Consider the following 57,671-nt stretch of genomic DNA (forward strand, 5'->3'; position numbering starts at 1 on the left):
TTGTTGGTGCAACTGGGCAATCTTAACTCGCATCGACACACGCAGTTTCGCGTCTAGGTTCGATAGTGGTTCATCGAACAAGAACACTTCAGGCTTACGAACAATCGCACGACCAACCGCCACACGCTGACGTTGACCACCCGACATCTCTTTCGGCTTACGATCCAACAGGTCAGTGATCTCAAGCTTTTCTGCCGCTTCGCGTACGCGCTTTTCAATCACGTCCTTTGGCTCTTTCGCCATCTTAAGGCTGAACGCCATGTTATCAAACACGGTTTTGTGCGGGTAGAGCGCGTAGTTTTGGAACACCATCGCAATGCCACGCTCTTTCGGTGGAAGATCGTTAACGATCTTATCGCCAATCTGGATCTCCCCACCGGTAATATCTTCAAGACCAGCAACCATACGCAGGGTAGTGGATTTTGCACAACCTGATGGTCCAACAAAAACCATAAATTCGCCGTCTTTGATATCCAAATCGATACCATGAACCGCTTTAAAGCCATTTTCGTATTCTTTTTCTACTTTACGTAGGCTAACTGTTGCCATGTTTAACTCCACATTAAAAAAATAAGTTGCTCTGCCCTTTGCAAATTTGTTTATAGAAACCGTTAGTTTGATAAAACCGTCAGGTTAAGAAAACAGAGCAACATTTAGGTCGGGAAATCCCCAAAATTACAAAATTAGTTGGCGCACTTCGCGACAACGGCATTCTTTGGTGAGCCGTCTTCGTTAACGGTCAGGCTCCATACGTAACGACCCTCTTCATTGATACGAATGGTTGAGTCTTTAGCATAGCCGCCCTGGCCCATATCGCTCATCTGACCGACGTGCATGCGGTTACCTGCTGCTGAGAACTGAGGTTTCCAGTTCATTGAAGCAAACTGGAAGCTGATTGCATCGGCTTGTTCGTTGCGAACTAACTGGTAGAGACCATCGCCTTTGTACTCCATCGCGCGCTCTGGCGAGTGAACCCAGTAGCCATCGTTAAAAGTGCCGACAACGAACATAGTCGGACGGATTGGGCCGCGGTCACCCTCAACGGTTGGCAGATTACAATCGACCATTGGACCTGTGGTCACCGTCAAGCTTTCATCGCCAGAAGTAGACGCACAACCAGTAAACAGCGCAACACTACACAGTGCTGTAATAAATTTCATTTTCATAATATTAACCACTTATTATATTGTAAGGTTCATCTCGATTTCTCGGTCATACACGTGACCAAAGAAAGTATCAAAATTTAATCTCACTCGCTCACCGATATTTTTCTCAGTAAGCAGAGATTTAAACTGACAAATAATTCGACTCTCGCCGATGCCAAATTCATGGTAATTACCACCACTGACCGGGCGGCAAGCTAGCAACTCAGCATCAACGGTATTAAACGCCTCATCCTGCTCCGCTTCGCGGATAAACTCCGACCTAAGCCCGTAAACCACGTCTTGGTCTGGGTACTCCGCGAGCCTTTGCTGATGCTCAAGCGGGATATGTAGCTTAGTTGTCTCATTGAGCGCAATGAGTATGCTGTTATCTTGATTAACCAACCGAGCGTTAAACATATTTGGGTGTTGATGTTCTCTCATAACAGCATTACTTAAAATAATTCTTAAGATGTTGAATAAACGACGGCTTTTCTTCACTCGGCTGGATGAAGTTTTTGGTCAAACTATTTAACACTGCGAGGTTTTTAAAATAGGCACGTGAATCTTTGGCTGGGTAGCCAAATAAATTACTGTTCGCAGGAAAAGAGCGACTGACGCCAGATTTCGCCTTAATTATCGAGTTATCGCCAATCGATACATTGCCTGCAGTGCCCACCTGGCCTTGAACAATCACCCCATTGCCAAGGCGAGTGTGGCCAGATAGGCCCACTTGGGAGACTATCAAACACTGCTCACCAATTTGGCAATCGTGGCCAATCTGGACCTGATTATCGATTTTAGTGCCACGACCAATAACCGTGTCGCCGAGCGTGCCGCGGTCGATGGTGTTATTAGCACCTAGCTCAACATCATCCTCAATGATCACGCGACCGACACTATCAACCCGCTCGTAACGACTGGTTTTGCCCGCCATATACTCAAAGCTGAAGTTACCAATCGAGTTGTTCGAGTCGATGGTGACATTGTCGCCAATAATGGTGCCCTCTTTGATCACCGTGTTGGCGTTGATAGCGACACTGTCGCCAATCGTCACACCATTCATGATCTTCACGCCCGGTGCAAAGTGGCAGTTTTCACCAATTGTGCAGTGCTTGCCAATGTAGACATCATCAAAGGTCGATGTATTACCTTGATCAAACAGCTGATAACGGTTAACGCGGTAGTAGCGCAGCAACTCATTGAGTCTATCAACATCAAGTCGTTTAACGACAATCTTGGCGGCAGAAGGGGCTGACCATATCGATTTAGGACCAATCACGACACTGGCTTTGGTCATGGGCAGGCGCTTGATATCGCGTCGAGACATCACCACCGCAGCGCAGTCTTCGCCCGCATGGGCGACAGAGCTAATACGCGAGACACTCAGGTTTGCATCACCCTCGATGGTGCCACCTAAGATTTGGGCCATTTCAGATACAGTCAACATCTTCTATTCACTCCGATGGTTAGAAACGATATAGGGCGTGGGCGTAGACTTTGTTGCCAACAGCCTTCTTGTCTCGTTGGCCATCTCTATCTTCAACATCTTTGGTCCATTCGTATTCAGCTTTGACTGTCCAGTCATTACCGATATTTTGTTCATAGCCTAAAGAGCCTTTAAGAATATCGGTCTCGTATTGATGGAACATATCTTTAGTTTCGTTTTTGCCTATACGAAAGTCAGCAACAAGTGTTCCCGCTCGGTCGAAGCTATACAAAACAGAAGGGTTTACGTAAACCTCTTCGAATTTCCCTTTGTTTGAGAAACCCGGTACAGAAAATTCGGTGTCTTTATTCTGGTAGAAAAACTCTAACCCCAACTCCCAATTACCCGTTTTGTAATAAGGCTTGACGATAAAACCATAGCCTTGTTCTTCTATCTTGCCCCAGCTTTTTACTGAGTTATCAATAGTAAAGTGAATTAGGTCCGCCTGAGCATAAACTCCTACACCATGGAATGGATCAAAATAAGACAGTGTTGGGCTTAGACTTTGATCTATCGATGTTTGCCCAACCTTAGCATTTTCAGTTCGTTTTTCTACATCTACCTTACCGGCCTCAAGAATATACAGAAGTCCGCCAGTAATGTTATTTCCAAAATAATGAGACTTATTTAAAGTTAATACATGGTAAAAACCATCCATTGTCTCGTAATCTTTTATTTTACTTCCGTCTGCGAATTCTCTGTCTTTAACTATCGATTGATGCTTTAGATCGTAGCTTATAGAAGCGTCCCATCTTTCATGACGAAGCATAAACTTGCCAAGGTATGTCGTATGAATTCTTTCATTTTCAGTCATACCTGCGGCTAGGCCTTGATAATAGGTCGTCTGCTTCTCTTCATACTCATAACCTAAACCAAGATTACCGCTGAACGGAGAGATCTGAGCGAAATCATAGTCATCTGCCGCTATAGCGCTTGTGGAGACAAGTAATACATTCGCTATTGCTATGCTTAGAGCCTTTTGTTTCATTTTTCATCCTGTTGAAATAATCGTTATTGTTTAGCTTCGTACGAAGAGTAGTACCAGGTGAACTACCTTTTGATTGGCATTATTCAACAACTTTTTTCGCCTGTCTGTTAGTCAAACAATTTGTGTGATCAGGATCATCGTGCCGCAAGGTTAAACATGACTAGAGTCACGCTATGTAGTGCTTGGCACTGATAATTTGATGTTCATCAGGCACAATTAAATAGGCGTTTATATGTGGTTAAAGTGCAGTGAATATTATTAATCCTGCACTGAACGTGATAGCAATCACAAACATATCTGAATTGCCACTTGCTGTATTGACTAAAATCTTTCGCACCATAATATTTAGTCGTACACACTGAACCACTCTATTTCGCCATGGTGAATATATGAAGAACAAACTAGCGGTTACCGCTCTACTATCAGCGCTTGCTACCACGCCTTTCAGTCACGCGTTAGAGATCGCGCCAGAACCAGGGGCCGATTTGTTGATTTGGTCAGACTCGCAGACGCTGGATTACATGGAATACGCAGCGGCTGAATTCAACAGCCAATACAACTACGACGTTAAATTTCAGATCCGCACCATTTCACCGTTTGATGCGCCTCAGCGCTTGATCCAAGATGGCGGCACAGCGCGTGTTGGCGATATCGTTGAGGTTGCCCATGACACGCTAGGTAGCTTGGTGATGGCGGGTGCTCTGATGGAAAACCTAGTCAATGCCGACCGTGTCAATGAAGAGTTTCTTGATAGTGCCCGCGCTGGCGCGACTGCTGAGGGTACCGTATATGGTTTCCCAATCAGCATTGCGACCTCAGTTTTGTTCTATAACAAAGAGTTGTTAACGGAAACACCAGAGACGTTTGAGTCAATTATGGCGTTTGCTGAAACCTTTAACGACACCCGCAGCCACAAGTACGCCATGCTGTGGGATCTGCAAAACTACTTTGAATCACGTATGTTCTTATCCATGTACGGCGGCTACGAGTTTGGTCAAGGCGGTACCGATGCTACAGATATCGGCATCGCAAAACCAGAGGCGCAAAAAGGCCTAGCAGCGATGAAAGAGATCCACGCTGCGATGGGCTTTAACCCGTTTGATGTCAACAACCCACAAGTTCGCCGCGGTCTATTCGCCGAGGGTAAAGTGGCGGCGATCGTTGACGGTCCATGGGCAACGGAAACGCATCTAAGTGCCGATTTTGAGGTTGGTGTGGTTCCAATGCCAACGTATGAGGGTCACCACCCACGTCCGTTCTCAACCATCGGCCTGCAAGTCGTGCCAGCATTCACGCCCTACCCTAAAGCGGCGCAGCTCTTTGCTCAGTTCCTAACCACCGACGAAATGCTTAAGAAACGCTTTGAGATGTCAAACAGCATTCCACCGGTTGCGTCAGTAATGGAAGAGATCAAAGCCGATGCGGACCTTGCCACTCTTGCGATTATCCAACAGGCAGACTTTGCTGATGCGATGCCATCTATTCCTGAGATGGGCTTTATCTGGTCACCAATGATCAATGCAATGACTGCGCTGATCGTTAACGATCGCTCGCCTGAAGATGTTACCAAGCAAGCGCTTAGCATCATCAATGAGCAAATCGAGCTGCAATACTAAGGTGAGATGGATGACAACCACAACACAAGTACAACAAGGGACTGGGGGGCGACTACCCGCCTCCGCCCTTATCATGGGCGCAACCCAGATAGCCAAAGGCCACTATGTGAAAGGCTTTGCCTTTCTAGTGATTCAGGTGTTGTTCCTGCTCAGCACAGTGAACCTTGCGGACGCCATTTATGGCCTGATTACCCTAGGTGAAACCGCGCAGGTCAACCAAGGCTTCACCATTATTCCAGGTGATCACTCGATCTCACTATTGATTGAGGGTGTGATTGCCGTAATGTTGCTGCTCGGGGTGGTGTTTGCTTACACTGCAAACCTAAAAGATGCCAAACAGACAACCAAAACCACGCAATCTGTTGTGCAGCAGCTCAAAAGTATTTACGACAATAACTTTGCAGCTTTTGCCCTGTCACCAGCCGCGCTGCTTGCGATTGGCTTTATCATGCTGCCGATCATTATTACAGTGCTGATCTCGCTGACCAACTACTCTGCGCCAAACCATATTCCACCACGAAACTTGGTCGACTGGGTTGGCTTTGGCAACTTCCTAGCGCTGTTCGAGCTTAAGATCTGGTCAGACACCTTCACTGGTGTTGCGACATGGACAGTGACTTGGGCGGTAGTCGGCACAGCCTTAACCTGCGGTTTTGGTTTCTTGCTTGCTATCGCGCTATCCAATAAGAACATCAAAGGTGTTAAAGGCTTCCGCCTGATCTTCTTGCTGCCTTACGCTGTGCCTGCATTCGTGACGCTATTGATCTTCCGTTTGCTATTCAACGGTATCGGCCCTGTCAACAACCTACTTAATACTTGGGGCTTTGAGTCCATCGCGTTCTTGTCTGACCCAGTGATCGCCAAGATCACCGTGATCCTAGTCAGCGTATGGGCGGGAGCGCCATACTTCATGCTGCTAATTACCGGAGCGTTAACCAATATCCCAAGCGAGCTGTATGAGGCGAGCGAAGTGGATGGGGCAAGTAAATTCCAGCAGTTCAGAGAGATCACTTTCCCGCTGGTGATGCACCAGGTCGCACCGTCATTTGTAATGACGTTTGCCTACAACTTTAACAACTTTGGCGTGGTGTACCTGCTCACCGAGGGCGGTCCAATCAACCCAGAGTACCGCTTCGCAGGCCATACAGACCTTCTGATCACTTGGATCTACAAGCTAACACTCGACTTCCAGCAATACCACATTGCCTCGGTGGTCTCTATCGTGATCTTCTTGTTCTTGTCGACGATTGCTATCTGGCAGTTCCGCCGCATGAAGTCATTCCAAACCGATGTGGGGATGAAATAGATGGACAAATTCATTAGAAAATCTGGAACAGTGGTGACTTACCTGTTCCTTATCTTAAACGCCATTGTGGTACTGGCACCGATTATCTGGACCGTGATGGTGTCATTTAAGCCGGGCAGCAACTTGTTTAGCTCGTCGTTCTCAGGCTTTGAGTTTACGCTTGACCACTATCGCACCCTATTTGCCGAGACGCCGTACCTGCTTTGGTACAAAAACACCCTGTTCTTGGCGACAGCAAGTATGGTGATCTCACTGGTGGTGATCACGCTAACAGCGTACATTTTCTCACGCTACCGCTTTAAGGGTAAACGTAATATCTTGATGAGCATCTTGGTGATCCAGATGTTCCCAGCCTTCCTTTCGATGACGGCGATTTACGTATTGCTCTCTAAGCTTAACCTGATTGACACCTTTAGCGGTCTGCTGCTGGTGTACATCGCAGGCTCACTGCCGTTCCAGACTTGGTTGGTGAAAGGCTTCTTTGATGCGATTCCAACCTCGCTGGATGAGGCGGCTAAGATCGATGGCGCCGGACACTTCACTATCTTCGTCGATATCGTGCTGCCGCTGGCCAAGCCTATCTTGTTGTTTGTCGCGTTGACCTCATTCACCGCACCTTGGATGGACTTTATCTTGCCAACCTTGATCCTGCGTAGTGAAGAGAAGATGACGCTGGCGATTGGTATCTTCAGCTGGATCAGTACCAACTCTGCCGATAACTATACCCTTTTCGCTGCCGGGGCTCTCTTGGTTGCGATTCCAATTACGCTACTGTTTGTAGCGACCCAGAAACACATTACAACCGGTCTCATGAGCGGCGCTGTAAAAGAGTAATATAGGAAGTATTAATGATTACTAAAAGCTCCATTGTTCATATTCCAAAGAGCGCAGACGCGTATGCGTTTGACGACCAAACCCTGCATATTCGCTTGCGCACTGCGATTGGCGAGATTGAGCGTGTCGCGCTTTGGATTGGTGACCCATACCACTGGGCAGTTGGCGGCCTTGACGGCGGCAACCTTGGTGGTAGTGAGGCTCACGGATGGATCGGTGGCAATGAAGTTGAGATGAAACTGGAAGGCTGCACCGAGCACCATGAGCAGTGGATTGGCGCTTTCGTTCCACCAAAACGTCGCAGTCGTTACGGTTTCATCGTTTACGGTCGTGATGGCAGCAAACACCTAGTCGGTGAAAAACGTATTGTTGAGCTGACTGAAGAGAATCAGGAAATCGAACTGAGCAACCTAAGTAACTTTTTCTGTTTCCCTTACATCAACCCGCGCGATGTACTGCGTACGCCAAAGTGGGTTGAGAACACCATCTGGTACCAAATTTTCCCTGAGCGTTTTGCCAATGGCCGTCCAGAGATTTCTCCAGATAATGTTCAGCCATGGGGCACAGAGCCAACCAATGACACCTTTATGGGCGGTGACTTATGGGGCATCATCGACAAGCTCGATTACCTGCAAGATTTGGGCGTGAATGGCCTGTACCTGTGCCCTATCTTTACCGCCAATGCCAGCCACAAATACGATACGGTCGATTACATGAACGTTGACCCATTCTTTGGTGGCAATGAGGCGTTTAAAGAGCTAGTGAAGCAGGCGCACAGCCGCGGCATGAAGGTGATGCTGGATGCCGTATTTAACCACGTTGGTGACCAACATCCATTCTGGCTGGATGTGGTTAAAAATGGCAAAGATTCGAAGTATGCGGACTGGTTCTGGATCAATGAGTTCCCAGTTTACCCAGAAAAGCCGCGTGAAGAGTGGGACTTCTGCAACTTCAACTACGAAACCTTTGGTAACGTAATTGAGATGCCGAAACTCAACACTGAGAACGAGGACTGCCGTGCGTACCTACTTAATGTGGCACGTCACTGGGTAGAGGAGTTCGATATCGATGGCTGGCGTTTGGACGTTGCCAACGAGGTTGACCATGAATTCTGGCGCGACTTTAGACGTGTGGTGAAGGGCATCAAGCCTGATTGCTACATTCTTGGCGAGATCTGGCATGAGGGCATGGCATGGCTGCGTGGTGAGCAATACGACTCACTAATGAACTACCCAATGACCCAAGCGATCACCGACTTCTTTGCCCAGAACCTGTCCGATAAACAAGGCTTTATCAATGACGTCAGCCGCTCGTACATGTCTTACCCACACAATGTGAATAAGGCGATGTTCAACCTGCTCGACAGTCACGATACCAGCCGTATTATCTCCCTATGTGGCGATAACAAAGACAAAGTCAAACTGGCGTACTTGTTTATGTTCACTCAGGTCGGCTCACCATGTATCTATTACGGTGGTGAAGTGGGTCTTGATGGCTCACGCGGTATGTCTTACGACCTAAACCGTCGCTGCATGATCTGGGATGAAGACAAGCAAGATCACGAGCTGAAAGCCTTTATTCAGCAAATGATCCAGCTGCGCCTCGCTCATCCATCACTCAATGAGCCAACGATTGAATGGATTACGGTCGATGACGAGCACTGTGTCGCTTATCGCCGTGGTGAGCTGGAGTTCGTGATTAATAACTCTGACCAAGCCAAACAAGTTTCGATTGGTGAACAATTAATCGAACTTGCGCCTCACGGTTATCAAATCATCAAACGCTAATTGCGTACCACTAAGAGAGGTTGAGATTACTCGACCTCTCTGTCACTTTTTGCACGATCGAAGCGGTGCATTTTGTAGATTTACAACAACTAATGATAAGATGAGAGGTTGATTTGAATAGCTTCCAAGGAAACCCCATGACAGATTTGATCACCAAGTTGATGGACTTTGGTTTTACTAAAACCGATGCAATGGTGTACATCAACTTGCTTAAAAATGGCAAGGGCAGCGGATATAAAATAGCCAAGGAAATTTCTTTATCACGGTCCTCCGTGTATTCGTCGATCGACAATTTATATAAAAATGGTTTTATATTCCTGTCAGATGGCGATACCAAAGAATATGAAGCTAAGTCGCCGGATCTGATTTTTAGTCAAATCGAGAAAAAGACGGTAGAGAATATTTCTATCGTCAAGAAAGAGCTATCACGCATGATGCTGCAAGATGAAAAAGAGTTTATCTATAGCATCAGTGGCTTTGATAATCTGATGGATAAAGCGCGTGAGCTGTTTGAGCAGGCGCAGCTGGAAATCTACTTAAATACCGACTTTGACCTGAGTGTATTTAGTGACGAGATCAATAATGCCATCGATCGTGGCATACGTATTATTGCTTTCTCATTTAATAAGATCTCGCTACCTAACGATAAAATCGAGTTCTATAACCGTATCGATATCGAAGAGAAAGACTACCCTTCTCACCGCTTTATGATGGTGGTTGATGCCAAATACATGCTGAGTTTCTCGCACCGCGAAGAGAGTTTAGGCGTGTATTCCAACAACAAAATGTTGATCACCATTACCGCGGAGCATATCCACAGCGATATCTATATGTCGGAGTACATTAAGCGTATGCCTGATGTGAGCATCAAAGTGAACTCTATCCATGAGCAGACCAACGAGATCATCATGGATGGACAACTAAGGGAACCCGAGAAATAATGCCAGTTTCTGCGCAACGCTATCAAATCATTGAACACTTTGACATGCCTCAACTAGGCCGTCAGAGAACCATTCGCGTGCTTCTACCACAAGATTATCACGAGAACATCGATCGCCATTATCCAGTGATCTACATGCATGACGGTCAAAACCTGTTTGACGCCGCTCTGGGTTACGGCGGTTCATCATGGGAAATCCCAGACAACATCGACACCTTCTTCAAAGATAAAGAAGGCGTGATTGTGGTCGGTATCGACAACGGCGCCGAGTTCGAAGGCCTGTGCCGCATGTACGAGTACTCACCGTGGCAAATGGACAAAGACTTCTTCTTACCCGATTGGCCTTCGTCTGTGTATCAAGCCGGCGGTGAGGGTAAGCAATACCTAGAGTTTATTACCGACACCCTTAAGCCGCATATCGACAATACCTACCGAACCAAATCAGGTCGTACTGATACCACAATCGCAGGCAGCTCAATGGGCGGCTATATCAGCTTGTTCGCCATCATGGAACGCCCTGACGTTTTTGCCAAAGCCGGAGTATTTTCACCCGCATTCTGGTTCAACAAACCCGAGATGTTTAACTACCTAAACAACACAGTGGTTGAGCAACCAATCCAAATCTACATGGACATGGGCACCCAAGAAACCAGCGGCAACCGAGATGACTTCGCCGACATCTACTTAAACGACGCCAAAGAGGCTTACACTTTCCTAAGCGAAAAGCCAAACACAACAATCACCTTCGCCATCGATGAAGGCGCAGAGCACACCGAATCGGCCTGGGCGAAACGCTACCCTGACATGCTAACCTACTTATTTTAGGTTCGAGGAGCGGGTATCACTTCGTTCCGAGGCGCGAGGTGTTACCCACACTTTAAACGACTTGCTGCCCCCCCTCCAAATTCAAGCCGACCTTTACTTAGTCTTTTCTGAACTCTCAACAATCGACATCTCACTCCAACTATCGATAAACTCGCCGCGCGCTACCCCTCGCCTCTCGAATCTCGCTTCTCGCCTCTGGGCCAAAGCCTGCTCGCCTGCCCTCAATCAATGAAATTAACGGCCCAAAGAATTATAATAAGGAAAATATCAAGGAGAAACGTCATGAAATACACCATGATTTCGCTGTTGGGTCTGACGTTATTGGCTGGGTGTAGCAGTTCTTATACTGCAAGCACGTCTGTCGATGACTGGTATCAATATGGTTATACCAAAGCAATGTCTGGCGCTGAGCCTGCTGAGAAAAATACTATTTCACAACAAGATGCAGATCAATTTGCCAACGGTTATCAAGCTGGATTGGGTGAATTCTGCCAGCAAGATGGCTACCAGCATGGTCTACAAGGTCGCAACTATCACGGCCAATGTGATGAGATTAATGAGGTGTTCGCGCAGAGATATTCGGTGGGGGTTCACGACCGTATGAGCCAAGCGCGCCAACAAGAGCGTCTGCGCTCAAACCAGAACACCAATTCGGTAAGACCACGCTCGTAAGCAATTTACTCAGATAAGCTTATACAAAAAAGCCAAGGCATGATGCCTTGGCTTTGCTTTATGACTTGGAGTGTTAGCGCTTAACCGCTTCTAGTTTCCAAATGTTGTTCACGTAGTCACGGATTGAACGGTCTGAGCTGAACTTGCCGACTAGCGCAGTGTTCAAGATCGCTTTCTTCGCCCAACCTGCTTGATCGCGGTACTGTGCGTCCATCGCTTCGTGTGCTTTCACGTAAGAAGCAAAGTCAGCAAGACATAGATATGGGTCACCACCATCTAGCAGGCTGTCGTACGTGGCACGCAGTAGACCTGGTTGACCTGGAGTGAACTCATCGCCTAGTAGTAGGTCTAGCGACGCTTTCAGTAGTGGGTCAGCGTTATAGTAATCAAATGGGTTGTAACCGGCTGCTTTCACGCGGTTCACACCGTCTACGTCTAGACCGAAGATGTAGATGTTCTCATCACCCACTTCTTCACGGATCTCAACGTTCGCGCCGTCCATCGTACCGATAGTCAGTGCACCGTTAAGTGCCATCTTCATGTTACCGGTACCTGAAGCCTCTTTACCCGCCATTGAGATTTGCTGAGAAACGTCTGCCGCTGGGATGATGATCTCCGCCATGCTCACGCGGTAGTCAGGAATGAAGACTACTTTCAGCTTGCCGCCTAGACGTGGGTCGTTGTTCACCTTCTCAGCTACCTTGTTGATGGCGAAGATGATCTCTTTCGCTAGGTGGTAACCTGGTGCTGCTTTCGCTGCGAAGAACACAACGCGTGGGACCATGTCGAACGTTGGGTCGTTCAGTAGACGGTGGTATAGCGATAGTACGTGGATAAGGTCTAGGTGCTGACGCTTGTACTCGTGTAGACGCTTGATTTGCACGTCAAAGATAGCGTTAGTGTCTAGCTCGATGCCCATGTTGTCAGCAACCCAATCAGCCAGACGCTGTTTGTTTTGCTTCTTAACGGCCATGTACTCTTTCTGGAACTTAGCGTCCTGCGCAAACTCAGCAATCGCTTCTAGCTGCTCAAGTTTTGCTGGCCACTCAGAACCAATCTTGTCTGTGATAAGCGCAGATAGACCCGGGTTACAGAACTTCAACCAACGACGTGGTGTGACGCCGTTTGTCACGTTGTGTAGACGGGTTGGGTACATTGCGTGGAACTCTGGGAATAGGTCTTTCTTAACCAATTCTGAGTGCAGTGCTGCTACACCGTTTACAGCGTAAGAGCCGATCACACATAGGTTCGCCATGCGCACCATGCGGTGGAAACCTTCTTGGATGATCGATAGCTTCTGCTGCTTCTCAACATCGCCAGGCCACATTGCACGAACTTCTTTTAGGAAGCGGTGGTTGATTTCAAAAATGATCTCCATGTGACGAGGAAGTAGACGCTGGATCAATGACTCAGACCAAGTCTCTAGTGCTTCTGGCAGTAGAGTGTGGTTGGTGTAAGCGAACGTGTTCGAGCTGATTTCCCACGCCTCTTCCCAGCACAAGCCTTTCTCATCGATAAGGATGCGCATTAGCTCTGGGATAGCAATCGTTGGGTGCGTATCGTTAAGCTGGATAGTCTCTTGCTTAGGCAGATCTTGCAGCGTGAAGCCTGCTGCCTCGTGACGATGTAGGATATCGCGTACCGATGCTGCAGAGTGGAAGTACTGCTGCATTAGACGTAGAGTTTTACCTTTTTCGTGGTTGTCGTTCGGGTAAAGGACTTTAGTGATGTTACCCGCATCGATCAGCGCGTGCTGTGCTTCGAAGTAGTCACCATTGTTAAAGCTCTCTAGTGAGAATGGGGCAATCGCCTGACATTCCCAAAGACGCAGTGGGTAAACCGTGTCTGACTCGTAGCCCACGATTGGTAGATCCCATGGCATCGCTTTTACCGTCATGCCTGGTACCCATTTACGTACTTCTTGACCGTTTTGGTTCACAACCTCAACGCGGCCAAAGAAACCGATCTCTTGCGCAAGCTCCGGACGAGCGACTTCCCAAGGGTAGCCTTCAACGCAGCGCCATGCATCAGGTGCTTCTTGTTGACGACCGTCTTCGAATGACTGTTTGAATAGACCGTACTCGTAGTGCAGACCGTAACCCACCGTTGGGTACTCTTGCGCTGCACAAGAATCCATGAAACAAGCCGCTAGACGACCTAGACCGCCGTTACCTAGTGATGGGTCACGCTCTTCTTCTAGAAGGTCAGTTAGGTTTTGACCTAGCTCTCCCATTGCTTCCGTGATTTCTTCGTAAAGACCCATACTGATCAGGTTGTTACCCGTCAAACGACCAATCAGGAACTCTAGAGATAGGTAGTTGACGCTTTTCGCGTTCTTAATTTTTGGATCTTGCTCAGTTTGTAGCAAGTCGAATGTGGTTAGCTCAGCTAGCGCACGACCCATCGCAAGGTACCATGCACGTGGCGAAGCCGTTTCTGTTGTCGTTGCGTACGTTGCCGACAGGTGCTTTTTCACGTCAGCTTGAAAAGCCGCTTTATCAAATTTTTTCTGTTGAGAGGGTTTCATTATCTAGTGACCTTATTTGTTCATCGAGCGTCATTGCTTCACCAAACGAAACTGCTTTATCAAGCGTTTTGGTGACTCAGCCAAGAACATCCATATCGAATTCTATTCCATGTGCTAGATATCATCAGAAAAAACAGACTTGTTGCCCTCATCCCTAAATCAGCCCTCAGGGGATGAGACAAAGGTAGTAGTACACAATATACTACGTAAATAGACTTTATTGATAAGCCAATAACCATAGTTAGTGTGACACTACTCAAAAATCAGCTAATTTTGCCGTCATACAAGCAGAAAAAGGGTACACAAACCGGAACGCATTTGACTCACAAATTGTGATCAATATCACCTGTATTTATCTTATTATCTTATTAACCAGCTCTAAAAGGTTCCCACAAGTGATCGCCTCCCCGCTCCTCGGAGCAAAGCGAACCCCGCTACTCGCACCTAAAAAAAAGGAGGCTAAAAAGCCTCCTGCTGTCTACCAAACACGGTAAATACTGCACAAAAATAATTAGATATTGGGGGTAATAGAGCATGGACAAAAAGGACATCCACACCTAAATCACTATCCAACTACAACAAAACGGTGATGGACTCCATAAAATGCCCTTAAACGGAGTAGCCCATCACGTACGACTAAATTATCAGAAATTTTTGGTTAGTCTAGGAGTTGATGACCAAACTGCTAAATTAGCATGCAAAACCCTATATTGATCACAATATTCTATGAGAATATGCATTAACTTGCCGAGTGACAGTGATAGCTAACCTTGAGGCAGATCACATTTGTATTAGTACTTTTGAGCACCTTTGGTATCGATAGAACAAAAGGGCGTGTTGCCTTATATCGAGCTCTATATGATTTGGGGTGTTAAGCAACAATAGTATGAAAAGTTCGCTCAAACGAGCCTGTATATCGGGGCCTTTGGATAAGCTTAATGATAGATACGAGAAAGGGGTGCCATGCACCCCCTATGAGATCAAGTGAAATATGGTGACTTACTTAAGCGACTACTCTTAAAGATCAGAACCTTGTAAAAATGGCATAATTACTCTTCGACTGGTGTCAGTTAAGTTGTCGATAGAAACGCGCGACGCACTATCCATCTCCATCAGCATGATAGCTGCCTGCAACTCTACACCCATTTCCGGCAAAATGTCTGGAATCGTTACCGAGTTGACTACACTTTTCGCATATACCGAATGGGAGATGTCAGTTTCACTGTCATGGAGATATTTTTCTATAAAGACAGCATCAGCAGAAAAGTCATTCAGTTCAAAATCAAATGTTGTTCCATCAAAGCCACCGAGTATAAAGCTATTAGCTGGAATACCCTCAAGAGTGATGTCATGATTTACACTGTACTGGCCTGTTATAAAGTAGGTAAAACCATTAGTGGGAAGATGCTCAAGGCTTGTCATACTCAAGTCTAAACCTTCTACCTCCTCTGGTAGTGCAATTTCTTTTGCTTCACTAGTTACGCCATTTCTAACGTAAAAATCGGTAAACAAAGTCTCTCCATTCACTATCATATTGATGCCAGTGGCACTCATTAGTGGCTTAACAGTAAGCTCAAGTGAGTTATTCAGAGGCTTCAACATATTCTCATTAATGTCGATCTTATCTAGCCCCTCATATTCACTACGTTCGATATAAGTATAACCAATCACCTGCTCTTCACAGCCTTCGTCACCACAGCTGAACGCAAAGATACCCGGCTGATCATTATTTACATCGATAGTACCGTCCCATGAGTCATATTCGGGAAACGTCACTAAGTTCTCAATGTCAGTCTCGACATCGTAAGTTTGATAGACTTCAACAGTTGCACAGTCGATAACCGGACCATTGTAACCACTAAAGTAAATTTGGTTACCATCACCAACCAGCTCCTTTTGGATTGAATCAATCGATAGATTCGTCGGCTCAAAGCCTTCTTGGTCTGGGTTTACGGTAAAGTAATGGTTATTGGGAATATCCGCCAGCGATAACTCGCCCTTGTCATCGGTAGTTACCATGTCAATGAAGGTTCCCTGCAAATCATGAATAAGCACCTCAAGGTTGGGCGCAAAACATAATTCATAACTACGGTAATCTTCAGAATGCGCCCCCGATGCGAAGGAGATTGTCCCTAAGTTAGCCTCTTTGTCAGAGTCGGAACTATTACAGCCTGCAATAAGCGCTGTACCAACGAGCGTTGCAATAAGTTTTCGGTTCATTTTTTGACCTTTACATTTAAAACAGATGTACATGTGTACCGCTGAATTTTATCGCAACAAGTTTAAAATCAATTGCTTAAATAATGATTTTGTGACTGAAGGTCAAAATAAATCTGATAAATAAAAGAACAAAACCAACCTGTTATAATAAATTCATAAAAATGACAAGATAAAATAATCAGTCGTTCACAATCAAACATAATAAACAATCACAAGCTTAAATTATTGACTATTGATTGAATATAATGAGCGGCTGCTATGGAATATCTAAGACTAAAAAAGTGAGAATGACGCTCACTTTTTGTTTAGAATAATAACCAGCCTATTTTGGTGACTAATTAGCGTGAAATTCTAATGATGAATGGTGAAGCGCAATTCTCAGTTTCCCTTGGTCATCTTTGACAAACTTCCAAGTCTTATCCACTGAGGTGACTTCACCATCTTTATCAGTAAAGTGCACCTTCCCCATAGTGCTGGCACTGTTACCAGTGATAAATACGCCCGCATTCTCAATCTCACACGCCGCCCAATTTTTCAGTGCAAAGCCTGTGTCCATTGGGTAAGCATCATTACCACCAACGAAATAGGATAGCGCGCCCTCATTGGTCGTACGGAAGGTTTGCGGATTGACCGTCAAGGTTGGCTTAAATAGCACCGCGCCCATTTGATATGCATAAGCAGAATCAATCACTTGGGTTGCAAGCTCTTTTGCCGCGCTATGCCCCTGCTCGCGATAAGTATGACTGATTTCCACCAGCGCGTGACACCAAGCACTTTGCGCTTCTAGTACTTCAGCCTCGTTCACCGCTTGGTTAACGACACTAGCAAAAACCGAGCTAGACATAGGAACTATCATTGCAGTGGTTAAGAGAGTCTGTAATTTCATGAGATTATCCTTATAGTATTTTGCCCATCACAACCAGCGCAAACAGGCTGTGAGTGGTCAGTAGCGTATAGAGAAGAAAACGCTCTTTTTTAAGCATCTAAATTAATCAACTATCTGTTGTTTACCTAGTTAGGATAATCTGGTTTTTGCTCCTTCAAGTACAGCAAACTCTGACCGCTAATCAGGATATCAGTTATTCGAGTTTGGATACCCTGGTGGGAATTTCTATTCGGCTGACAATAACTCTGCCAGCCGATTAGTGATTATTATTTTATTAAGCCTTGGTGACAATAATAACCTTATCTTGACCTCGCTTGAGTCCCGGTAAATCGACCTTTAGTGTTTGGTTTTGCGCTTTAGCTTGACCAAGCTTACTCGTCTCTCCAGTCCAAGTGTCATAAATCTCTACTTGATAGCGGTCTGCGTTATTCAGACTATCAATTTTCATCACCACAGACTCCAAATCACCCTGCTTGCTATTTTTGACCCAGACATAGTGACTGTCTTGATTAGATAAGGTGCGATAGAGAAGCTCTTGCTCAAAGCGCACTGGCGCGATATTACTGAACAACTCATCGCTAGCTGTCAGTCGCTCAACAAAATTTGCCATGTGTTGGAAGTGGAAATATTTATCAGCCTCCTCATAATCTTCCCACCACCAAGTCATTGGCAAGAATGGAGTTTGACTGAACATCGCAACCCACATGGTTTCATGTAAGTGGTCTGCGTATTGTTCAATTTGATCCGAAACGCCCTCCCAGCCTAGTGCCGCTTCACCCACGGCATAGCTTTTTCCGTAGCGCTCGGATAGCTCGGTAATTTTCGCCTCAGTATCCGTCGATGACAGGCCATAAAGGTGAGTTTGAATAAACTCCATTCCCTCAAGCTCGAACAGACCCTCAATCTCAATATGGCTGATACTGGTGGTTTGGATATGGTTGTAAGGGTCCACCTCGCGCAGGTAGTCCGACATCGTCTGGTGCCACTCGGTCACCGCTTTGTCCGAGATATTCTGCCCTTCTTTGTGCACTGCGTTATCGACTTCGTTCCAAAACTCTATCGCCGCGACATTGGTGCTGTAGCCCCAACGTGCAACTATGTATCGCAGTCGGTCTTGATAACGTGCGATAGCATCAGGATGGGTAAAAAACTCTTCTGGTGTTTTTGCCGGACCGCCATTTACAGCGTTGTATGGATTGAGACGCCAGTAATCATTGCCCCAGTTGTCAAAATCGTTCGCCCAAAGTGAACCATGATAATCCATCACTAGAATCAAATTTACATCATTGTTCTCAGCGTGCTCAATAAGATAGTCAAAACGCTCTATCGCCTCAGGGTGCAATCCTTGGCCTTCGTAGGGTGAATAACGTCCGTAAACCGGCTCATTCCACTCTAGAGGGATATTCCAAGGAGCATTGATCCAAGTGCGCACTAAAGAGACGTTATTGTCACCCATCAGGTTCATCCAGTACTCATAGGTGTACTCTGGGTTGTCTGCAGGCTTACCATCAATCTCTAGTCGCGCCTCCCAAGCGATATTTAAGCCTACGCCTCTAAAACGCTCCCCATTATCAAAAACCCAACTGCCTTGATTGTCATCTGTCGAAAGAAAGCCCTTACCTTGCGAGGGTGAGACAGTAAAAGACTTCAGTTTCGAGGTGGTTTCCTCACCATGATGAGCCGCTATAACTTGGTACTTATATTCACCTATCTCACGTGGCGTAAAGCTTAGCCCCCAGTGATACTCCTGTTCTTGTTCATTCTTAAAGTACATTGGAACAAGCAAGGTCTCACCGCTAGGCGTGATCACCTTAGCATCGAGCTTGATCTCTCTTGAATCAAACGGGTTCTCAAAATCAATACCCGACGTGATATAAGCGTCGGTGAATTTGCCATACAAAGGCAGTTGCGTTTCAGACTGTGGTTGCGCGGTTAAGACTAAGCCGCCTGCGACGGCTTGAGAAGTAAAGCCAGCGATGAGTAACATGGTTGGATTAAGCTTGAACATGGGGTCTCCGATAAGTACGACACGCTATTGCCCTAGCCTTTTCGTGGCGTGTTTTGCAAATTCAACACCGGCAATAACCTTTTAAATCAAAGCAATATGGGAATATCTTGTGACTTGTAGTGTCCTGTGAGCAAAACTCAAGCACTGTCACTTATAAATCCACACAAATATTAACGTTACGATTTTTAATATATCAGATTACTCGACTCTCACAATAGGGCCACGTTGACTAAAACCATCATAAACACCATTTGAGATCTAGCTTAAGCTATTGTTTATAATAATTTTATATAGATAATAATCATACTAAATTTGATTGTGTTATTTTGCTATTCTTGTGGTTCTAATCACATAAAAACCCACAAACGTAACGATACGATTTGTCGATTTTGAGGAGCCTGTGAGTACCCTATAACTCGATAGCAACGGAAAGATTGCCTAAAGGGAAACCACAAAGAGCATCCAATAGGCCCCCTTCTCATCGATTAGAACTAGATCTAGTTATTTTGAAACCTTAGTCGCCGCTGATGTTCCCTCTCACACGCTTCTTGCCAGTCTTTTTCGCAATCATAAATGAGAGGCATACCATCGACCAACTCTGAGAACGGTCGATATGCCATGCCTTGCTTGGCTTTCGCTCGCTCAATGAAAGGACTTACCCTTCGGTAAATCAGGGTGGCTGTGACAGCTGCAACTAGGGTGAGGGTGGCACCAAAAGCAAACAGCAATTGTACTAAGTACCAGTGCTCGAGGAAATATTCGGCTTTTTCTGAGCCTAAAATAAGCGGAACACTGACAAGTAAGCCTGTTAAGCCATATATGAGTGCACCCTCTGGTAAACCCCACATTGCGTAGGGAGCTATCTGATACTCCTTCGCAGCGTCAAAATGGTTTTGAATGAACACGATTTTGTGGCAGCCTGCGTCCGAGGCACAAAAGCCAAATTCGATGGTTTGGCCAACCTTCAGACCTTTAGGCGGGACAACCGAGGGAAATCTAAACGAATCCATTTCCCAGCGGAAAGCTTTCGGGTCAATATCGATATTATGAAACCAGATCTCAGCGCCAAAAATACCTCGTACTCTCCCTTTTGCGAGCACAACAGAACGGCCAGGGGTGTTAGCACAGCTCACTTTATAAGTGCAAGAGCGCAAGACTTGTCGCGTTACCCACCACACTTGTACTGAGAGGGGGATGAACATGATGCTGATAATTGCAAAGAGGGAGAAAACTGGCTCTTGGCTGCCCATAAAGTAATACAATCCTATTGACATCGAGCAAAACGTAAGGACTAACCCGGTATTCTCTGTATAACTCAAGTTGCGATTTTCATATTCTAACTGGTACCGTTCTATATCTGTAATCGGCCGCTGGCCATGAATTTCAATATTCAGCGCTTTGGACTTACCTAGGGGAGCAAAACGTGCGTCCCACTCAGCACCATAGCGTTCCTCAATGCTATGCCCATTGATAGACAGGACATAGGCACGGTTTCTGTAAACAACAACTTCAGCGATGTTGTCTTCTTCATCAGAAAAGAGGTCCGTCATACAATGGCTCGCCAGCTTTATGTTACCTAGCATTGGCTGTGAGGCATTGCGGCCATATTTGACCTCCCTAGCTGGTCCAGAAATCACATAGACAGTTTGACAAGGAACGCGTTTTTTGTGTGCGAGATAAAGTAGCTGTCGCTCTTTTTCAGATATGGGGCGCCCTTTGGTAAGGGTAAGGTCTGCAAGTCGCTCACGATTTAACATGGCGGAATTAGCCCAGCTAAAGAGGACAAGGAAGCTAATGATAAGGATGAAGGTGGTCAGCACAGATGAGGGCTCTTGTTAAGGCAAAGGTTTGGTATTTTGAAACCGTTGGAGCAAAACCTATAGGGGCTTGTTTGCTCAGTAATACAAGACGACCATTTTTTCCAAATATTCAATCACATGACAACACGTGTTCATATCTTTGAATAAGCTAGTGAATTAGGCTCATCGACTCGAGGCTTGTTATTTTGCTGCATAGCTATCTCAGGACTGTACTTGTGTACCGTTTTACTATCTCTCCTCTCACCAAATCTAAAATAGGCGTAGCTCTGCCATCGGTGTAATGACAGAGCTAAGGACGTTCATGAGCGATCGTAAAAAGTGGTTTTTTCGATAATCTGAAGCTCGCGAGCTGGGGTTCCTTGTATGCGTTTTATCAAAGCATCAATCAATTTACGGCCAATCTCATGAAAATCTTGGCGATAGCCTGAGATCGGTGGTGAGAAGTAACTTGGAAAATCACAGGTCTCAATCAACACCACATCGATATCTTCACCGACTTTTTTACCCGCATCTTGAATGCCAGCGATAATGCCACAGGCATTAATCTCAGAGCTACAGATCACGCCATCGATGCCTTCATCAGACATAGCGAGCTCTTTGCCTAATTGGCGATAGTTGACCGTATCAGACTCAAAGATCACATTTTTCTTCAAATCGAAGTCTAGCCCATGCTCCATTGCAGCACGGCGCGCACCATAGTATTTGTGCCACACATAGGTGTACTCTTCAGAACCACACAAAAGGCGAAGATTAGTGCGCTTTTTGCCAATCAGATGTGACGCCGCGTTATAGATGGTCTCGCGGTTATCAACATCGACAAACGCATGTTCAATGCTCATCTCAGTCTGACCAAAGGTTACAAACGGGACTTCATTGTCATGCAAGAAGCTGATCCGCTCGTCTTGAGTTTTGGTCATATTAAGGATCATTCCCCCGCACAGGTTGTTCTCCACGGCGTACTTCACCTGATCGAGCGGATTCTCATCCGGGCGCACAGGCAGAACCGTCAACTGATACGGGGTATTTTTGATCGCGGATTCAAAGCCCTCAACCAAAGCCAAGGCACCGATATCACCAACAATATCACCCGGCTTGGTCACCGGTATTACTGCACAGATGTTGTAATTGATCCCTGTCCTTAACCCAACACCAGAAGGGTTAGGTCGATAGCCGAGCTTCTTAGCGGCGGCTTTAACAATCTCTTTAGTTGGGGCCTTTACATCATCCCCATCTTTGAGCGCGCGCGAGACTGTCGTCACTGACAATCCTGTGTATTCTGCGATAGTTTTTAATGTAGCTCTGGACATAATTACTTTTCTTACTGCTATACGTAACGTTTCGATTATAAGCCAATTTAATCATGAACGTTACAAATTTATTTATATAATTCAGTGGTTATCATCACATTGTCCAACCATCGAACTTGTGCCATTGTCAAATCCGACAGTGCATAAATTACAACGTTATCATTAATTTGCACTTATTCGCACAACGTATTGGTCACCGCCGCTGTGCTGGCTTTTGCTTGGGGTGGATACCATTGATTGAGGCCTGCTTGCAGTGATTGAGTCGCTTCAGTTGGAGTCATCTGCTGAGACAAGACAGCGCGACTAACCTCTGAGACATGATCGTTAAAGTTAGGCGTACCGCGAGACAGAATTTGTGTCGTCGCCCTGATGCTCACATCACAATCAATGCGCCAACTCGCCATGGTTTGAGCAATCGGGTCATCGAGCTCAATAAAGTGATTGGAAAGCGAGAAGAAACCTGGCTCAGATTGGGCAAACAAACTGGCAAACTCCTTAGTCGTCATCCAGCGCAGGAGCTTTTCTGCATGCTCACGGTTAGGGCTGGCGCGATTGATGGCAATGCCTTTATCGGTGTGATCAGTGATGTAGCACTGTTGATTGCCATCAGGCACTGGGGCTCGGAACACACCCAGCTCAACTTCATCGCGCAGATTAACAATCTCCCATGAGCCACCCGGCGCGATTGCGGCATCGCCTTGCTTGAACAATTGCCATGCATCCTCATAGCCGCGCTCTACATAACCCTCACCCATATAATCAGCCCAACGAGCTAAATGCTCGAATGCGCGCTGAAAAGGCTGGCTATCAATTCGCGTCTCGCCCTCAAGCAGAGCCACCCGTCCATCCTCGCCATGCCAGTAATTTGGGCCAATATTCTGCCAACCCAGTTCTGATACCGCCCAAGCGTCCTTGGCGCCAAAGGCCATCGGTGTATAGTGCCCTTGTTCCTCAACCCGCTGTAATAACTTGAAGAATTCGTGCTCCGTTTGTGGCTCCTTGAGTCCCAGCTCATTAAAGATCTGCTTGTTATAGAAAAAACCGTGGATCACTGAGCCTAACGGTAAACAAAAGGTTTGTGCCCCGGAGTCGGTTTGCCAGGCGGCGAGTGCAAAACTTGGAAAATTTTCAATCCCATCAAGCTCGGTGATCTCCTCAAGGTAACCTTGCTCAAACCAATTCAGTGCCGAGTCAAAGGGACGGCACATGATCAGATCGCTGGCTTGATTATTCTTTAAGCGCTCACTCTGCTCTTCAATATAAGACCAGCTGTCCATCTGCCTAACCACCAACTTTATTTCTGGGTAACGCTGTTCAAAGGCAGGAATGATGGTGGATTGCCACAGGGTTATTTCATCCCCCCATGTATCAATTACAATTTGGGTAGCACTCGCTGCAAAGCTCAGGCTCGTGCTCGCAAGTAGCAACATTCGAGTCCATAGTGTCATGCTGTTTCCTCTAGATCTTAAAACGATTAACTAATTGTTGCTGCTGCTGGGCAAGCCCTGTCAGCACCTCACTACTTTGGGCACTATCATGGGCCGTGGTCTCAGTTTGCTTGGCAACCGAGAGTATTGAGTGAATGCTGCTCGATATCTCACTGCTGGCCAGCAGTTGTTGCTGTGAAGCCTGATTGATATGGTCAGCGATATCCGAGACCACCTCCATTCGCTGGCTCAATTCAGCCAGTGAGGACTCCGCGCTGATGGTTTCTGCAACACTCCCCTTGGTCAAGTGGGCACTTTGGTTCATGTTCAATTTAATCTGCTCAGAGCAACGATTAAGCTCAGTCACCATGCCCTGAATAATGTCCGTCGACGACTGAGTGCGATTAGCCAGTCCGCGTACCTCATCCGCCACCACAGCAAACCCGCGACCGGCATCACCGGCACGTGCCGCCTCGATTGCCGCGTTGAGCGCCAATAGATTGGTTTGCTCTGCAATACCGTTGATCATGCCAAGTACATCACCAATCTTGTCGGTGGTTTCCGCCAGACTTTGCGCAGCGGTTACCGACTCGCTCATGCTGGTCGAGAGCTGTTCTATAGATTGACGATTTTGTCGCACCACTTGATTACCCTGCGCGACCACAGTGTGTAGCGATGCGATATCCTCCAGTGCTTGCTGGGTCTGACCTTGCACCTGGTTGGCACTCTGTTCAAGCTCGGTAATGGCAGTAGCGATGGTATCGGTCAATTGGCGCTGCTGACCGACGCGAGACAAGGTGCCCTCACTGATTTTGGTTGCCGTCTCTGCCTCGTTGACCAAATGAGAGCTGGAGTCTGTGATCTGCACTAATAGCTGCGATAGCGACTCTGCCAGTTGGTCCACCCCACGCGCTAAAGTGCCGAGCTCATTATTGGCACGGTAGTTTGAGCGAGCAGATAGATCGCCCTTAGCCATCGCAGAGAGAATGGGCAGTATGGTTTTCAGTGGCGTTTGAATACTCTTCGAAACCGTGTGAGCGGTGAGTAAGGCAATAACGGTAGACAACAATGCGGTAATAAGGCTGGAGGCATTCGCGCTGCCCACCACCTGCGTCACCTGCTGTTGGCTTAATGTTGATGCCTCCAGGCTCATCTCCACCAGCTGATCGCTTGCATAACTTATCTCAGCTAATTTCGTGTTACTCACATGCTCTAGTTGGCTCAGCTGAGCCTCTTGATTTCGCTTCTGAGTGATGGCTTCTATCAAGCCTTGCTCGGATAAGACAACCTGCTCAAGCTGACTTAAGTTGCGGCTAAAACGCTGTTTGACATCCTGCTCAATCGCTAGATTGGCCAAGTGCTGTGTCGCCATCAAGATATCATTGGCAAAGGTTTCGGCTAACGGCAATAAATCTGTCACCTGGTCAAGGCGACGCAACGATTTAAGGTCGCGCTTAATCCCACTGGTGATCATCTCGGCACGGTTTTGTAGCGAACGGCTACGCATAGAACGTTGAATCAACAAATCAGCAGAGCGACCATAGTTATCCTCAAGACGCAAAAACTCATCTTCTAGCTTTGACTCTTGCAGTCTTAAGCTGACGATATCGGTTTGGGTTGAGATCATCGTTTGGATCAACGAGAAGTAGTCTTGTACTGACTGGTTGAGCTGCTCCAATACCTGCTGCTCATGGGTTGTGACCGCTAGAAGCTGGTAACGCCCCAGCGCATCATCATACGCCTGCTGGCGCTCTTGGATCTGCTCTTTAAGAGCATCTCGGTGGATTTGCTCATCACTGAGCTTGTAGTTTAGAAATCGGCTCTCTACCCCCAGGATCACCAACTGAATATCTCTCGCGGTCAGTTGCATCGGTGCGGTGCGACTCACCACTTGCTCGAAGCCGCTTTCCATTCTCGACATGTTGAAATAATTTATCGCCACTACACCGAGCAACAACATCACAACAATGGCAAACCCTAGCTTAATCCGTCTGACTATCGACATCTTACCCCCTTTCAGACGCTGGTTATCATGCGATGGTGATAGCGAGAAAACTCTCCTCACCACTCTTGTTATAAAAAGGGCAGCCCAAAAGGACTGCCCTTTTGCTTAAGGCAAATCGCCGTTAAGAATTAGCGATATTCCGCTTTAAACAAGGTCACGGCCTGATACTCCGCATTCCCCCATTCGCCACCAGGGTGGGTATTCGCAGGAAAACGGTACTCGATATTGTCGTAGTGCTCATCAGCCAGGCTAACTTGATAGATGACGCGGTCATACCAACCACCTGCGTTATCAATCTCATAGCTGGTCTGAAGCTGTATGGCATTATCTGCGTCATCGCCATTCCACGCCCAGATTTCAAACAAGCCAAAATGCTCAGAGCCTTCCAGTGCATCATCGGTATGTAAGTCAGTGTGGTAATACGTGACAAGCTCTAAGGTATTCACCGGACTGTTAAGCTGATAACCAACCTTCGCATTACCCTCGCCATAGCCATACTGACGGGTTAGCAGATTGGCCGCATCGTGGAATATCCAGCTATCACCTCCAGTCTCTTTGATAAATAAGTGGTCTTCATCGTGATAAGACACTAGCGACAGATCTTGATAACGATCCTCAACCACAACGCCAACTGGTGGCACATCCGGGTCGGTCGGACCACCCTCACGAGAAATCGTCAGCTGACCCAGTTGCGGAGCCCACTCATCACCGGTTGTGATAGGGAACTCGATTTCCAGATAGTGATATCCCCCTTCAAGATCAATCTCAGCGTTGTAAGCCACTCGCGTATAGTCAGACCAACCGTTGTGGTAGATGTCTTTATCTAGGCCCACTACCTTCGCATCCGTCCCCTCAGCATCTTTCGCCACGGTAATCGTAAATTGCTCACCATCAACGGTCTTGTTCTGGAAGTAGGACACTAACGCGAGGCTTGTTAGCGGCGACTCAAACAGGTACGACACGGTTGAGTTGGCCTGCGAATAACGCTTCACTCGCGAGGTATCGTCATAGAAAAGATCACTGTTGCCAGTATCAATCGCAAGGTTATCGTCGTCATAGTCATGCATGTAATCGAAGTTAACAAAGTTATCGCTAAACTCAATCTCAGGGTAATCAGGCACCTCATCGACCGTGATTTCCACTGGCTCTGATGGGTAACTACAGCCTGAAACATTGCACGCTGTCACGCGGTACTCGTAAGTTTCACCCAGCTCAGCACTGTAGTCACCAAACAGCAGTTGATAAGGGAAGCCATCAACGGTGATAAAGTTATCTGAATTGGTGCTGCCAGTGACGATATCCGAGCCAACTTCTTGCCAGCTGCCACCAATAGTGCGTCGCTCAACATTGTAGGTTTGCGCATTCGTGACACCTTGCCAGCGAATGTCACCGACGTTTTCAATCGGTAGCATCACTGGGTCACCATTAGGTGCTGGCAGCTCTGGACGGTTGGAGCCGTCGATGGCATAGGCATTAGTCCAGACTAAGTCGATGATCTGCTGCTCATCATAACCGGCGTTGTCTGCAAAGCCCGGCCAGTGGTACGCCATAAAGCCATGGCCCTCATCGTGATTTAAGTAACCACCGTTAGCCGCTTGCTGACGCAGGCTCCAAAGCATGATGCCCATCGCGCCACTGTCCACCACACTATCTACTACATCGGTCAACTTATCGGTTGACGCTAGTCCAACCTCACCAACGAAGAAGGGCTTGATAGCACCAAAGTTATTCCAATCACGCATAAAGCGCTCGGCATAGTTATCGGTATTATCTTGGTTTGCCCAGTAGTAGTGATTAGACAAGATATCGACATTCGGGTTCATCGCTGAGGCCGTCGACACCATGCCGTATTGCCCATCCATTAGTAGGTGCTTACTATCAATGGACTTAATGTAGGCCGACATCTCTTTTGTCCACGCATCCGGCACATCCATCAGCTCATTACCGGTTTCCCAAGCCAGAATAGCCGGATCATCCTTATAGGCCACACCCGAGATGGTGTTGACGCGATTGAGGATGTAGCTGACCATGCGCTTGTAATCAGCCTTCACCTTCGCATTGGTATAAAAGCCCGCTTTGCTCACGCCGCGGTTATTCGCCAGTTGCTCAATGCCACCCCACCAGTCCCAGAAATCAATCAGAGGCACAATCAAGCGCACGCCGTGCTGGTTGGCGAGATCTAGCATTAAGTCAAAGTCTTGCCACAACTCTTCGTTAAACTCCAGTGCACCGTTTGGTGCAAAACTGACGTGATATGGCCCTTCAAAGCGATCATTCTCAATCGATGGCACATAGGTACGCGTCACCTTGCCACCCATGGCATTGATGGTCTTAAGTGCATCCTCTATCTCAAACGGATCAACTCGCTGCCAAGGACGCTCTTTAACGAACAAGTTAGGGATATTGAAGGACACAAAACGGAACTCTTGCGCACCCTCATAAAGCTTAGTGCTGTCACTGGCGTTGCGACTCACCGCGTTGCCATCACCACGAGTAATGTAGTGCTGGAAGTTATTGTGGGTCGCATCAGCAATCTCATCCGAGACCTCGAGCTCGCCATGGCCTCCGCCAATCACGCGGGCCTGACCGAGCACATTATCACTGGCCAGCGAGTCATCGGGATCGTAACCAAAGCTGAGTTGACCAATCTGCGGTGTGGCCGGTTTTGTTTGCCCGTCAACCAGATAATCTAGGTTAGGGAAAGTGATGCGCACGTGGTCAAATCCATCGCCGTTGACGATCGCTGAGCCAAACATTTTTGATAGCCACCAGTTAGGGCTTTCGCCATGGTTTTGGAAGAAGTAATTGACCTTCTGATAGTCGACGCCGTTTTTCGACACCTCAATGCGAAACTCTTTCTTATTGACGATGCCGTAATCGTAGTAGGCGGTAAGGTCGATATTCCGCAAATGCCCAGGTACGATATACTCAATAAATTTTTCGCCATCACTGGTGCGCGCGATGCGGTGGTCATCCCAGAAATACTCTTCAGAATTATCTGAGGCGATGATCAGGTCAAGCGAGTGACGAGCCATATCACTGAATTGCAGTGAAGCCGCTTCCACTACGCGTGGCTCGCTCTCGGCTTCATCAGTGGCATTACAGCCAATCGTCAATAGGATTGGGCAAGCCAACAGCGCCAGCTTAAGGTTACGATTAAGGGTATTAATTTTAATAGTCATAGTCTGTGTCCTTTACTGGCGTGGGTTACCACCAAGCTTCCATGGTGAATCCGGCTAAGATCTCATCGGTGTTGCGGGTTCTAAACGCACTTGGCGCGATTGGGTTACCGTAGTTCCAGTCGACGTTTTGCCACTGCTCACTCTGCTCGACATAGCTGATGGCAAAGCGGAAGATAGGTCGCGCCCAGAAGCCAAATTCAGGTTGAATTTGCTGTGCGATGGTGGCCTTAAAGGTCTTGTTTGCGGTGTCATCAAACGCCTGCGCGTCGGCTTGGTCATAACCAAACTGGAAGACCGTGCTGTGCACATCGGTCCAGCCGTATGATGGCATCACCGAGGCTGAATACCAGGTGCGGCCAAATTCGTTATCCAGATCAAGGTCTTCAAAAGCCAGTGTCCAGTTGATACGCCAGCGCTCATGCGGCCAGATTTCGCCATCATAGAACACGCTATAGCTTTGTCCTTTATGCTCCAGACCAAAGAAATGCGAGTTCTGCACCCCTAAGCCATCTTTCATCCCTGAAGCCAGCGCATCCTGACCGTATTGAAGGGTTAAGACGTTATAGCCTTTTGACCAGAAATGGGTGTTTTGCAGCGTGAGTAGCAAGCCCGTATCGGCAATATCGACACCAGATGGTGTATCTTCACTGGTTGGACTAAACAGATAATTAACCCCTAGAGAGACCGCCGGCAAGGCATTGAAAGGCTTATAGTCGTGCAATCTGAAATCGAGTCCCAGTGGGGCAAGCTTGACGTTATCGCCGTCGACTGTCGGCTGTGCATAGGTGTTTTCAAGGTATTGCACGGCAATATCGACGTTCTCGCCAAACACTGGCACCTGCTCAAGGCCGATACCCCACTCATGGTTATACCAATACTTGAGATCAATCTGGAACATCTCGTGCTTGATATCTACGCGGCGGCCAGCCCAAATACGAGTTTCCGGGGTGGATTCGAAAATGCCGCGCGCACCGACATACGCTTCTTGAGTGACAATATTACTCCAATCAGCCGTGTCGTTGCCCAACTGCCAACTGACATCAATCTCTTTGATACCATCGTTGTAAATCTCGCCACGTAGGCCCATTTCCATCCAGTTGGTCTCATTACCCACGCGGAAGTTGCCCAGTCCGCCGTTGGTGGAAACGCCCTCTTGGAGACGACCTGAGCCTTCACCGCGCTCATTGTTGTCGGTATAGATCCCACCTAGGTTAAGATAACCGATAAATTCAGCATTGACGCCCGCGCTAAGCGCCGGTGTTGAGACGAGTAAACCTGCTACTGCCAGTGACACTGCAGCAGCCGTAGAATGAATTTTCATTGTTAAACCTCTTTGTTGACAGGTGGCGCTGCGCGTTGGCTAAACACCACCTGATAGCGAGAACTTAGAATTGGCTGCTGACCTGAATGCCCTTGACGAACATGTAGCCGTAGTCCCCTGGCAGCTTGGCAAACTTGATCTTGTTGCGACCTTGCTTAAGGTGCACGACCACGCTTTTTATCTCGCCTGCCTCATCCGTTTCCGGGAAGTCCACTTTGTAGACTCTATTGTTAGCGACGATGGAGTTAACCTTACCGCCCCATTTACCACTAAAGTGAACATTCACGGTGAACTCACCATTCCAAGGGGCATCCACCGTCCAAGTGGCGCTATCCCCTTCCCCAGCAAACGGCCCATGGAAACCCGCATCGTCGGTGTAAGAGACAAACTCGGCAGAGCGATCAAGGCCAATCTTGGCCACGTTCATATCCAGCAGGTCCGTCTCAAAATCACAGAAGTTATCCACTGGAGCGTTAATGGTTTTGTGTACCGTCACAGGCAGGCGTTTTTTCGCCTTATCAGCTGTATCGTCAGCCATCAATTCGAATTCATAATTACCCGGCTTGGTAAAGCCCACTCGCGTGTTAAGCGAGTCTGGATTACAAATGATCGCGCCGTTAACTGGACCTGAAACCTGACTCCACTGTGTGGTGATCCCCTGACCTGGGATGCCGTCATCGCTAACATCAGCGCGCAGAATCGCAGCTCGGTACTGACGAGTTTGCAGCGTATCATTGATAAAGCTGATCACCGGCTCGCGATTACGCTGAGTAAAGCGCACCGACTCAACATTGGATGGTTCAGAAGCGCCAGATTCATTCTTCGCTACCACGCGATAGAAGTAGGTTTGTCCCGGCATCAACGAGTTGTAATCATCGGCGTACAAGTCCATCGTCGCTGGGTCCCAGCGGTTGTGACCGTCGGACACATCATTGGCAACCGTTGTCCACGGACCTTGCTCTGAAGTGGCACGCTGGATATCGTAGTAACGACCAACCGGTGAGCCCATCCAGTTGATCTTAAATGGGTTCTCAATTTCTCTTAGCTTAGGAGGCTCAGGTACTGGCAGAGGCGGCACGCTATCGAGACCCGCCATACGCGCAGCAGCAGCACGAACCGATTCCACCACTTCCATCTCACTATTATCTGCGCCTTCAACCGGGAAGCCCGGCAAGTGGTAGCTGTAAACCCCGGTGTGCTCTTTATGCCAATAGAAGCCACCATCATGGCGATGACCACGTGAGCCCCAGACAAATCCGCCAACCGAGTAGTGACCATCCACTTCAACATCGGCAATCGCATCCATCAGCTCGGTGATCTCATGCAGCGGCGTTAAGCCAAACTCACCAACAAAATACGGCTTTTGTCCCCCTACCTTGGCAAGGTCACGTTTAAGCACGTCCACCAAAGGCTCACCGGTAAATTTGTACAGGTGGTTGCTGATGATATCGACATTTGGATCACTGATGGCGTAATCATTAATGCGCTTGAATGTGCCGTCCATCACCAGTTGATTCGGCGCGTGTTGCTTAATCCATGCGGCGGTCTCGGCAAGAAACTCAGGGTTGGTTCCCTCTAGCTCATTACCCGTTTCCCACGACATAATCGCTTTTTCTTCAAAGTAGTGACGGCCTGTGATGGTGTTTTTGCGCGTCACTAACTGACGAATAATGTCTTTGTAAGCAGCGTAGGTCTTGCTTGATGTATCGTAAAGGGCGGTTTCCCCTTCACCATAAAACGCCGCGAGATCTTTATGACCGCCCCACCAGCCCCACTCATCAACAAATGGGATGATCAAGCGCAGGCCGTGTTTATCCGATAACGCAATCATGTTGTCGTAGATGCGCATCGCCTCTTCATTGAGTACCGGCATGCCATTGGGGGTTTCTGGTGGCAAAATGTGCGCCGGACGCTCATCACACGCCGCATCAGTTGGGCGCTGCACCGCGAGTACATAGATACGCTGGACTTTGGCACCCGTTCTGACTTGAGCCTTGATCCAGCTCTCTTGCTCTTCAGCGGTAGGGTATTGTTGATAAGAGCCGCCATCGTCTGGGCAGATCCCGCGTACATCATCTTGAATCATGTGCAGCTCAGGGGTATGGATACCCGCAAAGCGTAGTACCTGATCGCCATCGATCAGCTGCGATCCAGAGCGAGTAACAAAGTGTTCAAAACTTAATGATTCAGAGGCAAGAACCGGCTGGGAGAGCCCAGCCAAGATAGCCATAGTGATTATTCTTCTCTTCATATAGAATTCACTTAACTTATTTAGTGTATTTAACGTTGTGATCCATATTCCTTTTGGATCAAACAGACTTACTTGCTAATTAATTAAGGCCTTACAGTGACTCAACTATTGATACTGAGCCAAACCACATGACAAATGATAACGTTACGATTTACTTTCAACCAGTGATGAAGTCTATTTGTGTGATGCCTAAACTCCCCTCTTTTGATAAATGAGATTAAAGTCACTATCTTTTGCTTGTCTTGACCATAACGTTACGATTTTATTGACGTTCGTGCTCGCGTCTCAACCACAAGTACAGGTCAATGGCTCTTGTTTGCTTTGCTTGTGGCGTACCATTAAATGCCTGAGCAACCGGGACCCTCTCTCTGTTCGGCCAAAATAACGTTATAAAAAAACACCGACCTGAAGGCCGGTGTTTAACAGCAAACTCATTTATTCAACGTCAATCCCAACGATATTCGATGGTTGCGAGCGCCCAGACTCGTTAATCGCATAAGCGCGATAATAGTAACGTCCAGGCGTGGTACAAACGGCTTCATCGGCAAACAATGACATGGTGTCGGGATCCCACTGGTTTACGCCATCGGAGATCTGCTTACCAATCAACTGCCACGGGCCCTGCTCACTGGTCGCACGCTCAATGTCGTAATAGCGTCCTACCGGTGCCCCCATCCAGTTGATATCCAGCACCGAATCACTCTCGAGCATCAGCGGTGCATCTGGAATTGGCAATGGAGGGACTTCGCTAAGGCCTGCCATCCGGGCCGCTGCTTGGCGCATCACATCCACCACGGCCATCTCATCGTTATCAGCGCCCTCCTCAGGAAAGCCTGGCAGGTGGTAGCTGAAGGTGCCTGTGTGCTCTTTGTGCCAGTAGAAGCCACCATCACGGCGATGTCCACGACCGCCCCAGATCAGGCCCCCCACCGCTTGATGGCCATCCACCGACAGATCGGTAATCGCGTCCATGACCTCGGTGATCTGCTCAGCCGACACCAAGCCAAATTCCCCCACATAGTAAGGCTTGCGCCCTGCCACTTGGCGCAGGTTATTCTCCAGTGTGGTCACGAGTGGTTCATCGGTGAACTGATATAAGTGATTGCTGATCACATCCACATTGTCATCGCTGATGGCATAGTCGTTAACGGTTTTAAAGCTGCCGTCCATCACCAACTGATTAGGAGCAAGCTGTTTGATCCATGCCGCGGTTTGGGTGAGAAATTCTGGATTGGTTCCATCGAGCTCATTGCCGGTTTCCCAGCACATGATCGCTTTCTCTTCAAAGTAGTAACGCCCGGTGAGGGTGTTTTTACGCGTGATCACCTGCTCAATAACACTTTTATAGGCTTGGAATGCCTTGCTTGAGACATCGTAGACCGCGTCTTCAGTTTCGCCATAAAACGCCGCCAGCTCTCGGCGTCCGCCCCACCAATGCCAGTGATCAATAAATGGCAAGATCAGACGCAGCTGATACTGATCGGATAGAGCAATCATTCTGTCATATACCACCATCGCCTCTTCATTCAGGCTTGGCATACCGCCTGCTTCCTTTGGCGCAAGGATATGAGTCAGCGGGCGATCCTCTGGTGTATCGGTTGAGTTGACGTTTTCAATCGATAGAACATAGGTGCGCTGGGCACGTGTGCCTATCTGCACCTGAGCTTTAATCCAGTTCTCTTGCTCCTCTGCCGTCGGAAGTTTGAAGTACAGTGCGCCACTCGGCGTCTGCCCGCGCACATCGTCTTCAATCATGTGCAGCTCTGGAGTGTGAATACCGGCAAAGCGAAACGCTTGCTCACCATCGAACAGCTGTGAGCCAGCACGGGTGATAAAGTGGTCGAAATTACTTGTCGTTTGTTCCATGTTCTATCTCTAAACAGCTTTTAGAATGGCGCCAACCTTAGATGACGCCAGATTGATTTACCGTCACTGATAAATCGACAATTAGCGATTTTGTAGTTGATTTGATTCGATCAGGTCAATACGTTGACGCACACACTGTGCTGAAGTTAAAGGATCTTCTGGGGTATTGGTTACATAATCGACAAGCTGAGCCACACTGGTGGTCAGCACATGACAGCGCGTATCCGACGATGCGTAGTAGATGTAGACCTCACCAGATTCAAGCGCAACCATGCCATTACAGAACACCACGTTCGACACATCGCCGACGCGCTCTTCACCCTCAGGTGCGAGGAAATAACCGCTTGGACGGTGCGTGACCTTTAACGGGTCGTTAAGGTCTGTCATAAAACAGTACAGCACATAACGCAGACCAGCGGCGGTATTGCGCACGCCGTGACCGACGTGTAGCCAGCCCTGCTCGGTTTTCAGCGGTGCTGGACCTTGGCCATTTTTCGACTCTTTGATGGTGTGGTAAAGCTTAGGCTCAATCACATGCTCAACATCCACCGTGCAATCTTCCATCGAGTCAGCGAAGGCCATGCCAATACCACCTCCTTTACCTGCTTCAATAAAGCTATCTTGTGGGCGGGTGTACAACGCATATTTGCCATCAACAAACTCTGGATGCAGCACCACGTTACGCTGCTGGGCTGAGTTAGTTTTTAGGTCAGAAAGACGCTCCCAAGTCACTAGGTCGCGAGTACGAACGATACCGCACTGGGCAACGGCAGCCGATTCATCGCCAGGTGCCGCATTGGGGTCTTTTCTCTCGGTGCAGAACAGGCCATAAATCCAACCGTCTTGGTGTTTAGTTAGGCGCATATCGTACACATTGGTATCGGGCTCTTCGGTTTCTGGGATCACGCACGGCTTATCCCAGAACTTAAACCCATCCACACCATTATCGCTCTCAGCGACCGCAAAGAAAGATTTGCGATCGTGCCCCTCTACGCGAGCAACCAAATAGAATTTACCATCAAGTTCAATTGCGCCTGGGTTGAGTACGGCATTGATTCCCAAGCGTTCCATTAAGAACGGGTTTGAGGTTGGGTTTAGATCAAAGCGCCATTCAAGTGGAGCGTGCGCAGCGGTTAATACCGGGTCTTGGTAACGATGGAAGATGCCATTGCCTGGCAAAACAGCTTGGTTTACCCGCTCATGCAGGTGGGTGAAATCGGCTTGTAGCATCGACAGACGCTGAGCAAAATTAGTCATAGTAACCTCAATAAGTCTTATAAAATTTGTTATTTAATTCGGAAATTAAGAAATTAGCGCCAGAATCTCGTCGGTTTTTGCGTGCATAAGTAAAGCGTCTTGGCGTGATTCGACATTCAGGCGCAGCACAGGCTCAGTGTTGGAGCTGCGCAGGTTAAAACGCCAAGCGTCAAATTCGATACTCACCCCATCAACGTGTTCGACCTTTTGTGCATCGGCTGCGTAATGTTCGATTACCTTATCCACCACCGCTTGCGGATCGGCGACTTTGCGATTGATTTCCCCCGACACTGGGAAACGCTGTTGCTGTCGAGCCACCAAGCTCGATAAGGCACCTCGCTGGCTGACCAGCTCTGCAATCAGCAACCAAGGCAACATCCCGCTGTCGCAGTAGGCAAAGTCTCTAAAGTAGTGGTGTGCGCTCATCTCGCCACCATAAATAGCATTCTCGGCGCGCATCTTCTCTTTGATAAAGGCGTGGCCAGTTTTGCTCTGGACAGGCACCCCTTCAGCGCTCTGCACTACATCGATAGTATTCCAAGTCAGGCGCGGGTCATGAATGATCTTCTCTCCAGGGTGCTTGGCAAGAAAGGCTTGAGCCAACAGCCCAACTAAATAATACCCTTCGATAAAATCACCACGCTCATCAAATAGGAAGCAACGGTCAACATCACCATCCCAAGCAACGCCAAAATCAGCGCCATGCTCGATAACCGCAGCTTGAGTTTGAGCACGGTTTTCAACTAGCAACGGGTTTGGAATGCCGTTAGGGAACTCACCATCTGGCGTGTGATTGATCTTGATAAACTCAAATGGCAGGCTGGCTTCAATGTTATCCAGCATATGACCCGCTGCACCATTGCCTGCATTAACCACAATGCGTAAAGGCTTAAGCCGCACTGGGTCAACAAAGCTAAGAATATGGCGGCTATACGCCTTTGAAATATCGTAATCGTGGGTTTCACCACGCGTTTCAACATTGGCGTTGGGTGTATAGTCTTCCATCGCCACCAGTTGCTTGATCTCGTTCAGTCCCGAGTCACCACTGATAGGCTTGGCCCCATCACGAACCAGTTTCATCCCGTTGTAGTCTTTTGGGTTGTGACTGGCTGTGACCATGATCCCGCCATCCAACTCGAGATGATCGGTAGCGAAATAGACCTCTTCCGTCCCAACCAATCTAAGGTTAAGTACCTCTACGCCAGCATCATTGAGCCCAGCGATGGTAGCCTTGGCTAAAGCTGGGCTACTCAGGCGGATATCATACCCAACCGCGACACGCTTGGGCTGCAAGAAATGGGCATAAGCGCGACCAATGCGATAGGCAAGCTCTTCATTGAGCTCTTCGGGAAGACGGCCCCGGATATCATACGCCTTGAACGCGTTAATATTGTAATTCACGACAACTCCTAAATCGTAACGTTACGATAAGTATCAAAAATTTTTTGGCTTGGCTCCTCACAACATCACGAGGAGCCAAAGGATGAAGAGAGATTATTTCAGCACGCGTTGACGCGCTCGATTCCAGCGGCGGTCAAGGTTAGCCAGCGCCTTCTCAAAGTTGGATGCGGTCACCAAGTCTTGAATGTAACCACCTGAATAAAAGTCAATTTTCGCTCGGTTAGTCACCGCGATAAAGTCCGTTGAGTTGACTGGGGCTTCAATCACAGTTGGTGAATAACTCAGCAGCTCATCAATCTGCGAGAGACTGGTTTGCTTGTCTTTAAGGGTAGGAATAAAGCCAGCGATCTCCTCAAAGTTGGTCTCTTCAAGCAGGTACATGAGAAATGCCTTGGTGGTTTCTTTGTTTTTAGAGTGCTTGCTGATAGCATAGCCCCAATCACTATTTAACTGCACTCTAAGCTCTCCTTCGTTACCCACCGGCATCGGCATAAAGCCAATATCCTCACTGGCAATACCACGATCGATCACCTGCGGGATAAACCAACTACCGAGGTAGAACATCCCCGCCTCACCATTGGCAAGCACTGACTTAGACTCCTCCCATGAGTTGGTCATCAAGTCTGATTCGGTCCACTTGTTATCGACCAAGGTTTTCAGCACGGTGAACGATTGACGATAAGCCGTCTGCCCCGAGAAAGAGTCGTCTTGGCCAAGCATCCATTCGTAAACATCACTGTCACCCGCAATGGTGACTGGGTACTTGTCCCAAAATTGTAGCGGCCACTGCGCGCCGAAATTAATGTAGAAAGGCGTCTTGCCAATTGCAGCAATCTTTTCCGCCGCTTGATAGAGATCATCTAGGGTCTTAAACGGCACATCGACGTTTGCCTGCGCAAACACCTGCTTGTTGTAGATAAGGCCCTCCATTGAGTTACCCATCGACAAACCATAGGCCACATCATCATAGAGCCAGTTGTCATAGAACAGCACCTCATCGGGTTGATACATATCCAATGGCTCGTAAAACTTCTCATACTGCTCGGTAGGAACCGATGGCAAGATCAACACCAAGTCACCATAATCCCCTGTATTCATGCGTGGGCGCAGCGTGCCCTGATAATCGGCAAACGCTATTACTCGTACATCGGTCACCTCAGGGTATTTTTGCATAAAGCCCTGGGTGTACTGATCATAGATACCGGCTTCAACAAGGTCAGTGCGGTTGGTGTAGAAGGTGATCTCACCTTGAATTTTATCTTGGTTAAGTTCAAAGCTATCTGTCGCTTCGGCCATTACACCACTAGAGATGACGAGTCCGGTCGCAATCGAAATGAGGTTAATCTTTGTTGATGACATAGGGGAACCTTTTATCGTTATCGAGAATGTCCTTTCACCAAAAATATTAACGTTAAGATTTTTTCGGATCAATTCATCATCTGGATTTAAATAACAATTGTGAGTCTCATCACTTAAACTGAGTTCTAACTTTTACTCTACCTTGTATTTGCTAGTGATTACCAACAAAACAAAAACTCAACATATACAATGATTTATTACACTTATGCAGCGCTTAAATTATGCTTTCTCATTACCTATATTCAACGACAGTTTATTCAGCGTGAGTGCAGTCACATAAACCAAATCCTATTGGTAAAGCGATTGATTTTACCAAATCGTGACGTTACCATTTTTATCAAATCGATGAATCGTAACCTCAAATATCAGCACAAATTGGTAATTCAGGTTGGTCAAAAATACGGAGATACAATGTTTAACTTGCCCTTGAAACAGCAACAGCGGCTGATAACGATGCTCTTTCTCGTTATCCCTTTAACGCTGCTGATCACCTTTTCCTACTACCCCGCCAGTCAGTTGTTCTATATGAGTGTTACTGACTGGGATGGCTATGCCCTGGATAAAGAGTTTATTGGTTTGGATAACTATCGTTATCTTGCAGAGGACCCAGAGCTGCTCGAGCCGATGCTGAACTCTCTTTACTATTTTGCTGGTGCGGTGGTTCAGTTGGTTCTGTCATTGTGGTTTGCCGTGTTAGTCAACTCTAAGCTGGCTGGACGCAACCTGTTTAAGACCCTGCTGTTTATCCCGTTCGTGCTCAATGCGGTTGCGGCCTCGATGGTGTTTCAGATCTTCTACCAAGTCGATGGTGCGTTTGACAGCTTTTTGGTCACGATTGGCCTCGCCAACTGGGTACGCCCATGGCTGATGGACCCCGATATTGTTAACTGGGCCTTGGTGGCGGCGTCCGTCTGGCGCTATCTCGGCTTTAACCTGATCCTATTCTACGGTGTGTTACAGTCCATTCCACAAGATCAGTACGAAGCCGCACGCCTTGAGGGTGCTGGAGAGTGGCAACAGTTCCGTTATATCACCCTGCCATCAATCAAATTGATCATGGGTCTGCAAGTCCTGCTGGCCTTTGTCGGCTCACTGTCGGTGTTCGAGATCCCAATGATTATCACCAAGGGCGCGAACGGCACCAAGACCTTCGTTATGGCAACACTTGAAACTGCCTTTACCTTCAATGATTTCGGCCTTGCATCGGCAATGGCAGTCTTGCTGCTGGTGATTGTGGTGTTCTTTATGGTGCTGCAAAAAATTCTATTTGGAGAGGAGAAATAAACATGACCTCAGTAATCCCAAACTCTGATCACTCTCTGACCCAAGGCGAAACGGTGATGAATCGTAGAGACATTCAAAAAGCACGGCTTAAGCAGAGATTAAGGCAACCTAAATGGCTTTTTTGGACCGCATTTAAATACTTAACCTTAGCACTTGCGACATTGGCAGTGCTGGTGCCCCCTTATGCGGTTTTGATGGCCTCGTTCAAAACGCCTAGTGAGTACTATGCCACCAGCAAAGTCGCACTCCCGGAGTCATTTGCCAACTTTGATAACTTTATCAAGGTAATGGCTGATGGTGACCTTGGGTTAGCCTTTGCCAACACCGGCATCATTTTGGTCGTGTCTTTGTTCTTTACGATCATTTTTGGCACCCAAGTCGCGTATGTCCTATCACGCTTTAATTTCCGTGGGAAAAAGCTGGTGCTACTCGCTTACGTTGTCGCCATGGTGATCCCCGCTGTGACTACACAAGTCGCAACTTTTGAGGTGATCAAAACACTTGGTCTGATTAACCATAAAGCCTCGGTTATCCTGCTTTACATTGGTGCTGATGTGGTAGTGATCTACATCTTCCTGCAGTTTATGAAGGGCATTCCAGTCGAACTTGATGAGGCGGCCAAGATTGAGGGCGCTTCGTATTTCACTATCTATCGCACCATTATTCTACCGCTGCTTAAGCCTGCGATTGCGACCGTAGTGATCCTACGCACCATCTATATCTATAACGACTTCTATTTCCCGCTGTTGTACTTACCCGAGAACACTCAGGTAACGGTATCAACCGCGCTGTATAAGTTCACCTCAGTATTCGGTACCGAATGGACCGTGATTTCTGCTGGCGTAATCATTATTTTGATCCCATCGATCATCGTGTTCTTGTTGCTGCAAAAACACGTCTATGCCGGCGTCACCAACGGTGCGGTCAAGGGGTAAGCGATGAGTATTGCACTAGAGCAAAATCCGCTTCAGCTGTTTTGCCACTGGATCACGCGCCTAGCTTGGGTCAACTTTCTGGTGGTCCTGTTTACCCTACTCGGGGGAGTCGTGTTTGGCTTAACCGCTGCCTTATCAGCCGGACATAGCGCAATGACACGCTACATCACCGGATCACACAAGGTACCAGTTAAGACCTTTTATCAAGATTTTAAAGCCAACTTGAAAGTCGCAACGCTAGTGGGCAATGGCCTTCTTCTGCTCGCCTTTTCCTTGGCTTGGTATGCGATGACCTTGATTGAGCAGCAGAATCCAGTGTTGATTGTTTTGGGCTTGTCTTTACTACCGCTAACACTGCTTGTAGTGATGGTTTATCTCGCGCTGATCGTAGCAGGCGAACACCAACTCAGCAGCTACCTTACCACGCTCAAATTAGCGCTACACCTAACCATTTGTGCCTGGTACATCCCAGTTGGATTTGTTTTATCTCTGGCGCTGTGTGTCGCGGTTTATGCCCTCTATCCCATTGTGGGCGTGATGTTTTTTATCGCGCCACCACTACTGATGACTTCCTTACTTTATCACTTCAAGTTCATGGAAGATTAGGAATACGTTTATGTTAAGTTTGAAGAAATTAAAGCAACAAGTGTCTGATGAAGTTCAGGACAATATCCTCGGCTATTGGCTCACCATGGTCGATAAGCCACGCGGTGGGTTTAACTGCTATGCCTCTTTTGAGGGCGAGATAGACCCTAACCACCAAAAGTCAGTTCTGCTGCATTCGCGCATTTTATGGAGCTTTGCCTCGGCCTATAATGTGTTTCCACGCCAAGAGTACCTTGAGGCGGCAGATCATGCGTTTGCCTTTATTGAGCAATTTGCCCTCGATCCACAGCACGGTGGTGTGTACTGGATGCTTGATTGCGAGGGACAAATCGCCGACTCACAAAAACACGTATATAACCAAAGCTTTGCCATTTACGCTTTGAGTGAGTACTACAAAGCAAGTCACAATCAACAAGCGCTACAACTGGCGATTAGTCTGTTTGAATTGATTGAAAAGCATGGCTTTGATACCCATCACCAAGGCTATCACGAGGCCTTTGATCGCACTTGGCAACCGATTGAAAATCACCTGGTGTGTGATACCGAAGAAGGCGTTCTCGCGGCGAAATCAATGAATACCCACCTGCACATTTTGGAGGCTTACGCCAATCTCCACAAGGTGTGGCCGGATAAACGACTAGAGCAGCAGATCACTGCCCTACTTGAGTTGTTTAAGTCTGATATTATCGATGATAGCCTGCACTTTGGCCTGTTCTTCACCCCCGATTGGCAGTGTGTCTCGCACGATGTCTCTTATGGACATGACATTGAGGGCACTTGGCTTTTGGATGATGCGGCCGATCAAATCAATAACCGCAGCCTAGCCAATAGTATCTACCAATTGACCTCGAAGATGGCTGCAGTGACACTCGAAGAAGGCCTCGACTCAGATGGTGCAGTGTTTAACGAGCTGCAGTCAGGTCGCTTACTCGACAGTGACCGAATCTGGTGGGTGCAAGCAGAGGCCATGGTCGGCTTTTACAATGCATTCCAAAAAGACTTTTCACCCAAGTTTTGGCAAGCCGCCAACGACTGCTGGCGGATCATCACCACCAATCTTATCGACAAAAACAATGGAGAGTGGCATTGGAAAACCGACCGCTCTGGCAGCCCTTACATCAATGAGCCAAAGGTAGAGCCTTGGAAGTGCCCATACCACAACGCACGCGCTTGCCTTGAGATCTACTCACGAATTAATGCTTACGAGGAACAAAATTATGCATGCTGTTGAGGTTAAATCACTAAACAAAACCTATGGTAAAAATACCATATTGAACAAAATTGACCTGACTATGGATGCGGGTGGCTTTACCGTGTTGCTAGGTCCCTCTGGCTGCGGAAAATCCACTTTATTGCGTCTGATTGCTGGTCTAGAAGACATCACCGCAGGCAATATCTTTATTGGCGATAAAGATGTCACACTCGAAGACCCGAAGAATCGCGATATCTCGATGGTGTTCCAATCCTATGCTCTGTTTCCGCACATGACGGTCGAAGAGAACATTGGCTTTGGTATGATGATCAACAAAAAGCCGAAAGAGCAAATCAAGCAGCGCGTGACGGAAGTCGCTGAAATGCTTCAAATTGATCACCTACTAGACCGCACGCCGGCACAGCTTTCGGGCGGGCAACGTCAGCGTGTAGCGATTGGTCGCTCTCTCGTGCGCAATCCTAAGGTATTTTTGTTTGATGAGCCTTTGAGCAACCTAGATGCCAAGTTGCGCGGTGAAATGCGACTGGAGCTGAAAAAACTTCACCACGACCTCAACGCGACGATAGTCTATGTAACCCATGACCAAATCGAAGCAATGACGCTGGCAACCAAGGTAGTTCTGCTTAATAAGGGCTTTATTCAGCAGATTGGTACACCCTACCAGATCTACAACCAGCCCAATAATATCTTCGTTGCTAAGTTTGTTGGCGCGCCGCAAATCAGTTTGCTCAAGGGTACACTTACCCAAGCCAATACTGACTACTGGCATGTGGCCATTGGTGAGCATCTGATCCCAGTCGATCACTATGCCTTTGCCGAGCAACCGGTTGAAGGCCGCGCGGTGATCTTGGGAATTCGACCAGAGCATGTCTCTCAGTCCCCCGTCAACAGCGGTTTTGAGACCGACCTCAAGGCCAATGCGTATGAGATGACGGGCTCAGAGACCATCGTTGAGTTTGATCTTGCCGGCCAAGCACTACGAGCCAAGCTTGATGCCGATGTTGAGATGACCAACGGTCTCGAGTTACCGCTGCATTTCAATCTCAATAATATCTCCCTGTTCTGCGCCTCAACCGAGAACCGAATCTAAAACAAGCCTTCTAGCCTCTTACACCGTGTAAGAGGCTAACCTCTCTTAAAATCCTACTGCTGCCCATATTTTTTCTCGCCCGCTCTGCTTTTTGATTCAAGCGAACATTCGTTCTCATCCCTATTCCGATAGCAACTAGCTATCCATTGTCGCACCATCAAAATCGTAACGTTTTGGTAATTAGATCGCCGTCACTCAAATAAATATACCCTTCGAATATGATAACGTTACGATCAATCACCGAGATCCTTATTATGAATTTAATCAATAACAGCTTTTATCTGATGGACAATGTTGTACAACACTATGATTGGGGGAGCAAAGATGCGCTTAATGCACTTTTTGGCATCGAAAACAGCACCAATACGCCACAAGCAGAGGTATGGATGGGCGCTCACAGCAAAGGTAGCTCAAAAATTTTGCTTAACCAAAAAATCGTAACGTTATCAGAAATTATTCAGCACCAACCAATGCAAATCCTCGACCCACAGACGTTAGAAAAATATGGTGAGCTGCCTTATTTGTTTAAGGTGCTGACGGCAGAAAAGGCGCTCTCGATCCAAGTCCACCCTTCAAAGCAACAGGCTATCGAAGGCTTCGCGCGCGAGAACCAACTGGGAATACCACTTGATGCGCCGCAGCGAAACTATAAGGATCCGAATCACAAGCCCGAACTGGTTTATGCGTTAACGGAGTACACTGCCCTCAACGGCTTTAGACGCTATCAAGAGATCATCGATAACTTCCGCCCTTTCAAGCACGTTGTGATTCAAGGCTTGGTCGATGAATTAGACAATCAGCCTGACGCGGATGGCCTGGAGAGGTTTTTTGCTGGCCTGCTTGGGCTAAAGGAGCACGACAAGCATAGTGCACTGATTGAGCTTAATGCACTTGCGCAAAAGAACGCTAACCACGCCACCTTTGATCTGGTCAACAAACTCAGCCAGCAGTACCCAAATGATATCGGCCAGTTTGCGCCACTGCTGCTCAATGTCATCACTCTAGAGCCCGGACAAGCCATGTACCTTGCCGCTTGCACACCACATGCCTACGTTCATGGTAGCGCGTTAGAGATCATGGCGAATTCAGACAACGTTTTACGCGCCGGTCTAACGCCAAAACACATCGATGTTCCGGAGCTGATCCACTGTACACAATTCGAGCCTACTCCTTACGCAAGCTTGATAACTGAAGCTGAACATCACTCCCATAGCGACATCTATCCAACGCCAGTGGATGATTTTTGCTTTGCGATCCTTAACGCGCCTCAAGCGGTCACTCATCTTCCAAACAGCGCTGAGATCTTATTTGCTATAGATTCTGCCGCCACCATCACCGATGCTAGAGGTAACGCATTGACCTTCCAACCAGGTCAGTCGATTTTGATTCCTGCACACACAGAGACTTATACCATTACTAGTCAGGGTAGAGTTGCTCGCGCCTATAACTAGCTTTAATGCCCTGAGGGACTCTCCCATTCAAGGACATATACTGAACTAGCATGATTATAGATATGAGTACTTGGTATTAGCAACATAATCAAAGAGCCCCGATAAAGAGGCTGTACAAGCTTTATCGGGGCTCATAAGGAGCTAGGATCTTTAACGACTCACTCTAGCATTACTGAAGGAACTAATTAAAACTCTGCGTTAGCGGCAATAACTCATCAATATCTTAGTCGCCTCATCAATACGACGCGCAAAACTCGACTTCAGCGCCCGTTCATGCACGGTATGGTCTCCATCGCCAAAAGGTCCAAATCCGTCCAGCGTAGGCACGCCGGCACCCGCGACAATATTGGCATCGCTGACACCACCGCGCTGCTCTGTCGGTAAGGTGTAACCGAGCAGCGCCTCAATCTGACCAATCAAGAATTCCTGCGCGGGGCTTGGGGTCATGACATCGCGCTGCAATCCTCCACTGATGTCACTCGTGACACCTTCTACCTCTGGATGGGCCGCTATCTCCTCGATTGCTCCGAGCACCCGACTTTGCTCCTCTATAGATCGAAACCTTGCCTCGACACTCAACTTGGCGTGAGGGGATATGGTGTTAGCACCGATCCCTCCCTCGAGCTTGCCAACATTGACCGTGGTGCCCTTTTCAAGCGCTGTCAGTTCACTCAGTTTAACCAGCATCTTCGCCGCGGCTAAATTGGCATCGCAACCTTTGGTATAAGAATTTCCCGCGTGAGCCGCTCGACCATGGAGTTCGATATGATAAGTCGCCACTCCTTTACGCCCGATCACAATCTCATGATTCTCCCCCGCCGCCTCAAAGTCGATACAGGCCTGATAGCGCGAGGCTATCGAGCGAGTTAGTGCTTTGCTGTCATCACTGCCGGTTTCTTCATCGCTGACCAGCAAGAAATCGATGTTCGTTAGGTGGTGATTTTGAGCGTAAACCTGCCTTAGGGCCGACAACGCGACAAAGTTACCACCTTTCATGTCACAAACCCCTGGACCATAAACCCATTCTTCGTCCTGACGAAATCCCTCAAAGGTGCCTGGGGGAAACACCGTATCGAGATGTCCGAGTAAGAGCAGTCTAGGTTTTGTCCCCTCTTGGCCACTGGTAAACAGCAGGTGATTGCCAATCTGATCGCGTTGGTGCTCTTCGCATGCAAATCCCAACGCCTCCAACCAAGTTTTCATCAATGAACCATGTTGGTCGACGCCTTTTTTGTTGTGAGACCAAGAGTTTATCTCCACCAGCGCTTCCAGATCTTTAAAGTTGACCATTAAGTTTCTCACCCTCATGAATTATCGCAAAAAGTTTTTTCGTATCTGTGCAAAATGTTGCTGCATCTGTAACAGATTTACAACATAATAATGCAACAATGTGTTCACCAAGTTACAGAAATATAAATAACGTCAGCAAAACTTTATTAACAAAACTCTCATAACCATTAATTCAAGCGAGGCACAGTATGGGATCTCACAGGGTTGGCATGTGGATGTACGAAAACGGCGGCGGTCAACAAATTCAGCAAAAACTTATTAACAATCTTCTCGATAGGGATATACAAACCGTTAGTGGGTTAAATCTGGCTAATGCCTATGCACAAAATGGCAGTGTGTACTGCCAAGGCAGGGATCTCTCAGAGCTGGAGCTGTTTTTCTCTTATAACGCCGGTCAGCAGACGCCCTACCAAGTCTACCTATACCAGACCATCGACAGCATGATGCCGATGATCAATAACTACGCCTCATTTGCACTGACAGAAGATAAATTTCGTACCGCGCACCGCTTAAAACAGTGTGGTATCACCACCACCGATTACTTGGTGTGCAATCGAGACAATATTGATCAGGTACGTGATCAGTTCCGCAATTGGCGCGGCAAAGCCATCTGTAAGCCCGTCGATGGCTGGGGCGGCAATGGCATTATCAAGCTCGAGCAAGAGCGCGATCTTGACCTGCTCAAACCCTTTATCGAGCGCCAGCCTCAGATTCAGTTTTATCTCGAGCGTGTGATCGACAACGACTACTCCGATTACCGCATCGATATCGTCGATGGTCAATTCGTTGCTTGCTACGGGCGCAAAGCTGCCCCCGGTAGCTGGAAGACCAATGTCTCTAGCGGCGGCCAAGTGATCCTACGTGAACCAAACGAGCAAGTGATCGAGCTGGCTAAACGCGCCGCTCGTGTAACGGGTCTTGAGATCGCAGGCGTAGACATTATTTATGACCTCGAATATCAGCGCTATGTGGTGATTGAGGTCAATGGCATCCCTGCTTTTGCCACCCCTGACCAAGAGGCATCAGGGCTGAATTTTAACCAACGCAAAATTGACTTGATTGCCGACCTTATCGAGCGACAGGTCACCGCAACCAAGCGACCGGTTGAGCCGCTTATCGATCAGCTTTCTACCTCCTTTATCCCAACACCTAACACCGACAGTTATAAGGAAATTGCACTATGAACACCCAGGGAGCATCACGCCCAAAAATTGGCCTGTTGTATTTAGATCACGTCCTACGCTTTTTTGACCGCTCTAACTTCAAAGGCTGGCCAGATAAAATCGAACAAGTGGTGTACCACTGGGGAAACGACAAGCAGCGTTTTATCAACGAGGTTAAGCGTAAGAAGATCGAGGTCTTGGTGGGCAATATCCCTGCTACGGCGTATGAGACCTTTCGCGAGATCAGTCGTGCGCTGCCAGAGGTAGAGTTCGTCCCTTCGCTCGACAGTCAGTTTTGCAATAAGTCCAAAGAGAACGTCACGCATTTTTGTCATAAATATCAGTTGCCAATTCCGAAGACCGAGATCTTTTACGAGGTCAATGAGGCGCTTGAGTACTTAAGCCATACCGATTACCCAAAAATCGTCAAGCGCTCTTATGGCCCGTCAAACTATGGCGGTTATTTCGTCCACAAAGTCGACTCTGAGCAAGAGGCGCTGCGCCTATTTGCTAAAAAGCAGTACTACCCAGCCTACATCCAAGACTTCGTGCCAATGAAGGCCGATATCCGCGTGATGCTCGTGGGTCATCAGCCAGTGTGTGCCTTCTGGCGTCGCCCACCAGAGGGTGAGTGGCTGACCAATACCAGCCAAGGCGGCAGTATGGATTATCAGGCGGTTCCGCAAGCGGTTTTGGATCTGGCGGTTGAGGCTTCAAAGGCCGCTAATGCCGAATACTGGGCGTGCGATATTGCGGTAAGTATGGACGATGACTATACCATCCTAGAGTGTGCTACTGCCTTTGCCGCCTTCCCGTACATTCGGGACTGGATTGGCCAATACTTGATGTGGTTATTTGCCCCTCAGGACTTTAAAAAACCGTACTTTGCTCATCGTAACTGGGAGGAGTTAGGCAAGATTGACTCATCGCTGCTGCGCGTAATGCGCCACCTGAGCTTTGGTCAAGCGAGCCTGTCCACGGATACCGGCGAACTGGCACCGAATCACCAAGACTATCCACTGATCCGCACCAGTAACGAGCTGTCAGAGGAGTGGCCGAGTGAGGTCTGGAATCGCCAGGGACTCTACCCACACCAACTGATGGCAGCAAAACAACACGTGACTCAGCTAGAGACAGCAGATAGTGCTATCGAAAGCCTCGAACAGGTGCCAGACCAAGATATCGCGCCGCAAAACCAGCAACCAGAGTTGTCTGCCGAGCAACTAGTTGCGTTTTTCTGCACTGTAAAAGGTATCGGTGTAAACCTGGCTAATACTATTATTGAGCATCTTGGCACTGAGCAGACCTTGCATGCCCTATGCGAGCAGCCTGAGCTATTGATGACCGTCCCGGGTCTAAAACAGAAAAAATGTGACGCTATCACGCTTGAATGGCAAGCGCAGGCCATTTCTGAGGCAATAGGCACTGAGGCTGAGGCAGTTAAATGAAAAAGCAGTACCTGTCTTATCAGCAGACCCAAGCCTTTTTAGAGAGCGCAATGGCCAAGCATCCGGATCTGATCCGGTTGCAGAGTATCGGTGAGACCCATGAGGGACGCCCTATCTTGCTGGTCACCATCTCGCAAGATGTCGCTTATGCCGATCTCAAGCCCGCGCTGTTGTATACCGGTACCATTCATGCGCGCGAATGGATTGGTAATGAGTTAGCGGTGAGCTTTATCCAATACATCTTGGATAACCTTGATAGCAATCCTGATGTGATTGATGCTCTTAGCCGCAACACCCTGTATATGGTGCCGTGCCTTAACCCAGATGGTTTTGAGTATTCACACAATCACTTCTCGTTTTGGCGCAAGAATCGCCGTGACAATGGCGATGGCACCTTTGGCGTTGATCTTAACCGCAATTTTGCGGTCAATTTTCGCCACTCCACTCAGACCGGATCCAACATCTATGGGGGGCCTGATGCATTCTCAGAGCCAGAGACCCAAGCGATAAAGAGCTTTGTCGAGGCGCATAGCAACATTCGTATCGCGCTGGATTATCACTCACAAGGAAATGTGTTCTTTCCCGCCCACAAGTTCAACCATGAAGCGGAAATAGAAGGCACCGACCTGAATATTTTGTGTGCCAATATGGCGCACGAGATCTATAAGGTCACCAAGCGCCAATATGGCATTCACCGTGGCAAGCCACCAGCCAACCTGATACATGGCAGTGGCCGCGAGTGGTATTACGATCGCGGTATCCTTGCAACGGTCGTCGAGGTCGGTAGCCGTAACATCCCCGACTACCTGATCAACATGTCACAGAGCGTGGATGAGAATATCCCCGCGCTGCTGTATGCCCTGCGTAGCGCAATTAACTACTCGGAGCTTGCCCCATCGCGCCCAGAGCAGTTTACCGTGCGCCGAGTTGAGGCCAACCAAGCGGAACTGGTTTGGCAAGCGGATGAGCAAGAGAACGGCTGCCATTTTCAGGTCTACCGCAGCGAAAAACCCAAGGCGCCATGCACGCGTGAGAACCTAATCGCTATCACCTCCCAGCATGAGTTTGTCGATAAGCAGCTAAAGCCCGGTCAACGTTATTTCTATAACCTGCGCCGGGTCGATAAGTTCAACCGTATCACCTCGCCGTTTGCACCTGAGTTGCGACTCAAGACGCCGCTCGACAAGGCCGATTGTGCTTTCACCCTGTTCCCACAGCCCGAAAAGATTGGTTATGTCGGTGAGCTGACGAAAAACAACAGTGAGCACTTTGGCCATAACTCGCTATTTATTGGCGTCAATAAGACCAAAGGGGTCTGTTATGGGGTGATTGACTATGACCTCAGTCGTTTGCCTGAGGATGCAACGATCAGCCAAGCCGAGTTCTCTCTCTACCCGATGAACCGCGTCGGGGCCAAGATAGAAAACTATGGCGAGTGGTCAGTCTCAATTCTCGACCCAGAGCAAATCACTGACATTAGCGATTTCAACCAGATCCACAATGCCACCCCAGTACAAACCCTTGGCGACACGATCGACTCGGATCAGCTCACACAAGGGATCTGGAAGATCTGGCAATGTACAGCGATGGAAAGGCGTCTAATCGAAGAGCAGCTCAAGCGCGGACGCTTGCTGCTGCGTATTCAAGGGCCGGATCAGCTGCCACTTGGCAACGATTCGCAAATGATGCAGTTCGATATTGGCTACGGTCGCTTTGGTGGGGGTATTCACTACCGCCCTAGCCTGTATCTGATCTATCAGCGCAAACCCAAACATCTGCAGATCAGCGCCGACCATTATCAAACCTTTACCACCGATCACATTGATACTCATCACCTTGTCAGTGGGTTTGATAGCCAAGGTCATCCTGAAATTGGCCAGATCGCCTTTACCCTGCCGAGTTTATCCGAGCAGAAAAACATCGTCATCACCGAGGCGTGCGTGGTTCTTGAGGCGGACATTGGTCGCTCATCGAGCCGCTCGATGCGCTTTAGTGTTGGCATTATTGATGATGACAGCACGCTCGATACTCTGCCCACCAGCTTTGATGACCTTGAGTACGTGGGCTACGAGGTCAGCAGTCAAGATCTGGCGCGCAATCCTCAGCAAACCTTCCTGTTTGATAGCAGCGCCAGACAGCACTTGGAGGCGCTGCATGACAGCGGCAAACCCATCCGCCTGGTCTTACTCGCGACATCGGAGTCTGAGCAATCAGATAATCGCGTGGAGTGGAAGACGCACTCAGATGCCAATGGCTTTACCCCCCAACTGCACCTCACTTATGTTGAGCGCAGAAAAGAGGCGCTGCCACCACCGACCGACTTGCAAGCTTGTATGGAGGGCGGAATCGTTAAACTGACTTGGCAAAACCCCGATGACCCAGCCTTAGTCGGCAGCTATGTGGTGCGAAACAGCTTTCACCCACCACGCAACCCGTTTGATGGCGTTAAACTATACGCAGGCAAAGATGGCTATACCTTTGACCGCTTTGGCAATGCTAATAAAGCCAAGTACTACTCGGTGTTCTCATACGACGATGTGCCTAACTACTCACAACCAGTCACTCTCAGCTTTAGCAGTGAAGAAGTGACGGAAGTGACTTATCAAGAGTTCGAGGCGCAAGACGAGGTTGAGCAGCGTTATCGAGACGGGGACTAAAAAACGAGGGGGCGGGGTTCGGGTACGGGCTCTGCCCTACGAGGAGCGAGGAGTAACAGAGGCGAGAATCGAGAGACGAGAGGCGAGATAGGCAACTCGCAACGAAGTGTTGCCCGCGCCTCTCTCCTGTTTTTGATTTTAGTGCCTTGAAGCTCGCACTCTTGGTAGCAATCAGTAACACAAGGAGTGAATCGCGAGTACGGCCTCGACTCTAAGAGGAGCAAATTAACCGCAGCGACAACTAAACTCCTCGCACCTCGGAACGGAGTGATACTCGCACCTCGCCGCCTTGTTTTAATCGGTTTTAGTTATGCAAAAGTAAGACGAAGTTATAAATAACCCTACAATCGGCTGTTTTACTCAATTTCCCTCCTATCTAAGCTTGTCACCCTGTCCTAGTCTTGAACGTACAATCACTATAGTCGTACAAGTAACAAGTGGTCATTGCCATGTTAGAACGTATCCGCCGACTGTTTGGGGTCGAGGTTTGCAATCAAGGAGTCGCTATGCCAACCGGTTTGAATGAGAATATTTACCAGACTCTATTGCAGTCGAGTCACCATGTGCCTTGGAGCATTGATTGGAAAACCAAGGAATTTACTTACATCGCGCCTCAGGTAGAAGACATCCTCGGCTGGCCACAAAGTAGTTGGAATTCTGTGCGCGACTGGATTGCGCGCATTCACCCAGAAGATCGCCAGCAAACGGTTGAGTACTGGGCGGAGCTTTGTGAACAGGGAACCGATCTCGAGCTAGAGTACCGCTGCAGACACCAATCGGGCGACTACATTTGGCTACGAGATACCATCCATGTGAGTCAGGAACTAGGCCAAACCACCACGATTGCTGGCTTAATGTCGGATATTTCCGAACAGAAATACATGCAGCTCGAGCTAGACCGAATTCGCGAAGTGAATCACTCACTATCGCGCACCGATAACCTGACCGGCGTCGCGAATCGCACCGTGTTTGAAGAGCACCTATCGATGGAGTTTTCCAGGGCGCGCCGAAACAAATCGTCACTGGCTCTGCTGTTCTTTGACCTCGATGATTTTGACCACTACTCAAAGCGTCACGGCCCATTAATGACCGACAAAACGCTGTTGCAAGTCGCGGCATTAATTGAGAAACACTTTTGCCGCCCTGCTGATAAGGTCGCTCGCTGGGGTGTTGGCACCTTTGTGGTGTTGTTACCTGAAACGGAGGAGATGACCGCGCAGTTGCTAGCCGAATCGGTTCGCCTAGCCCTGTTCGATGCCAAGCTGACTCATAAGCAATCCTCGGTCGCAGACAGGCTTACCTTGAGCTCAGGTGTGGCGGCAATGAGCCCGCAGTCTTACTTCCGCTCGCTCAATGCGTTTGTTGAGAAGAGTGCACATAACCTACAACGTGCCAGACACAGTGGCTGTAACCGGATTTTCCCTCAGCCAAGCATTTATCGCTTTCTGGATAATAAAGTCACCGAAGGCAGCCTAACCAAGCACGAGCGCATTCGCCGTTATTAAGGGTTGGGATTGTCTGATATGAGTATGCCTATGCAACTGTGTGGGCGTATTCAACAATCACAGAGTTACCCTCGATATAAGCACGTTGGATTTCCCCATCTATGGTCATCGCTGTTTTTAGGTACACCACCTTTGGCGCCTGTCCATCAGCCGCCTTCAAGGAAGGCAGGATCAATTGTGGCTCAACATGCATCAGGGCACAGAACTGACTGACAAACGCCATGGTTAGCGGGATTTCACCGCGCAGCATGGCGGAAAAGTCACGCTGGGTGAGGTTAAGTTGTTTCGCCATCTCCATTTGCGTCACACGCATTTTGGCTTTTTGTGACATCCAGATTTGATAAAGGGCTTTTGTATCTTCTCGCGTAAATTCCATCGAACCATTCCACTGCATCGCTATTTTAGGGCGCTCATTGTGCGTATCACGCCCAAACAAATGTCAGTGGATGGTGAGAGTTTGATTAGGATTTTTTGAAGAAAAATAACACAAAAAATGTATAGAAAACGACCTTAACAATAAGCACAAACCAAACAAAGAGTTAGAAGAAATAAGTTAGAACGGATGATGGCTAAACATCTCGTCAATCATCTCCTCGAGCCGCTGCGGATCATTACACACCTTGGCATAGGTTCTCAGCCCCGCGATCTGCACTTGTACATAACCCGCCATCTTCTTTGGGTCTTTACTCGCATCTAACTCGCCTGCCTTTTGCGCATCACTAAGCACCTTGGCAAACTCCCCTTCCATCCGTTGTAGTGCCTTGCGAGTAAAATCTAACAGCTCAGCATGCTCGTCGGTCAGTTCAGCAACCGTCTTCGCCAGCATGCACATACCGCTCGGCGCTTGAGTCAAAGAGCCGATCACCTGCGAGCGGATAAACTGTTTTAATGCCTGCAAGGGCGAGCCATGTTGGTTGCGAAAGCGCGCCAGTTTCGCCACCCCGCTGTCAGAATAATACTGCAGGGTTTCCTTAAACAGCGCTTCCTTACTGCCAAACGCCGCATAAATACTGCCTGGGCGAAGGTCAATCACATCCTGCAAGTTACGCATCGATGTTGCATGAAAACCTTTCTGCCAATAAAGCTGGGTTGCCTTGTCGATGACCTCAAAGCGGTCAAATTTCGCACTTTTCGCCATAGATACTGCCTCATTCTATTTTTGAACGTTAGTTCAATTGTAGTTAGGTCTCAAATAAGGGTAAAGGGATCTTACGCAAAGCATTGATTATAAACCTTGCGATAAATAGAAAACCTGAGTAACTTGAACATGTGTTCAATTTTTAAGCAAGCCCACCAAATAGCAAATCAAGGAGAAATCATGCCAACCTATGCGTTTGATGTTTATGGTACTTTGATTGATACCCACGGGGTGGTTACCCAACTTCATCAACTGATTGGCGAGCAAGCACAAGCCTTCAGCCACACTTGGCGCAATAAGCAACTTGAATACGCCTTTCGCCGCGCCCTGATGCAAGACTACGTGCCCTTTTCTACCTGTACTGCGGATGCGCTGGAGTACGCCTGCTTAGTGCACCAAGCGCCACTCCAAGAGGCGACCAAACAGCAACTTTTGCAACACTACCTAACTCTGCCCGCCTTTGCTGATGTCGAAAGTAGTCTTTTACAACTCAAGCAGCAGGGAAATAATCTAGTCGCTTTTTCCAATGGTGAATTGGTAGCGCTGCAAAGCCTGCTCGCCAATGCCAATCTGCTCGGGCTTTTTGATAGCGTGATCAGTTGCGAGGCAATTAGAACCTTTAAACCTAACCCAGCGGTCTATACATACCTTGTTGAGCAAACAGGCGATCCAGACACCCAACTTATCTCGAGTAATGCCTTCGATATTATCGGTGCACATCATTTTGGGCTTAAGACTCACTGGCTACAACGGGACCCAAGTAATCTGTGGGATCCGTGGGGAGAAGACCCAACCAATATCATTCATTCGTTGGCAGACCTATCGGGAGATGCTATCTGAACAGTTTGCTGGGTAGCAATGCCAATTGCCACTAACACCGTCTTCATAACCCTCTGCTGTATCAACACCTCTGACGATAACGAGTAGCCTCGCTGGAATATACCAGGTCAATTTGATTTGGCGTACGTGCTCAGCCTCCATGTTGACTCGCATCGATAGCAAACATCCTTAAGCAAACGTTTGCTTAAGGGTTTGTAACAGAATTTGAAATATTTTTGCGCACAACACACAAGCAAATGTAAGCAAGTATTTCAAGCAGCTAGCTGGTTTACACCAGAGGTTCTGATGATTAATCACGATAAATCATAAACTTGTGGCACGGGCTACCCCTCGCTGAAACAAAAATGACATCCCTAGACTTTTTTCCGTCATATCAGCGTAAGCCTTCCGTCACAAAGACTCCCTAGTCTCTGCGCGATTTTTTTACTTAAAGAGGCAAACTGATGTCGTTAGTTAGACACATTCCACACCAGTGGAATTTGCTGTCGGTAAGCGTTGTCGCAGCATTGCTGGTCGGGTGTAATTCCGACTCGCAAGACAGAGACTATATTGATGGCGCACCAGGTGGCGAAGACTTTGTCGCCAACATCATTCAACCACCGAGTGACCTGGTCGACAGGATCAAACCTGCGCTGCCACCGCGTATTATGGACGTCACTGGACACCCAAATGAGCAAGAGCCGACTGAGATCACCCAGTATCACGAGTACCAAGTTAACCGTGATCTCACCCTGACCCAAGGTAAGCTCAATCACGCGCGTAACTCAGACATCATGACTATGGAGTTCAATACTGGGTCAGGTATCGACCTAGTGCCAATTGAACGCTCAAGCGGCCAGTTCAGCATGGAAACCACCACCGATTCTGTGAACTACCAAATCGATCAAGGTAGAAACATTATCGGCGCGATCAATGCTGACCCATACAATATGGTCAACGGTTGGAACCTAGGTATTGTTACCATCGACGGCAACAATTTCACTGGCTGGGGCGTAAGCCAAGAAGCAGTGATCATCGTCAACCAAGATGACTCATTGGAGATCTGGGAGCATACCCCAGAATTTGAACTCACTTGGGGCGTCAATAAGCAGTACCAAGGGTTGGTGTCGAATGTTTTCTACTTTGACAAAGAGAACTACGAAACTAAATCCATGAGCCAGAGTGGTGGCAACCTCGATATCTTCCCGGGCGATACATATCGTGGCACGGTCGATCTTTCTCAGCGCTCAGGGGCATTGGTAAAACCTGAGATCAATGGTGTTTCCGTGGTTGCCAATGATGATGGTTCTCCCATCGCTCACTTTGCCCCATTTGAGGGCCAAGTGGTCGAGGTTATCCAGGACGAGCCTAACTATGTGGTTCCATCAGGCCACCTGCTAGTTGCCTCTCAACCGCTTGACATCGGCATTGATACGCTTGCCGTTGGTGACTTAATCACTGCCAACTATCAGACGCAAGATCCTCGCTGGGGTGAGGTTAAGCACGCACTTGGTGCGGGCTTTAGAAACGTCATGCTGGTGAAAGATGGGCAACTGCACACCGATAACGATGAGTCTGCGATCAGCGGGCGCACAGCCTTCGGTATTCGTGCCGATGGTTCTGGCTTCTTCCTCGTTGCCGATAAGCCTATCGGTACCTTCAGCGATGGTATTACCCTCAAGAAGTTGGGTCAGATCATGCAAGCCTATGGTGCAGTTGATGCGGTTAACCTTGATGGCGGCGGCTCAACAACCATGACGATGCGCATGCCAGGTGAGAAATACAATCACGTGATCAACATCCCTTCGGATGGCTCAGAGCGTGTGGTGGCTTCGAAGTGGGGCATTGAGCTCAATCCTGAGCAAGCAAGCTACGACGATGCAATCGCTCTATTCCCGAAAGAGATGACCATCTTGGCTAACTCAACCTACCGCCGCTTTAAGGCGATCGGCTACGATGGTGACTCATTGCATGCTTCAGGTGAGAAAGTCGAATTTGGTATCAGCGATGCCGCTATTGGTGGTATTGATGTTCGCTCCGGCGCATTCCGTGCCAGCGCGAAGGAGAGTGAAGGCTTCGTCATTGCCAATTTAGGCGACAACCCTGATGACCTTGATCACCTCAAAGGGGTCGCGAAGGTGTCAGTGGTCACCGATATCGATGAGATGTACTTCGGTAGCGAGCACATTACCCTAGGCCGTGGTGAGTCCACCCCTATCCTGCCGGTACTGATCGCGAATGAACGTGTCGTCACCTATGAGCCTTCGTCGCTGTATTACACACTTAGCAATCCAAATAGCGGTCGCATCGACCCTGAAACCGGTATCTTCTATGCGGCGGATGTCCAAGGCGGTGAGGTAACGGTTTCTGTTAGCTACATCAATGGTGATACCCAGCTAGAAACCACTATCGATATCAATATTGGCCTGCCACCTGCAGTGATTGAGGACTTTGAAGGCTCAATTGCTCACCTATCAGCCACCGGCGCGCGTTTCAGCAAGGTCGAGATTGAGCAAGTAGACTCGCCAGTATTCGATGGTGAATACTCACTCGAGCTGTCTTGGGAAGCCAACCCTGCTGAGCCGGGAACCTTTGGAGCCTACCTGGTTGATGAAAACCAAGTGACCGAGCTCCCT

Annotated in this window: 42 protein-coding genes (2 of these 42 only partly in view); 19 read left to right on the top strand and 23 right to left on the bottom strand. The window is 48.1% G+C overall.

Features of this window, described 5'->3' with window-relative positions:
- The 5 genes from ACSTTG_RS08205 to ACSTTG_RS08225 all read right to left on the bottom strand — a co-directional run.
- Positions 1–549 carry the 5' portion of an ABC transporter ATP-binding protein gene (locus ACSTTG_RS08205; RefSeq protein ID WP_438474422.1) on the bottom strand. 573 nt of this gene lie to the left of the window's left edge, so only the first 549 of its 1,122 coding nucleotides appear in the window; it begins with the start codon at positions 547–549; the stop codon falls past the left edge of the window.
- 134 nt (positions 550–683) lie between these two features.
- Positions 684–1,166, bottom strand: coding sequence for an early set domain-containing protein (locus ACSTTG_RS08210; RefSeq protein WP_438474423.1), 483 nt, complete (start codon positions 1,164–1,166; stop codon positions 684–686).
- Between the two features lie 15 nt (positions 1,167–1,181).
- Entirely contained in the window at positions 1,182–1,586 is a 405-nt protein-coding gene (locus tag ACSTTG_RS08215; RefSeq protein WP_438474425.1) for a hypothetical protein, read from the bottom strand.
- A gap of 7 nt (positions 1,587–1,593) precedes the next feature.
- Complete coding sequence (gene lpxD, locus ACSTTG_RS08220) at positions 1,594–2,592, bottom strand: UDP-3-O-(3-hydroxymyristoyl)glucosamine N-acyltransferase (RefSeq protein WP_438474426.1); 999 nt, start codon at positions 2,590–2,592, stop codon at positions 1,594–1,596.
- A gap of 19 nt (positions 2,593–2,611) precedes the next feature.
- On the bottom strand, positions 2,612–3,619 hold the full coding sequence (locus tag ACSTTG_RS08225; protein ID WP_438474427.1) for a hypothetical protein: 1,008 nt from the start codon (positions 3,617–3,619) through the stop codon (positions 2,612–2,614).
- Between the two features lie 389 nt (positions 3,620–4,008).
- On the opposite strand from ACSTTG_RS08225, the gene ACSTTG_RS08230 reads away from it, so the two are divergent.
- The 7 genes from ACSTTG_RS08230 (at position 4,009) to ACSTTG_RS08260 (ending at position 11,599) form a co-directional block, all read left to right on the top strand.
- On the top strand, positions 4,009–5,235 hold the full coding sequence (locus ACSTTG_RS08230; protein ID WP_438474428.1) for a sugar ABC transporter substrate-binding protein: 1,227 nt from the start codon (positions 4,009–4,011) through the stop codon (positions 5,233–5,235).
- A gap of 10 nt (positions 5,236–5,245) precedes the next feature.
- A complete protein-coding gene (locus tag ACSTTG_RS08235) occupies positions 5,246–6,541 on the top strand; it encodes a carbohydrate ABC transporter permease (protein WP_438474429.1) in 1,296 nt (431 codons plus the stop codon).
- Complete coding sequence (locus tag ACSTTG_RS08240) at positions 6,542–7,375, top strand: sugar ABC transporter permease (RefSeq protein WP_438474430.1); 834 nt, start codon at positions 6,542–6,544, stop codon at positions 7,373–7,375.
- A 14-nt stretch (positions 7,376–7,389) separates the two neighbouring features.
- Complete coding sequence (locus ACSTTG_RS08245) at positions 7,390–9,162, top strand: glycoside hydrolase family 13 protein (RefSeq protein WP_438474431.1); 1,773 nt, start codon at positions 7,390–7,392, stop codon at positions 9,160–9,162.
- A 137-nt stretch (positions 9,163–9,299) separates the two neighbouring features.
- Positions 9,300–10,103 (top strand): TrmB family transcriptional regulator, encoded by an 804-nt coding sequence (locus ACSTTG_RS08250; RefSeq protein ID WP_438474432.1) that lies wholly within the window; start codon positions 9,300–9,302, stop codon positions 10,101–10,103.
- Positions 10,103–10,927, top strand: a complete 825-nt coding sequence (locus ACSTTG_RS08255; RefSeq protein ID WP_438474433.1) for an alpha/beta hydrolase — start codon at positions 10,103–10,105, stop codon at positions 10,925–10,927. The genes ACSTTG_RS08250 and ACSTTG_RS08255 overlap by 1 nt, the downstream gene beginning before the upstream one ends.
- Before the next feature lie 282 nt (positions 10,928–11,209).
- Entirely contained in the window at positions 11,210–11,599 is a 390-nt protein-coding gene (locus tag ACSTTG_RS08260) for a DUF2799 domain-containing protein (RefSeq protein ID WP_438474434.1), read from the top strand.
- 73 nt (positions 11,600–11,672) lie between these two features.
- Here the strand turns inward: ACSTTG_RS08260 and ACSTTG_RS08265 are convergent, their stop codons facing one another.
- The 15 genes from ACSTTG_RS08265 to ACSTTG_RS08335 all read right to left on the bottom strand — a co-directional run bounded on the left by ACSTTG_RS08265 (position 11,673) and on the right by ACSTTG_RS08335 (position 38,436).
- The gene (locus ACSTTG_RS08265) at positions 11,673–14,126 is read right to left on the bottom strand and encodes a glycogen/starch/alpha-glucan phosphorylase (protein ID WP_438474435.1); all 2,454 of its coding nucleotides are present in this window, start codon (positions 14,124–14,126) and stop codon (positions 11,673–11,675) included.
- Positions 14,127–15,143: 1,017 nt separating this feature from the next.
- The gene (locus ACSTTG_RS08270) at positions 15,144–16,346 is read right to left on the bottom strand and encodes a hypothetical protein (RefSeq protein WP_438474436.1); all 1,203 of its coding nucleotides are present in this window, start codon (positions 16,344–16,346) and stop codon (positions 15,144–15,146) included.
- A gap of 334 nt (positions 16,347–16,680) precedes the next feature.
- Positions 16,681–17,232: a metal-independent carbonic anhydrase family protein gene (locus tag ACSTTG_RS08275; RefSeq protein WP_438474437.1), complete on the bottom strand. Its 552-nt coding sequence runs from the start codon at positions 17,230–17,232 to the stop codon at positions 16,681–16,683.
- 274 nt (positions 17,233–17,506) lie between these two features.
- Entirely contained in the window at positions 17,507–19,240 is a 1,734-nt protein-coding gene (locus ACSTTG_RS08280) for a DUF5060 domain-containing protein (RefSeq protein ID WP_438474438.1), read from the bottom strand.
- Between the two features lie 497 nt (positions 19,241–19,737).
- A complete protein-coding gene (locus ACSTTG_RS08285; protein WP_438474439.1) occupies positions 19,738–21,060 on the bottom strand; it encodes a hypothetical protein in 1,323 nt (440 codons plus the stop codon).
- A gap of 299 nt (positions 21,061–21,359) precedes the next feature.
- Positions 21,360–22,367, bottom strand: a complete 1,008-nt coding sequence (locus ACSTTG_RS08290; protein WP_438474440.1) for a LacI family DNA-binding transcriptional regulator — start codon at positions 22,365–22,367, stop codon at positions 21,360–21,362.
- A gap of 173 nt (positions 22,368–22,540) precedes the next feature.
- A complete protein-coding gene (locus tag ACSTTG_RS08295; RefSeq protein WP_438474441.1) occupies positions 22,541–23,815 on the bottom strand; it encodes an ABC transporter substrate-binding protein in 1,275 nt (424 codons plus the stop codon).
- A gap of 10 nt (positions 23,816–23,825) precedes the next feature.
- Positions 23,826–25,799, bottom strand: coding sequence for a HAMP domain-containing methyl-accepting chemotaxis protein (locus ACSTTG_RS08300; RefSeq protein ID WP_438474442.1), 1,974 nt, complete (start codon positions 25,797–25,799; stop codon positions 23,826–23,828).
- Between the two features lie 128 nt (positions 25,800–25,927).
- Positions 25,928–28,981, bottom strand: a complete 3,054-nt coding sequence (locus ACSTTG_RS08305; protein ID WP_438474443.1) for a glycoside hydrolase 5 family protein — start codon at positions 28,979–28,981, stop codon at positions 25,928–25,930.
- A gap of 25 nt (positions 28,982–29,006) precedes the next feature.
- Positions 29,007–30,302 carry a carbohydrate porin gene (locus tag ACSTTG_RS08310; RefSeq protein ID WP_438474444.1) on the bottom strand — a complete coding sequence of 432 codons (1,296 nt, stop codon included), beginning with the start codon at positions 30,300–30,302 and terminating at the stop codon, positions 29,007–29,009.
- 64 nt (positions 30,303–30,366) lie between these two features.
- A complete protein-coding gene (locus ACSTTG_RS08315) occupies positions 30,367–32,553 on the bottom strand; it encodes a CBM35 domain-containing protein (protein WP_438474445.1) in 2,187 nt (728 codons plus the stop codon).
- Between the two features lie 435 nt (positions 32,554–32,988).
- Positions 32,989–34,419: a glycoside hydrolase 5 family protein gene (locus tag ACSTTG_RS08320; RefSeq protein WP_438474447.1), complete on the bottom strand. Its 1,431-nt coding sequence runs from the start codon at positions 34,417–34,419 to the stop codon at positions 32,989–32,991.
- 81 nt (positions 34,420–34,500) lie between these two features.
- Positions 34,501–35,676 carry a glycoside hydrolase family 130 protein gene (locus ACSTTG_RS08325; RefSeq protein ID WP_438474448.1) on the bottom strand — a complete coding sequence of 392 codons (1,176 nt, stop codon included), beginning with the start codon at positions 35,674–35,676 and terminating at the stop codon, positions 34,501–34,503.
- A gap of 45 nt (positions 35,677–35,721) precedes the next feature.
- Positions 35,722–37,077: a phosphohexomutase domain-containing protein gene (locus ACSTTG_RS08330; RefSeq protein WP_438474449.1), complete on the bottom strand. Its 1,356-nt coding sequence runs from the start codon at positions 37,075–37,077 to the stop codon at positions 35,722–35,724.
- Positions 37,078–37,170: 93 nt separating this feature from the next.
- Complete coding sequence (locus tag ACSTTG_RS08335; protein WP_438474450.1) at positions 37,171–38,436, bottom strand: ABC transporter substrate-binding protein; 1,266 nt, start codon at positions 38,434–38,436, stop codon at positions 37,171–37,173.
- 411 nt (positions 38,437–38,847) lie between these two features.
- Here ACSTTG_RS08335 and ACSTTG_RS08340 point away from each other — a divergent pair, with 411 nt between their 5' ends.
- The 6 genes from ACSTTG_RS08340 to manA all read left to right on the top strand — a co-directional run bounded on the left by ACSTTG_RS08340 (position 38,848) and on the right by manA (position 45,015).
- Positions 38,848–39,720 carry a carbohydrate ABC transporter permease gene (locus tag ACSTTG_RS08340; protein ID WP_438457716.1) on the top strand — a complete coding sequence of 291 codons (873 nt, stop codon included), beginning with the start codon at positions 38,848–38,850 and terminating at the stop codon, positions 39,718–39,720.
- Between the two features lie 2 nt (positions 39,721–39,722).
- On the top strand, positions 39,723–40,655 hold the full coding sequence (locus ACSTTG_RS08345; RefSeq protein ID WP_438457715.1) for a carbohydrate ABC transporter permease: 933 nt from the start codon (positions 39,723–39,725) through the stop codon (positions 40,653–40,655).
- A gap of 3 nt (positions 40,656–40,658) precedes the next feature.
- Positions 40,659–41,261 carry a DUF624 domain-containing protein gene (locus tag ACSTTG_RS08350; RefSeq protein WP_438474451.1) on the top strand — a complete coding sequence of 201 codons (603 nt, stop codon included), beginning with the start codon at positions 40,659–40,661 and terminating at the stop codon, positions 41,259–41,261.
- A 10-nt stretch (positions 41,262–41,271) separates the two neighbouring features.
- Positions 41,272–42,492 carry an AGE family epimerase/isomerase gene (locus ACSTTG_RS08355; RefSeq protein WP_438474452.1) on the top strand — a complete coding sequence of 407 codons (1,221 nt, stop codon included), beginning with the start codon at positions 41,272–41,274 and terminating at the stop codon, positions 42,490–42,492.
- The gene (locus tag ACSTTG_RS08360) at positions 42,479–43,564 is read left to right on the top strand and encodes an ABC transporter ATP-binding protein (RefSeq protein ID WP_438474453.1); all 1,086 of its coding nucleotides are present in this window, start codon (positions 42,479–42,481) and stop codon (positions 43,562–43,564) included. Before ACSTTG_RS08355 ends, ACSTTG_RS08360 begins: the two co-directional genes overlap by 14 nt.
- A gap of 254 nt (positions 43,565–43,818) precedes the next feature.
- A complete protein-coding gene (manA, locus tag ACSTTG_RS08365; protein ID WP_438474454.1) occupies positions 43,819–45,015 on the top strand; it encodes a mannose-6-phosphate isomerase, class I in 1,197 nt (398 codons plus the stop codon).
- Between the two features lie 198 nt (positions 45,016–45,213).
- On the opposite strand, the gene ACSTTG_RS08370 is transcribed toward manA, so the two are convergent.
- A complete protein-coding gene (locus tag ACSTTG_RS08370) occupies positions 45,214–46,305 on the bottom strand; it encodes a M20 family metallopeptidase (protein WP_438474455.1) in 1,092 nt (363 codons plus the stop codon).
- 188 nt (positions 46,306–46,493) lie between these two features.
- Between ACSTTG_RS08370 and ACSTTG_RS08375 the strand changes: the two genes are divergently transcribed.
- The 4 genes from ACSTTG_RS08375 (at position 46,494) to ACSTTG_RS08390 (ending at position 53,078) form a co-directional block, all read left to right on the top strand.
- Positions 46,494–47,489 carry an ATP-grasp domain-containing protein gene (locus tag ACSTTG_RS08375; protein ID WP_438457709.1) on the top strand — a complete coding sequence of 332 codons (996 nt, stop codon included), beginning with the start codon at positions 46,494–46,496 and terminating at the stop codon, positions 47,487–47,489.
- Positions 47,486–48,916 carry a hypothetical protein gene (locus ACSTTG_RS08380; RefSeq protein ID WP_438474456.1) on the top strand — a complete coding sequence of 477 codons (1,431 nt, stop codon included), beginning with the start codon at positions 47,486–47,488 and terminating at the stop codon, positions 48,914–48,916. Before ACSTTG_RS08375 ends, ACSTTG_RS08380 begins: the two co-directional genes overlap by 4 nt.
- Positions 48,913–51,573 (top strand): M14 family zinc carboxypeptidase, encoded by a 2,661-nt coding sequence (locus ACSTTG_RS08385; RefSeq protein WP_438474457.1) that lies wholly within the window; start codon positions 48,913–48,915, stop codon positions 51,571–51,573. Before ACSTTG_RS08380 ends, ACSTTG_RS08385 begins: the two co-directional genes overlap by 4 nt.
- 506 nt (positions 51,574–52,079) lie before the next feature.
- Positions 52,080–53,078: a sensor domain-containing diguanylate cyclase gene (locus tag ACSTTG_RS08390; protein ID WP_438474458.1), complete on the top strand. Its 999-nt coding sequence runs from the start codon at positions 52,080–52,082 to the stop codon at positions 53,076–53,078.
- A 28-nt stretch (positions 53,079–53,106) separates the two neighbouring features.
- Here ACSTTG_RS08390 and ACSTTG_RS08395 read toward each other — a convergent pair whose 3' ends face one another.
- Both ACSTTG_RS08395 and ACSTTG_RS08400 read right to left on the bottom strand, forming a co-directional pair.
- Positions 53,107–53,454, bottom strand: a complete 348-nt coding sequence (locus ACSTTG_RS08395) for an XRE family transcriptional regulator (protein ID WP_438457705.1) — start codon at positions 53,452–53,454, stop codon at positions 53,107–53,109.
- Between the two features lie 177 nt (positions 53,455–53,631).
- A complete protein-coding gene (locus tag ACSTTG_RS08400) occupies positions 53,632–54,216 on the bottom strand; it encodes a TetR/AcrR family transcriptional regulator (RefSeq protein WP_438474459.1) in 585 nt (194 codons plus the stop codon).
- Positions 54,217–54,396: 180 nt separating this feature from the next.
- Here ACSTTG_RS08400 and ACSTTG_RS08405 point away from each other — a divergent pair, with 180 nt between their 5' ends.
- Both ACSTTG_RS08405 and ACSTTG_RS08410 read left to right on the top strand, forming a co-directional pair.
- A complete protein-coding gene (locus ACSTTG_RS08405; RefSeq protein WP_438474460.1) occupies positions 54,397–55,056 on the top strand; it encodes a haloacid dehalogenase type II in 660 nt (219 codons plus the stop codon).
- A 443-nt stretch (positions 55,057–55,499) separates the two neighbouring features.
- Positions 55,500–57,671 carry the 5' portion of a phosphodiester glycosidase family protein gene (locus tag ACSTTG_RS08410; RefSeq protein WP_438474461.1) on the top strand. It continues 2,406 nt past the right edge of the window, so only the first 2,172 of its 4,578 coding nucleotides appear in the window; the start codon lies at positions 55,500–55,502; its stop codon lies off the right edge, out of view.

Source organism: Vibrio glycogenivorans (assembly GCF_051660965.1).
Taxonomy (GTDB): domain Bacteria; phylum Pseudomonadota; class Gammaproteobacteria; order Enterobacterales; family Vibrionaceae; genus Vibrio.

What these genes read in the sequence shown, in the direction of transcription:
- ACSTTG_RS08385 (WP_438474457.1), top strand. Translation starts at nt 48,913, where the DNA reads ATGAAAAAGCAGTACCTGTCTTATCAGCAGACCCAAGCCTTTTTAGAG.
- ACSTTG_RS08350 (WP_438474451.1), top strand. Translation starts at nt 40,659, where the DNA reads ATGAGTATTGCACTAGAGCAAAATCCGCTTCAGCTGTTTTGCCACTGG.
- ACSTTG_RS08240 (WP_438474430.1), top strand. Translation starts at nt 6,542, where the DNA reads ATGGACAAATTCATTAGAAAATCTGGAACAGTGGTGACTTACCTGTTC.
- ACSTTG_RS08375 (WP_438457709.1), top strand. Translation starts at nt 46,494, where the DNA reads ATGGGATCTCACAGGGTTGGCATGTGGATGTACGAAAACGGCGGCGGT.
- manA (WP_438474454.1), top strand. Translation starts at nt 43,819, where the DNA reads ATGAATTTAATCAATAACAGCTTTTATCTGATGGACAATGTTGTACAA.
- ACSTTG_RS08315 (WP_438474445.1), bottom strand. Translation starts at nt 32,553, where the DNA reads ATGAAGAGAAGAATAATCACTATGGCTATCTTGGCTGGGCTCTCCCAG.
- ACSTTG_RS08250 (WP_438474432.1), top strand. Translation starts at nt 9,300, where the DNA reads ATGACAGATTTGATCACCAAGTTGATGGACTTTGGTTTTACTAAAACC.
- ACSTTG_RS08320 (WP_438474447.1), bottom strand. Translation starts at nt 34,419, where the DNA reads ATGGAACAAACGACAAGTAATTTCGACCACTTTATCACCCGTGCTGGC.
- ACSTTG_RS08325 (WP_438474448.1), bottom strand. Translation starts at nt 35,676, where the DNA reads ATGACTAATTTTGCTCAGCGTCTGTCGATGCTACAAGCCGATTTCACC.
- ACSTTG_RS08340 (WP_438457716.1), top strand. Translation starts at nt 38,848, where the DNA reads ATGTTTAACTTGCCCTTGAAACAGCAACAGCGGCTGATAACGATGCTC.
- ACSTTG_RS08300 (WP_438474442.1), bottom strand. Translation starts at nt 25,799, where the DNA reads ATGTCGATAGTCAGACGGATTAAGCTAGGGTTTGCCATTGTTGTGATG.
- ACSTTG_RS08290 (WP_438474440.1), bottom strand. Translation starts at nt 22,367, where the DNA reads ATGTCCAGAGCTACATTAAAAACTATCGCAGAATACACAGGATTGTCA.
- ACSTTG_RS08405 (WP_438474460.1), top strand. Translation starts at nt 54,397, where the DNA reads ATGCCAACCTATGCGTTTGATGTTTATGGTACTTTGATTGATACCCAC.
- ACSTTG_RS08255 (WP_438474433.1), top strand. Translation starts at nt 10,103, where the DNA reads ATGCCAGTTTCTGCGCAACGCTATCAAATCATTGAACACTTTGACATG.
- ACSTTG_RS08210 (WP_438474423.1), bottom strand. Translation starts at nt 1,166, where the DNA reads ATGAAAATGAAATTTATTACAGCACTGTGTAGTGTTGCGCTGTTTACT.
- ACSTTG_RS08355 (WP_438474452.1), top strand. Translation starts at nt 41,272, where the DNA reads ATGTTAAGTTTGAAGAAATTAAAGCAACAAGTGTCTGATGAAGTTCAG.
- ACSTTG_RS08335 (WP_438474450.1), bottom strand. Translation starts at nt 38,436, where the DNA reads ATGTCATCAACAAAGATTAACCTCATTTCGATTGCGACCGGACTCGTC.
- ACSTTG_RS08225 (WP_438474427.1), bottom strand. Translation starts at nt 3,619, where the DNA reads ATGAAACAAAAGGCTCTAAGCATAGCAATAGCGAATGTATTACTTGTC.
- ACSTTG_RS08235 (WP_438474429.1), top strand. Translation starts at nt 5,246, where the DNA reads ATGACAACCACAACACAAGTACAACAAGGGACTGGGGGGCGACTACCC.
- ACSTTG_RS08310 (WP_438474444.1), bottom strand. Translation starts at nt 30,302, where the DNA reads ATGAAAATTCATTCTACGGCTGCTGCAGTGTCACTGGCAGTAGCAGGT.
- ACSTTG_RS08215 (WP_438474425.1), bottom strand. Translation starts at nt 1,586, where the DNA reads ATGAGAGAACATCAACACCCAAATATGTTTAACGCTCGGTTGGTTAAT.
- ACSTTG_RS08305 (WP_438474443.1), bottom strand. Translation starts at nt 28,981, where the DNA reads ATGACTATTAAAATTAATACCCTTAATCGTAACCTTAAGCTGGCGCTG.
- ACSTTG_RS08270 (WP_438474436.1), bottom strand. Translation starts at nt 16,346, where the DNA reads ATGAACCGAAAACTTATTGCAACGCTCGTTGGTACAGCGCTTATTGCA.
- ACSTTG_RS08400 (WP_438474459.1), bottom strand. Translation starts at nt 54,216, where the DNA reads ATGGCGAAAAGTGCGAAATTTGACCGCTTTGAGGTCATCGACAAGGCA.
- ACSTTG_RS08390 (WP_438474458.1), top strand. Translation starts at nt 52,080, where the DNA reads ATGCCAACCGGTTTGAATGAGAATATTTACCAGACTCTATTGCAGTCG.
- ACSTTG_RS08260 (WP_438474434.1), top strand. Translation starts at nt 11,210, where the DNA reads ATGAAATACACCATGATTTCGCTGTTGGGTCTGACGTTATTGGCTGGG.
- ACSTTG_RS08230 (WP_438474428.1), top strand. Translation starts at nt 4,009, where the DNA reads ATGAAGAACAAACTAGCGGTTACCGCTCTACTATCAGCGCTTGCTACC.
- ACSTTG_RS08245 (WP_438474431.1), top strand. Translation starts at nt 7,390, where the DNA reads ATGATTACTAAAAGCTCCATTGTTCATATTCCAAAGAGCGCAGACGCG.
- ACSTTG_RS08345 (WP_438457715.1), top strand. Translation starts at nt 39,723, where the DNA reads ATGACCTCAGTAATCCCAAACTCTGATCACTCTCTGACCCAAGGCGAA.
- lpxD (WP_438474426.1), bottom strand. Translation starts at nt 2,592, where the DNA reads ATGTTGACTGTATCTGAAATGGCCCAAATCTTAGGTGGCACCATCGAG.
- ACSTTG_RS08275 (WP_438474437.1), bottom strand. Translation starts at nt 17,232, where the DNA reads ATGAAATTACAGACTCTCTTAACCACTGCAATGATAGTTCCTATGTCT.
- ACSTTG_RS08380 (WP_438474456.1), top strand. Translation starts at nt 47,486, where the DNA reads ATGAACACCCAGGGAGCATCACGCCCAAAAATTGGCCTGTTGTATTTA.
- ACSTTG_RS08370 (WP_438474455.1), bottom strand. Translation starts at nt 46,305, where the DNA reads ATGGTCAACTTTAAAGATCTGGAAGCGCTGGTGGAGATAAACTCTTGG.
- ACSTTG_RS08265 (WP_438474435.1), bottom strand. Translation starts at nt 14,126, where the DNA reads ATGAAACCCTCTCAACAGAAAAAATTTGATAAAGCGGCTTTTCAAGCT.
- ACSTTG_RS08295 (WP_438474441.1), bottom strand. Translation starts at nt 23,815, where the DNA reads ATGACACTATGGACTCGAATGTTGCTACTTGCGAGCACGAGCCTGAGC.
- ACSTTG_RS08280 (WP_438474438.1), bottom strand. Translation starts at nt 19,240, where the DNA reads ATGTTCAAGCTTAATCCAACCATGTTACTCATCGCTGGCTTTACTTCT.
- ACSTTG_RS08360 (WP_438474453.1), top strand. Translation starts at nt 42,479, where the DNA reads ATGCATGCTGTTGAGGTTAAATCACTAAACAAAACCTATGGTAAAAAT.
- ACSTTG_RS08395 (WP_438457705.1), bottom strand. Translation starts at nt 53,454, where the DNA reads ATGGAATTTACGCGAGAAGATACAAAAGCCCTTTATCAAATCTGGATG.